A 55,334-nucleotide genomic window follows, 5' to 3' on the forward strand; every position below is an offset into this window, starting at 1 on the left:
CAGCTCGCCGTCGGTGGTGAGGAAGAACAGACCGAGAACCATGTCCTGGGTCGGCATCGTCACCGGACGGCCGTCGGCGGGCTTGAGGATGTTGTTCGAGGACAGCATCAGGATGCGGGCCTCGGCCTGCGCCTCCGCGGAGAGCGGCAGGTGCACGGCCATCTGGTCACCGTCGAAGTCCGCGTTGAACGCGGTGCAGACGAGCGGGTGGATCTGGATGGCCTTGCCCTCGACCAGCTGCGGCTCGAACGCCTGGATGCCGAGGCGGTGCAGGGTGGGAGCACGGTTCAGCAGCACCGGGTGCTCGGCGATGACCTCTTCGAGGACGTCGTACACGACCGTGCGGCCGCGCTCCACCATGCGCTTGGCGCTCTTGATGTTCTGCGCGTGGTTCAGGTCCACCAGGCGCTTCATCACGAACGGCTTGAAGAGCTCCAGCGCCATCGCCTTCGGCAGACCGCACTGGTGCAGCTTGAGCTGCGGACCGACGACGATCACGGAACGCGCGGAGTAGTCCACGCGCTTGCCGAGGAGGTTCTGACGGAAACGGCCCTGCTTGCCCTTGAGCATGTCGCTCAGGGACTTCAGCGGGCGGTTGCCGGGACCGGTGACCGGACGGCCACGACGACCGTTGTCGAAGAGGGCGTCCACGGCCTCCTGGAGCATGCGCTTCTCGTTGTTCACGATGATCTCGGGCGCGCCGAGGTCGAGAAGCCGCTTCAGACGGTTGTTGCGGTTGATCACACGGCGGTACAGGTCGTTCAGGTCGGAGGTCGCGAAGCGGCCACCGTCCAGCTGCACCATCGGGCGGAGGTCCGGCGGGATGACCGGGACGCAGTCGAGGACCATGCCCTTGGGGCTGTTGGAGGTCTGCAGGAACGCAGACACGACCTTCAGCCGCTTCAGCGCACGGGTCTTCTTCTGGCCCTTGCCGGTGCGGATGATCTCGCGGAGGCGCTCGGCCTCCTCCTCCAGGTCGAAGGACTCCAGGCGCTTCTGCAGCGCCGCGGCACCCATCGAACCGTCGAAGTACGTGCCGAAGCGGTCACGCAGCTCGCGGTAGAGCAGCTCGTCACCTTCGAGGTCCTGGACCTTGAGGTTCTTGAAGCGGGTCCACACCTCGTCGAGACGGTCGATCTCGCGCTGCGCACGGTCACGCAGCTGCTTCATCTCGCGCTCGGCGCCTTCGCGCACCTTGCGGCGCACGTCGGCCTTGGCGCCCTCGGCCTCGAGCTCGGCCAGGTCGGTCTCGAGCTTCTTGGCGCGGGCCTCCAGGTCGGAGTCGCGGCGGTTCTCGACCTGCTGACGCTCGACGGAGACGTGCGCCTCCAGCGAGGGCAGGTCACGCGTACGACGCTCGTCGTCGACGTACGTGATCATGTACGCGGCGAAGTAGATGACCTTCTCGAGGTCCTTCGGAGCGAGGTCGAGCAGGTAGCCGAGGCGCGACGGGACGCCCTTGAAGTACCAGATGTGGGTGACGGGAGCGGCCAGCTCGATGTGGCCCATCCGCTCACGACGCACCTTGGCGCGAGTGACCTCGACGCCGCAGCGCTCGCAGATGATGCCCTTGAAGCGGACGCGCTTGTACTTACCGCAGTAGCACTCCCAGTCCCGGGTCGGACCGAAGATCTTCTCGCAGAAGAGTCCGTCCTTCTCGGGCTTGAGGGTGCGGTAGTTGATGGTCTCCGGCTTCTTGACCTCACCGTGGGACCACTGACGAATGTCGTCAGCGGTAGCAAGGCCGATCCGCAGCTCGTCGAAGAAGTTGACGTCGAGCACTTGTCGTCAATCCCTCTTTCGGGGTCGATTCTTCACTGGTCTGACTGGGGTCCGGGGTTGGTTAGCCGGGGCTCGTGTTCAGCGAGCCCCGGCCAGACCCGTCAGACCTCTTCGACGCTGCTCGGCTCGCGCCGGGACAGGTCGATACCGAGCTCCTCCGCGGCGCGGAAGACGTCCTCGTCCGTGTCGCGCATCTCGATGGACATGCCGTCCGAGGACAGCACCTCCACGTTGAGGCAGAGCGACTGCATTTCCTTGATGAGCACCTTGAAGGACTCGGGAATGCCGGGCTCAGGGATGTTCTCGCCCTTGACGATGGCCTCGTAGACCTTCACGCGACCGGTCACGTCGTCGGACTTGATGGTCAGGAGCTCCTGGAGGGCGTACGCGGCGCCGTAAGCCTCCAGCGCCCACACCTCCATCTCACCGAAGCGCTGGCCACCGAACTGGGCCTTACCACCCAGCGGCTGCTGGGTGATCATCGAGTACGGACCGGTCGACCGGGCGTGCAGCTTGTCGTCGACCAGGTGGTGGAGCTTGAGGATGTACATGTAGCCGACCGAGATCGGCTCCGGGAACGGCTCGCCGGAGCGGCCGTCGAACAGCGGTGCCTTACCGGTGGGGAGCACCATGCGCTCGCCGTCGCGGTTCGGGATCGTGTGCTGCAGCAGACCCGCGAGCTCGTCCTCACGCGCACCGTCGAAGACGGGGGTGGCGACGTTCGTGCCCGGGTCGACCTTGTCGGCCTCGATGGCCTGGAGGCGCTGCGCCCAGTCGTCCGCGAGGCCGGAGACGTCCCAGCCGCGGCTGGCGAGCCAGCCGAGGTGGATCTCCAGGACCTGTCCCGGGTTCATTCGGGACGGGACACCCAGCGGGTTGAGGATGATGTCGACGGGCGTGCCGTCCTCGAGGAACGGCATGTCCTCGATCGGGAGGATCTTGGAGATGACGCCCTTGTTGCCGTGGCGGCCGGCGAGCTTGTCACCGTCCGTGATCTTGCGCTTCTGCGCCACGTAGACACGAACCAGCTGGTTCACGCCCGGCGGCAGCTCGTCGCCCTCTTCACGGTCGAAGACGCGGACGCCGATGACCTTGCCGATCTCGCCGTGCGGCACCTTCAGCGAGGTGTCGCGCACCTCGCGCGCCTTCTCACCGAAGATCGCGCGGAGCAGGCGCTCCTCCGGGGTCAGCTCGGTCTCACCCTTGGGCGTGACCTTGCCGACCAGGATGTCACCGGCGACGACCTCGGCACCGATGCGGATGATGCCGCGCTCGTCGAGGTCGGCGAGGACCTCCTCGGAGACGTTCGGGATGTCCCGGGTGATCTCCTCGGGGCCGAGCTTGGTGTCACGGGCGTCGACCTCGTGCTCCTCGATGTGGATCGAGGAGAGGACGTCGTCCTGCACGAGGCGCTGCGACAGGATGATCGCGTCCTCGTAGTTGTGACCCTCCCACGGCATGAAGGCGACGAGCAGGTTCTTGCCCAGCGCCATCTCGCCTTCCTGGGTGGCCGGACCGTCGGCGAGAACCTGGTTCTCGACGACCCGGTCGCCCTCGTCGACGACGACCTTCTGGTTGACCGAGGTCCCCTGGTTCGAGCGGGAGAACTTGGCCACCCGGTAGGTGTTGTACGTGCCGTCGTCGTTGGCGATGGTCACGTAGTCCGCGGAGACCTCCTGGACGACACCGGCCTTCTCGGCCTTGATGACGTCGCCGGCGTCGACGGCGCAGCGGTACTCCATGCCCGTACCGACGAGGGGGGCCTCGGCGGTGATGAGCGGCACGGCCTGGCGCATCATGTTCGCGCCCATGAGGGCACGGTTGGCGTCGTCGTGCTCCAGGAAGGGGATCATCGCGGTCGCGACGGACACCATCTGGCGCGGCGAGACGTCCATGTAGTCGACGTCGTCACCGGGGACGTAGTCGACCTCTCCGCCACGGCGGCGGACCAGGACGCGGGCCTCGTTGAACCGCATGTCGTCGTTGAGCACGGCGTTGGCCTGCGCGATGACGAAGCGGTCCTCCTCGTCGGCGGTCAGGTAGTCGACCTCGTCGGTGACGACACCGTCGGTGACCCGGCGGTAGGGCGTCTCGACGAAACCGAACGCGTTGACCCGGCCGTAGGAGGCGAGCGAGCCGATCAGGCCGATGTTCGGGCCTTCGGGGGTCTCGATCGGGCACATGCGGCCGTAGTGCGAGGGGTGCACGTCACGGACCTCGAAGCCGGCCCGCTCACGGGAGAGACCACCCGGGCCAAGAGCCGACAGGCGGCGCTTGTGGGTGAGACCCGACAGCGGGTTGTTCTGGTCCATGAACTGCGACAGCTGGCTGGTGCCGAAGAACTCCTTGATGGAGGCGACGACCGGCCGGATGTTGATCAGGGTCTGCGGCGTGATCGCCTCGACGTCCTGGGTCGTCATGCGCTCGCGGACGACTCGCTCCATACGCGCCAGACCCGTACGGACCTGGTTCTGGATGAGCTCGCCCACGTTGCGCAGACGGCGGTTGCCGAAGTGGTCGATGTCGTCGGTCTCGACGACGATCGAGGCGTTGTTGTCGCCCATGACCGTCTCGGTCTCGCCGGCGTGCAGCTTCACCAGGTACTTGATCGTCGAGATGATGTCCTCGACGGTCAGGATGCCGGCGTCCAGCGGGGCGTCGCCGCCCAGCTTCTTGTTGACCTTGTAGCGGCCGACCTTCGCGAGGTCGTAGCGCTTGGGGTTGAAGTAGAGGTTCTCGAGCAGCGTCTGCGCGGCCTCACGGGTGGGGGGCTCGCCCGGACGCAGCTTGCGGTAGATGTCGAGCAGCGCGTCGTCCTGGCCCTGGGTGTGGTCCTTCTCCAGGGTGGCGCGCATGGACTCGTACTCGCCGAACTCCTCGAGGATCTGCTCGGTCGTCCAACCGAGAGCCTTGAGCAGGACGGTGACGGACTGCTTGCGCTTGCGGTCGATGCGGACACCGACCATGTCGCGCTTGTCGATCTCCATCTCCAGCCAGGCACCCCGGGAGGGGATGACCTTCGCGGAGAAGATGTCCTTGTCGGACGTCTTGTCGATGGAGGAGTCGAAGTAGACACCCGGCGAACGGACCAGCTGCGACACCACGACACGCTCGGTGCCGTTGATGACGAAGGTGCCCTTGTTCGTCATGAGCGGGAAATCACCCATGAAGACGGTCTGGGACTTGATCTCGCCGGTCTCGTTGTTGGTGAACTCGGCGGTGACGAAGAGCGGGGCGGCGAACGTGAAGTCGCGCTCCTTGCACTCGTCGATGGAGTTCTTCGGCGGCTCGAAGCGGTGGTCGCGGAACGTCAGGGACATCGACCCTGAGAAGTCCTCGATCGGGGAGATCTCCTCGAAGATCTCCTCGAGACCGGACTTGGTGGGGACGTCCTGTCCACTGTCCAGAGCCGCCTCGACACGAGCCTTCCACGCGTCGTTGCCGAGCAGCCAGTCAAAGCTTTCGGTCTGCAGCGCAAGAAGGTTCGGAACCTCGAGGGGCTCCTTGATCTTTGCAAAGGAAATGCGCAGCGGGGCGGTGCTGGCGCCGTTGTTCGTATTCGCGGTCGAGGCAGTGCGCGAGGCGGCCAAGAGGGGGTCCTTCCGAGGGCTCGGACTCACTACGCGCGTACCGGTCCCCAGCGGGGCACAGAGATGGACGTTTCCCGAACCGGTCACATAGGACCAGGTCAGGGTCGGTTCCGTCTGCAGTGCTGATGCGAGGGTATGCCCCTGGTGACGGGCAGGAGGCAGCTAACAGGCAGCGCAAAGGGTCAGTGTAGCCACTAGGCCCACTGATGTCCAGTGCGGGTTTTTGAAGACCCTCGTTGTTCTCAACCCCTGCTGCAAGCCACGCCCTCGATGCACATCGATACTGCCCTCTTCGCCGCCGATCCATGCCTCGGATCCGGATCGTTGTGACGACGCGTCCTGAGAATTGCGCGCTGCGTGCGGTTCGTCAAGGCCCCCCATGCCCGAACCGGGTGCTGCCATCGTCACGTGCACCCGTCCTGCAACCCGCCCCACACCAGGTCCTGCTGCTCGTCACGGGCGGCCGGAGGCACGAACGAAGATCACCATACTCGTCGCGACCGGCGGTGCAAGGCAGCCGCCGCACGGCCCCCTCGAACGCCGAAGAGCGACCACCCAGTTGGGTGATCGCTCTTCGGTGCGTCAGCGTTACAGGGCCAGTTCAGCCGCTGTACCGGGTCCGCAGGAGTCCTCGCGGACTCGTCGGGTCACTTGACCTCGACGGAGGCGCCGGCGCCCTTGAGGGACTCGGCAGCCTTCTCGGCGGCCTCCTTGGCGACCTTCTCGAGGACGGGCTTCGGGGCGCCGTCCACGAGGTCCTTGGCCTCCTTGAGGCCCAGCGAGGTCAGCTCACGCACGACCTTGATGACCTGGATCTTCTTCTCGCCGGCACCCGTGAGGATGACGTCGAACTCGTCCTGCTCGGCCTCGGCCTCGACCGGGGCGCCCGGGCCGGCCGGACCGGCGACGGCGACCGCGGCAGCGGCGGTGACGTCGAACTTCTCCTCGAACGCCTTCACGAACTCGGAGAGCTCGATGAGGGTGAGGGACTCGAACTGCGCGAGCAGCTCTTCCTGGGACAGCTTCGCCATGATGGCGTCCTTCCACTAATTCGGCAGGTGCCGGATGTACTGGTGAGGCGGGCGTACGTTCGGCCCGCTACGACCGTCGCCTCGGGCGGCGGTCAACAAGCGAGCCGAGTTACTCGGCACCGCCCTGCTCGTCGAGCTTGACGCGAAGCGCCTCCGCGGTGCGGACGAACTTCGACGGGAGCGCCTGGAAGAGCTGCGCAGCCTGAGTCTGCTTGCCCTTCATGGCACCCGCCAGCTTGGCGAGCAGAACCTCGCGGGACTCGAGGTCCGCAAGCTTCTTGATCTCGTCGGCGGACAGCGCCTTGCCGTCAAGGACACCGCCCTTGATGACGAGGTTCGGGTTGTCCTTGGCGAAGTCACGAAGACCCTTCGCCGACGTCACCGGGTCACCGGAGATGAAGGCAACCGCTGTCGGACCGTTGAACAGGTCGTCGAGCGTGGAGATCCCGGCCTCGTTGGCCGCGATCTTGGTCAGCGTGTTCTTCACCACGGCGTACTGGGCGTCTTCACCGAGCGAACGACGCAGCGTCTTGAGCTGCGCCACGGTGAGACCCCGGTACTCGGTCAGCACAGCGGCGTTCGAGCTGCGGAACTGGTCCGCGAGCTCGGCTACCGCGGCAGCCTTGTCGGGCCTTGCCATAAGCGTGGCCTCCTTCCGGGTGATGAGGACCGCTCCGAAGGAGACTGGGAAAACGAAACGCCCCGGCGCAGGCGCACGGGGCGTGGCTCTACCAGACGGAATCCGTACGAAGTACGGGACTGTCCGGGAGCTCATCCACAGTCACCTGCGCGGGTCGTCCGCAATCCAGCGGATCCTTCGGTCACCGGGTCCTCTTACGAGAGCACGGCAACGACCAGCGGTCTTTGGCTTCTGTGGAAGATTACGTGAACGGGGCACTGTCAAGCAAATCCGTGCCCCCGGGGAGGTCAGCTCTCCAGGTCGCCCATCATCTCGGCCAGGTCCACGACGTCCTTGGCCGGCGGGGCCTCGACCGTCACGGGCTCGTTGTAGTCGAGGAAGGTGATGGTCATGTCGAGCTTGCCCTTGTCGGCGTCGCCCTGCATGCGGAACTGCTTGGTGTGGTCCTCGCCGTCGACCCACATGTCCATCGTCAGGGTGTCCACGCCCAGCTTCTCGTACTGGTCGAGGCTCTTCTCCCGCTTCTCGCGGGTGGTCTTGCTCTCGTCCCGCAGGGACTTGCGGAACTCGTCGAGGGTGACCGTGCCCTTGTAGTGGGTGGTCTCGACGCCTTCGATCCTCTCGGTGCCGACCTTCTTCACGTCCTTGGAGCCGGTGAGGAAGGTGGACTCCTGCGCCGGGTTCTTGTCGGCCGTCCCCGCACCCGGGGCGCCGCCGCCCAGCGCGTCCTCGCCCAGGGTGGACAGGTCGAACTTCATCCAGCTCTTGCCGTCCATCTCCTTGGCGGCCGCGGCGCCCCCGCCTATGTACATCACCTTGTCGACCAGCCGGATCTCGGCGGTGCCGTCCGCTCCCTGGTCGAGCGCGGTCATCTTCATGCTCATGGCGACATCGGGCTTCATGCGCATCTGGGCCTCGGCCTTGACGCGTCCCTCCTCCGGGGTCCTGCCGGACATCCGGTAGCTGAGGGAGGTGATGTCCTCCGTCTTCTCCGCCGCCTTGGCGACGGCCGCGGCGGGCGTCATGTCCGGCGACTCGCTCCCCGAGTCCCCGGAACAGCCGACAGCACCCCCGCCGAGGACGAGCGCGGCGAGGGCCGCGCCCGTCGCCCCGTGACGTACGGACCCGCGCCGGTGTTCGGACCCGCGCACAGAAAGCTTCATGGTTCCCCCCAAGGAACAGCTGAGCGATTCACAGACAAGGCGCGAGCGTATCCCAGGGGGCGCAAGCAGTCCTCCGAGTTGTCAGGGGTCTCCTGTGACGCCTGTGACCGGCGGGAGGGCGCTGTGAGACGGCCCTCAGCCCGCCGGCTGGGTCTGCATGAGGTCCGTGAAGTCGGCTGTGTCGCTCGCCGCGGGTTCCTCGGCGGAGACCTCGACCCCGTAGTCGCTGTAGTACGCCGTGGAGGACATCGAGCCGGTCGCCAGCTCGCCCTTCTCGGCCTTCTTGACCAGCAGGTTCTCGTCGTTCACCCAGATGTCGATCGTCTCGGTGGTGACGCCGGCCTGCTCCAGCTGGCGCTTCAGGTCGGCCAGCTGCTTCGCGGAGAGGTTCGAGCTCTGGTCCGCGGCGAGGTCCGCGACGTCGACCGTGCCCGAGTAGTGCGTGGTGTCCTCCCCGCGCACCTTCTCCTCGCCGACCTTCTTGACGTCCCCGGAGGCCAGGAGCAGTTTCACCGACTGGTTCGGAGTGGTGTTCTGCATCTGGTCCTTCATGTACGCGCCCGATCCGCCGCCGAGCCGCGCCAGGTCCTCGTACCCGTACTTGATCCAGTGCTTGCCGCCGGACTGCTCGGCGAACTTGTCGCCCATCTTCGCGTAGTAGGCGTCCGGGAGATAGCGGGCCTCCATGGAGGTGGTGCCCAGCTGGCGCATCTGGTCGGCCATCGTGCCGCCGGTGTACGTGATCGTCAGGTTGCCGGTGAGACCGTCCGCCCAGCCGAGGGCGCCGTCCGCCTTCATCGACATCATCGTGCCCATGGTGGTGGTCGACTCGACCTTGGCGGAGTCCGCCTTGTCGGTGCTCTTCTCCACGGAGAGCAGGGCCGCGACCGGGTTCGCCCGGGTCTTCGCCCCGTCGGCCCCCTTGCCGCTGTCCCCCGATCCCCCGTCGGAGTCCGAGCCACCACAGGCCGCGACTCCGGTCAGGGCGGCGACCGCCGCTATCGAGACGGTCACGCGGCGCACGATCGAGCTCATCATTCGTCCCCCTATGCGATTCCTGTGCCTCGCACGCTAGCGCAGGGCACCGACACCCGGACCGGAATCGGGCAGCACGGCGCACACCCGGACACCCGACCCCGGACACAGAGACGGGCCCCGCACCTCGAAAGGTTGCGGGGCCCGTCCAGAATCGCGTCTGCGACGCGGCTGCCGGTGAGCGTCAGGCTCAGACGGCGGCCGGGTCCTCCTCGACGAGGAGGTTGCGGGTGCGGTTCGGGTCGATCGGAACGCCGGGGCCGATCGTGGTGCTGATCGCGGCCTTCTTGATGTAGCGACCCTTGGCGGCCGACGGCTTCAGACGAAGGATCTCGTCGAGCGCGGCGCCGTAGTTCTCCACCAGCTGGGTGTCGTCGAACGACGCCTTGCCGATGATGAAGTGGAGGTTCGAGTGCTTGTCGACGCGGAACTCGATCTTGCCGCCCTTGATCTCGGTCACGGCCTTGGCCACGTCCGGGGTCACGGTGCCGGTCTTCGGATTCGGCATCAGACCACGCGGGCCGAGGACACGGCCCAGGCGGCCGACCTTGCCCATGAGGTCGGGGGTGGCGACGACGGCGTCGAAGTCCAGCCGGCCCTTCGCCACCTCGTCGATGAGCTCGTCGGAGCCGACGATGTCGGCGCCCGCGGCGGTCGCGGCCTCGGCACGGTCACCGGTCGCGAAGACCAGGACCCGGGCGGTCTTACCGGTGCCGTGCGGGAGGTTCACGGTGCCACGGACCATCTGGTCGGCCTTGCGCGGGTCGACACCCAGGCGGAAGGCGACCTCGACGGTGCCGTCGAACTTGGAGGTGGAGGTCTCCTTGGCGAGACGGACGGCCTCGAGCGGGGCGTACAGCTTCTCCCGGTCGATCTTGGCGTCCGCAGCGCGGAGAGACTTGCTGCGCTTGCTCACTACTGCTCCTGTGTGCTCTGAGGAGTCGTGGTCGGGGCCGAGCAGGCCCTCCCACGGTGGTGTCCTGCGAAGGTGGGGATCAGCCCTCGACCGTGATGCCCATGGAACGGGCGGTGCCGGCGATGATCTTCGACGCGGCGTCCAGGTCGTTGGCGTTCAGGTCGGGCAGCTTGGTCGTGGCGATCTCACGGACCTGCGCCTGGGTGATCTTGGCGACCTTGGTCTTGTGCGGCTCGCCGGAGCCCTTCTCGACACCAGCGGCCTTGAGGATCATCTTCGCGGCCGGCGGGGTCTTGGTGATGAAGGTGAAGGAGCGGTCCTCGTAGACCGTGATCTCCACCGGGATGACCCAGCCGCGCTGCGACTCGGTCGCCGCGTTGTACGCCTTGCAGAACTCCATGATGTTGACGCCGTGCTGGCCCAGTGCGGGGCCGACCGGCGGAGCCGGGTTGGCCGCACCGGCCTGGATCTGGAGCTTGATGAGCCCCGTGACCTTCTTCTTCTTGGGAGGCATTGCTCTCTCCGGGTCCTAGTGAGAGTTTCCAGCCGTCCATTCCGGATCGTCCGGATGGAGGCATACCGCACCACGATAACGGGTATCGGTGCGCGGCCAAAAACCGAGCAGGTCAGACCAGCTACGAGAGCCTGTCTGACCTGGTCGGAGGTGTGCGGTCCGAAAGAACGTCAGTTCTTCTGGATCTGGTCGAAGCTCAGCTCGACCGGGGTCTCGCGGCCGAAGATCTCGACGAGGCCCTTGACCTTCTTCGAGTCGGCGTTGATCTCGTTGATGGTCGCCTGCAGCGTCGCGAACGGGCCGTCGGTGACGGTGACCGAGTCGCCCACCTCGAAGTCCAGGACCTGGACCTCGAGCTTGCGGGACGGAGCCGGCTTGCCCTCGGCCTCCGCCGCCTCGCGAGCGGCCTTCTCCTCGGCCTCGGGGGCGAGCATCTTGACGATCTCGTCCAGCGTCAGCGGGTACGGGTCGTAGGCGTTGCCCACGAAGCCGGTGACGCCGGGGGTGTTGCGGACGACACCCCAGGACTCGTTCGTCAGGTCCATGCGCACCAGCACGTAGCCGGGGAGCTTGTTCTGCTTGATGGTCTTGCGCTCGCCGTTCTTGATCTGCGCGACCTCTTCCTGCGGCACCTCGGCCTGGAAGATGAAGTCCTCGACGTTCAGCGAGACGGCGCGCTGCTCGAGGTTGGTCTTCACGCGGTTCTCGTAACCGGCGTACGTGTGGATGACGTACCACTCGCCGGGCAGCGCGCGGAGTTCGTCGCGGAGGGCGGTGACGGGGTCGACCGGCTCGGCCTCCTCCGCCTCCTCTTCCTCGGTCTCGCCGGACACGTTCTCGGCGTCCGCGTCGACGTCGGTCCCGGCGTCGGCCTCGGCCTCGAGGTCCTCGTCGGACTCGTCCTCGACGGTCACCGCGGCCTCTTCGGCGGGCTCGCCCGCGGCGGCATCGGCAGCCTCGACCTCGTCCTCGACGTCCGCGCCCTCGACGATGTCGAGTTCGTCGTCACGGGACTCGACCGACTCGACGGCATCGTTCAGGTTCGGGTCAGACACGGTGGCTGCTTCTTCCTGGATCATGGGGGTGGAACACGCGAAAGCGGGCGCCGGGTACGGCGCCCTTCGCGCTTGGCTCAGCCGAAGACGTACTTGGCGGCCTTGTCGAGTCCGAAGTCGATCAGAGTCACGAGACCGATCATGATGACCACGAACACGATCACCACGGTGGTGTACGTCGTCAGCTGATTGCGGGTCGGCCAGACGACCTTGCGGAGTTCCGCGACGATCTGGCGGTAGAAGAGGGCGAGGCGCTTCAGCGGGCCCTTCTTGGCACGCTTACCGCCCTTGCGGCCCTTCTTGGACTCCGGCGCCTCATCCTGGGCATCAGGCATGTCGATGGAGCCCACGGCGTCCGTCACTCGTCCTCACCTGATTCCGGGTCGTGGCCGTGCCGCGCCGGGTGTGAGCCGCGCGGCGGTGCAGTGCAGTACGTACCTGTGCACACATCCTGGTGAAAGGAGTGTGTAGCAGGGCCGGAGGGACTTGAACCCCCAACCGCTGGTTTTGGAGACCAGTGCTCTACCAATTGAGCTACGACCCTCTGCTTCCCTCACAACGTACCGCATCCACCCGGGTGCTCGGTGTGCACCGGAAGGGCGCGGCCGGTGAAGGCCGACGAGGTGAGAGTGTACGTGGTCGGCGGCCGGTCGTCGAACAGTAAGTGTCCGTACGGCCTTTGGCCGTGTCTCCGCCGCCGACCCGGCCGGGACCGCCCAGTCCGTGAAACCAGTGTGCCGGGGACGTTTCGGGTCTGGAACGATGGGCCCCATGAGCGCTGCAACCCCTCCCACCGAGCGCCGGGTCTCCGCCCGGGTCGGTGCGATCTCCGAGTCCGCCACCCTCGCCGTGGACGCCAAGGCCAAGGCCCTCAAGGCCGCCGGACGTCCGGTGATCGGCTTCGGCGCCGGTGAGCCCGACTTCCCGACCCCGGACTACATCGTCGAGGCCGCGGTCGAGGCATGCCGGAACCCGAAGTACCACCGCTACACGCCGGCCGGCGGTCTTCCCGAGCTGAAGGCGGCGATCGTCGCCAAGACGCTGCGCGACTCCCACTACGAGGTGGACGCCTCCCAGGTCCTGGTGACCAACGGCGGCAAGCAGGCCATCTACGAGGCGTTCGCCGCGATCCTCGACCCGGGCGACGAGGTCATCGTCCCGGCGCCCTACTGGACGACGTACCCGGAGTCGATCCGTCTCGCCGGCGGTGTCCCGGTCGAGGTCGTCGCGGACGAGACCACCGGCTACCGCGTCTCGGTCGAGCAGCTGGAGGCGGCCCGTACGGAGCGGACCAAGGTCGTCCTCTTCGTGTCGCCGTCCAACCCGACGGGCGCCGTCTACAGCGCCGGGGACACGGAGGCGATCGGCCGCTGGGCCGTCGAGCACGGCCTGTGGGTGATGACGGACGAGATCTACGAGCACCTGGTCTACGGGGACGCGACGTTCACCTCGCTGCCGGCGGCCGTGCCGGAGCTGCGCGACAAGTGCATCGTGGTCAACGGCGTCGCGAAGACGTACGCGATGACCGGGTGGCGTGTCGGATGGGTCATCGGCCCGAAGGACGTGGTGAAGGCCGCGACGAACCTTCAGTCGCACGCCACGTCGAACGTGTCGAACGTGGCCCAGGCCGCGGCGATCGCCGCCGTCTCGGGTGATCTGACGGCGGTCGCCGAGATGCGTGAGGCGTTCGACCGGCGCCGCCGGACCATCGTGCGGATGCTCAACGAGATCGACGGCGTGCTCTGCCCGGAGCCCGAGGGCGCCTTCTACGTGTACCCCTCGGTCAGGGCCCTGCTCGGCAAGGAGATCCGCGGCAGGCGCCCGCAGGACTCCGTCGAGCTGGCCGCGCTGATCCTGGAGGAGGCCGAGGTGGCGGTCGTCCCGGGCGAGGCGTTCGGCACGCCGGGCTACCTGCGGCTGTCGTACGCGCTGGGTGACGAGGATCTCGTCGAGGGCGTCTCGCGGCTGCAGAAGCTGCTGGCCGAGGCCAAGGACTGAATTCGTGCACGTCAGTAGGTACTGAGGCTGTTCACGTCAGTGCGTGGGGCGGGCCGCTCTCTTCGGAGAGGCGGCCCGCTTCTTCGTTTCTTCGTGCGAGCAAGACCACGTTCAGTGAAAGCGCTACCGATACGGCCACGGCGTGCGGCAGGATCCTTGAATGGAGCACGTACGTGATGTCTCTGAGCTGCCCAAAGCTCATCTGCACCTGCACTTCACCGGATCGATGCGGCACACCACCCTGCTCGAACTGGCCGACAAGCACGGGATCCATCTGCCCGACGCGCTGACGAGCGGTGAGCCGCCCAAGCTGCGGGCGACGGACGAACGCGGCTGGTTCCGCTTCCAGCGCCTGTACGACGCGGCACGGTCGTGCCTCAGGGATCCCGAGGACATTCAGCGGCTCGTGCGCGAGGCCGCCGAGGAGGACCTCAAGGACGGCTCGGGGTGGCTGGAGATCCAGGTCGACCCGACGTCGTACGCGCCGCGCCTGGGCGGGCTGATCCCCGCCCTGGAGGTCATCCTGGACGCGGTGGACACGACGGCCCGCGAGACCGGGCTCGGTATGCGGGTCCTGGTCGCCGCGAACCGGATGAAGCATCCCCTGGACGCCCGCACGCTGGCGCGTCTCGCCGTGCGGTACGCGGACCGCGGCATCGTCGGCTTCGGTCTCTCCAACGACGAGCGGCGGGGCATGGCCAGGGACTTCGACCGGGCCTTCGCGATCGCCCGGGAGGGCGGGCTGCTGGCCGCGCCGCACGGCGGCGAGCTGGCGGGCCCGGCGTCCGTGCGCGACTGCCTGGACGACCTGCACGCCTCACGGATCGGGCACGGGGTACGGGCCGCCGAGGACCCGCGCCTGATGAAGCGGCTCGCGGACCGTGGCATCACCTGTGAGGTCTGCCCGGCCTCGAACGTCGCCCTGGGGGTCTACGAAAAGCCGGAGGACGTCCCCTTGCGCACACTTTTCGAGGCGGGCGTGCCACTGGCGCTCGGCGCGGACGACCCGCTGCTGTTCGGCTCGCGGCTGGCCGCCCAGTACGACATCGCGCGCCGCCACAACGACTTCACGGACGCGGAACTGGCCGAGCTGGCACGGCAGTCGGTACGGGGCTCGGCGGCCCCGCCCGGCATCAAGGAGAAGCTGCTGTCGGGGGTCGACGACTGGCTGACCGCCCCGGCCGCCTGAAGTGCGCGCAGGGCGGGTACGCCTGGAAGCCGATGTCGGGCTCAGGACCCCGGCCTGCACTCGGTGACCCTCGGCCGCACGCTTCAGAGGCTGACGCCCACGGTCACCGGCTCGTTGACGAGCGTGATCCCGAAGGCGTCGTGGACTCCGGCGACGACCTCGCGGGCGAGCGCGAGGAGGTCCTCCGTGGTGGCCCCGCCGCGGTTGGTGAGGGCCAGCGTGTGCTTGGTGGAGATCCGGGCGGGGCCGGTGCCGTACCCCTTGGTGAAGCCGGATCTGTCGATCAGCCAGGCGGCGGAGGTCTTGGTGTGCCGGTCGCCCGCGGGGTAGGCGGGCGGGGTCACGCCCTGGCCCAGCCGCTCCGCCACGCGCGCGTGGAACACGGCGAACTCCTCGTGCGTGAGGATCGGGTTGGTGAAGAACGAACCGGCGGACCAGGTGTCGTGGTCCTCGGGGTCGAGCACCATGCCTTTCCCCGCACGCAGCTTCAGGACGGTCTCGCGGGCCGCGTCCACCGGCACACGGTCACCGGGTCCGACACCGAGCGCGCGGGCCGTCTCGGCGTACTTGACCGGCGAGGAGAGCCCGGCGGCGTCCTCCAGCTCGAAGCGGACACGCAGCACGACGAAACGCTCGGGATCGCTCTTGAAACGACTGTGACGGTACGAAAAAGCGCACTCGGCGTTCGGAATGGTGACCGTCTCACGGCTCTTCCGGTCGTACGCGATCACTTCGGTGATCGTCGACGACACTTCCTGGCCGTACGCGCCCACGTTCTGGATCGGCGTCGCGCCTGCGGAGCCGGGGATTCCGGCGAGGCACTCGATGCCCGCGAGCCGCGCCTCGACGGTGCGGGCGACCGCGTCGGTCCACACCTCCCCGGCGGCCAGCTCCAGTCTCGTACCGTCGAGCTCGAAGCCGCGGGTGGCGATGCGCAGGGCGGTTCCGGGAAAGCCCTTGTCGCCGATGAGCAGGTTGGATCCGCCGCCGACCAGCAGCAGCGGCGTACCCGAGTCGTCGGCCTCGCGGACGGCGTCGATCACCTCGGCATCGGTCGTCGCGGTGATCAGCCGGGCGGCGGGACCGCCGAGCCGGAAGGTGGTCAGCGGGGCGAGGGGGGCGTCGTGGAGTTCCTGCACGTGCCCAGAGTACGAGAACGGCCCCGCCGGTCGGGGCGGGGCCGTTCACGGCAGCGGAGCGGGCCGTTCTCCTGGTGGCCGCTCACAGGCGCCGGAGCGCCTCCTGCCAGTCCAGCGGGAGTTCGTCCGCCTTCACCGTCCAGGTCACGAACTTCGCGTCCCGCATCTGGGAGTCGAGGCCCCGGGCGGCCGGCGCGTGCGTGCCGGAACGGGCGAACTCCTTCAGCGCCGCGGGCGACTCCCAGGCGGACAGGGTCCAGAAGGTCCGCCGCAGGGGCGCTGCCTTGAGGGTGGCCCCGTACGCTCCGGGCGCCCTGCTCACCTGTCGCCACACGGCCGGTGTCCCGGCCAGGAACCTCAGTGCTCCCCAGAGGGTGCGGGTCTCGAAGCGGGAGGCGAAGACGTGTACGTCGGCGCCCTGCGGCGGGGTGTTCGGCACGGTCCAGGGAAGAGTGGGCACGGCCGGTCTCCTTTCGGTTCACGTTCGAGCTCAGTGAGTTTGTTTTCCGAACCTGGTCAGGCCGACGAGTGGGACATCCGAACTCAGTGCGACGCCGTCTGCAGCACCGGCCCGGGCGTCTCGCCCTCCACGCCCTTCCCCGGTCCGGCCCCTCGCCGGCGACCCGGTACGCAGAGCGCCGCGGCAGCCGCCACGGCCACCGCGGCGGAGCCGACCCACAGAGCGGGCCGAATGCCGTCCACGAAGGTCTGCGCGCTCTCGTAACCGCCCCGCGAGGAGAAGATCGAGGCCATCACCGCGATACCGAGCGCCCCGCCGACCTCGCGCAGCGCGTTGTTGGCGCCGGACGCGATGCCCTGCTCCTGCGGCAGGACGCTGGACATGACGAGGGCGGAGGCGGGAGCGAAGAAGAGGGACATCCCGATCCCGCTGATGACCAGGGCGGGGAGCTGCGCGGCGTACGACGTGTCGGCGGCCACCACGAGGGCGAACCAGCCGAGCCCGACGGCCTGGAGGAACAGGCCCGCCGCGACGACGGGCCGCCCGCCGATCCGGTCCGACAGATAGCCGGCGACGGGCGCGACGAGCATCGGCATACCGGTCCACGGCAGCATGCGCAGGCCCGCCTCGGTGGGCGAGTAGCCGAGCACACCCTGCATGTACTGACTGAGCAGGAAGATCGAGCCGAACATCCCGAGGAACATCAGCAGGCTCGCCGCGTTGATCCCGGCGAAGGCGCGGCTACGGAAGAGCCGCATCGGCAGCATGGGGTTCCTGGCGCGCATGCCGTGGAACACGAACCCGACGAGCAGGGCCGTACCCGCGAAGAGGGCGAGCAGGACGAGACCGTCGCTCCAGCCGACGACCGGCGCGCGGACCAGCCCGTACACGATCCCGAAGAGGCCGCCGCTGGCGAGCAGCGTGCCGCGGATGTCGAGCGGGGCGCCGGTGCCGAACGACTCCGCGAGGCGCAGCCGGGCGAGCGGCAGCAGGGCAAGGCCCAGCGGAACGTTCAGCCAGAAGATCCACTGCCAGGACAGGTGTTCGGTGAGACTGCCCCCGATGAGCGGGCCCGAGGCGACCGCGAGACCGTTGACGGCACCCCATATCCCGTACGCCATCCCGCGCTTGGCGGCCGGCACGGCGGCCGTGAGCAGGGTCAGCGTCAGCGGCATCATGATGGCCGCGCCGACACCCTGGACCGCGCGGGCGGCGATCAGCGAGTCGATGCCGGGCGCCAGGGCCGCCGCCGCGGACGCTCCGGTGAAGACGGTGATGCCGACGAGGAAGAGCCTGCGGCGCCCGAACCGGTCACCGAGGGCCGCGCCGAACATCAACAGGACTGCGAAGGTGAGCGTGTAGGCGCTCACGGTCCATTCCAGGTCGTCGAGCGCGCCCCCGAAGTCCTCGCGGATCGAGGGCAGGGCGGTGGTCACGACCAGGTTGTCGAGGGCCGCCATGAATCCGGCGACACCGGTGATGACGAGGGCCCAGACGGCTCCCCCGCGACGTTCGGCCGACTGTGGCACCTGCTGTGCCGTCTGCTCTGACATCGCTCCCCCAGCGGGTTCGTTCGCTTGTGATTAGTGATCACTGACTAACTTTTGAGGTCAGGGAAGGCGACGGTCTCCACCACCCTCACCTGCTGTTCCCTTCGGCGCTTCGCTCTCAGTGTTCGAGCCGCCCCTCGATGCGGGCGTCGGGGTAGAGCCCCTCCCACACCCGGTGGCGAGGCGGAAAGCCCATGGCGACCAGGCAGTTGATGAGCATCCCGTACGCCATGAAGGTGGTGGTCTCGCCCGCGTCGGCGCCGAGCGGCAGGTGGACGGCGTCCCACAGCCGCATCCAGCCCGCCCGAACCGCCTCGCCGAGCTCGTGGTCACCGGCCTGTTCGGCGGCGGCCACCGCGACATACATCTGCATCTGCATGAGCAGCCGCTCCGGCTCCTCGGCGATGACCCTCGTGTACGCGTCCGCCATGGCGTGCAGGGCCTCTTCGCCCCGCAATCCCTCGGACGCGTCCTCGAACGTGCGCCTGGTGTCGTCCAGGCACCGCTCGGCGGCCGCGAGGAAGATCGCCTTCTTGCCGGGGAAGAGCCGGAAGAGGTACGGCTGCGAGACGCCCACGCGCTTGGCGATCGCCTCGGTGGACGTGCCGTTGTAGCCGCCCCGGGCGAACTCGCTCATCGCCGCGCGAACGACGCTCTCACGCCTTTCCTCGGCACTCATCCTGACCATGCGATGAAGTTAGTACTCAATCACTAACTCCGTCAAGCGGCTGCGTCACGGCGACAGCTCCAGCAGGTAAGGGGCGTCCGCCATGGCGGACGCCCCTTACTGTCGGCTGCCGGTCGGGCCCGCCGACTGCCGGTCAGGCCAGGCGCACGACGGCGCGGGACATGCCCAGCACCTTCTGGCCGGCGCTCATCGCGACGAGGTCGACGCGGACGGTGCGGTCGTCGAGCTTGGCTGCGACCTTGCCACTGACCTCGATCGTGGCGCCCTTGTCGTCGTTCGGGACGATGACGGGCTTGGTGAAGCGGACGCCGTACTCGACGACCGCGCCCGGGTCGCCGGTCCAGTCGGTGACGACCCGGATCGCCTCGGCCATGGTGAACATGCCGTGGGCGATGACGTCCGGGAGACCGACCTCCTTGGCGAACTTCTCGTTCCAGTGGATCGGGTTGAAGTCGCCGGAGGCGCCCGCGTACTGGACGAGCGTGGCGCGGGTCACGCCGAAGGACTGGGCCGGCAGTTCGGTGCCGACCTCGACGTCGTCGTACGAGATCTTCGCGGTCATCTCTTCACGCCCCCTCGGCCGCGCGGGACACGAGCTTGGTCCAGGCGGTCACCACGTGCTCGCCCGCCTCGTCGTGGACCTCGCCGCGGATGTCCAGGATGTCGTTGCCCGCCATCGACTTGATCGCCTCGATGGTGGACGTGACCGTGAGCCGGTCCCCGGCGCGCACCGGGCGCCGGTGGACGAACTTCTGGTCGCCGTGCACGACACGGCTGTAGTCGAGACCCAACTGGGGGTCCCTGATGACCTGCCCCGCGGCCTTGAAGGTGATCGCGAACACGAACGTCGGCGGGGCGATCACATCGGGGTGGCCGAGTGCCTTGGCGGCCTCGGGGTCCGTATAGACGGGATTGGGGTCCCCCACCGCCTCCGCGAACTCGCGGATCTTCTCCCTGCCGACCTCATAGGGGTCGGTGGGCGGGTAGGACCGTCCGACGAAGGACTGGTCGAGCGCCATCAGCTCGGCACCTCCTGGTTCGCACTGGTTCGCGTGGATTCGCACTGGTTCACAACTGGTGTCAACGACGCGAGGCCGTCCCCCATACAGGGGACGGCCTCGTGAACGAGCCTGGTGTTATCGCGTTTCGCGGTGCGCAGTGTGCGAGTTGCAACGCGAGCAGTGCTTCTTCATCTCCAGTCGGTCCGGGTTGTTACGCCGGTTCTTCTTGGTGATGTAGTTCCGCTCCTTGCACTCCACGCAGGCCAGCGTGATCTTCGGGCGGACGTCGGTGGCAGCCACGTGAGTGCTCCTTGCCGGACGGATGGGACATGGATTAACGCATAAAAGAGTAACCGATTGAAGGACCGACCCCGCAATCGGCTACCGTCAGTAGCGGTGACCGGACTTGAACCGGTGACACAGCGATTATGAGCCGCTTGCTCTACCGACTGAGCTACACCGCTGTGATGTGATCAGTTCCCGTCCTGCGACGGGAACCTCTCACACCAGAGCCCCAATACGGAATCGAACCGTAGACCTTCTCCTTACCATGGAGACGCTCTACCGACTGAGCTATTGGGGCGAGCGATGAAGACATTACACGCTCGGCCGCCGATCGCCCAAATCCGTTTCGCGGCACCTGCCCCGGCCCGATCCCCGGCGCTCACGGGCCTTTGCGCCCGTCCCAGGGGCACGCCGGACCACACCGGTACGACTATTCCGCTCCTCCTCGATGCGCGCCGGTCGTCACCCTAGGCTCGACTCACGCTGCGTGATCATGTGCCGTTCCTGCGCAGCCGCCGCCCAGCCCCAGGAGCGCGATGCCCGACAGTCAGCCGCACCACTCCTCGTCGTCCTGGTCGTCCTGGTCGTCCTCGTCCGGTTCCTCCGGCTCGTCGGGCTCATCCGGCTCGTCGGGCTCGTCCGGCCGGAGCAGCGGGGCCGGGCTGCTGCTCTGCGGTGCACGGCTCACCGACGGCCGGACCGTGGACGTACGGGTGACCGGCGGACGTATCGAAGCGGTCGGCACGGCGGGCAGCCTCACCGCGCGCACCGCGCGCGTGGACCTCTCCGGCCACCTGCTGCTGCCGGCCCCGGCGGAGCCGCACGGACACGGCGACACGGCCCTGACCGCCGACGGCGGGGGCCCGGTCTCGTACGAGGCCCGGGAGGTCCAGCGCCGTACGACCGAAGCCGCTCTCCTGCAGCTCGGACACGGGGCGACCGCCCTTCGGTCGCACGTACGCGTCGGCGACGTGCAGGGGCTGGGCTCGATGGCCGCGGTGCTCCAGGCGCGGCGCGCGCTGCGGGGACTGGTGGACCTGACCGTCGTGGCGATGCCCCGGGTGCTGACCGGGCTCGCCGGTGCCGAGGGACTGGCCATGCTGCGGGACGCGGTGAAGATGGGCGCCTCCGTAGTGGGCGGTTGTCCAGATCTGGACCCCGATCCGACCGGTTACGTGGAGGCCGTCCTCGAAGTCGCCTCGGAGCAGGGCTGTCCGGTCGACCTGCACACGGACGGTGACGATCCGGCGCGCCTCGCACGGCTCGCGGCGATGGCGGGCGGACTGCGGCCCGGGGTGACGCTCGGCCCCTGCGGAGGACTGGGCCGCCTGCCCTCCGAGGTGGCCGCCCGGTCGGCCGACCAGCTCGCCGCGGCCGGGGTGGCCGTCGTCTGCCTGCCCCAGGGCGGCTGCTCGGGCGTCGACCGCCGCGGGACGGCTCCGGTACGGCTGCTGCGGGCGGCCGGGGTGCGGGTCGCGGCCGGCAGCGGCGCCCTCAGAGATGTGTCGAACCCCGTGGGGCGCGGAGATCCGCTGGAGGCGGCGTATCTGCTGGCCTCGCGGTACGGGCTGCGGGCCGCCGACGCCTACGACGCGGTGAGTTCGTCGGCGCGGGCGGCCCTCGGGCTGCCCGAGGTGCGGGTGGAGGCCGGATTCCCGGCGGAGTTGCTCGCGGTACGCGGGGACGGGCTCGACGGCGCCCTGTCGCTGGCGTACAGCCGGATCGTGGTGCACCGGGGGCGGGTGGTGGCGCGGACGAGCGCGGTGCGGGAGTACTGCGGCTCGGCGGTGGCCGTGGCGCTGGATCTGCCCCGCCAGGGGCGAACGGGCGGGTCTCCGTGACGCGTTCGCCTACGGTGCCTCGGGGCGGCCGGGCCGCGCCGGGGGCCTGGGCTGCACCGGGGGTGCTAGGGGTGCCGAGGGTTGTGCCCTTCGCGGCAGCAGGGTTTTCGAGCTCCACGCGCGCGTGGAGGGGCTGTTGGCATTCACGCGCGCGTGGCGGGCAGGGCACGGACCGCCGACCGGGCGGTGGTGGCTGCGGGGTCCGGTCCGTCGAACGGGCGGCGGCCGTCGTGGAGTCCGGCCCGTCGACCGGGCGGAGGCCGTCGTAGGGTCCGGTCCGTCAGAAACCGCTGAGCATGCCGCTGGTGAGCGGATTGCCCGCGACGCCGAACTCGCCCACGGGCATCTTCACGGCGCCGGACGGGGCGCCGATGTCGCCGGCCGCACCGAACGTGACGACGAGGGGAAGTTTGGCGCCCTTCGCGTCGTCCGCCAGGGCGGCGAGGTCGACGGAGACGCGGGTCAGGTCGCCGTTCTTCAGGGAGAAGTCGACGGCGACCTTCTTGTCCGGAGCGCCCTTCAGGTCCTTGTCGGTGGGCAGTTCGAAGCCCGCCGGGAGTTCGTCAGCCAGCGGCCGCAGCTTGTCGAGGACACCGGTGAGCAGGTCACGGAACGAGGCCCTGGCGACGATCCGTTCGACGCCGTCGCCGCCCTCCTTCTCGCTGAAGGTGACCTCGCGGGCGACGACCGAGCGCACGGCATCGAGGATCTTCCGCTGGGTCTTGCTGTCGATCTCGTCGGTGTCACCCGCGGCGCCTTCGGTACCCCCGGTGCCTTCGCCCGTGCCGGAGGCGTCTTCCGTGGCGCGCTCGAGCTCGCGGTTGTCGACCTTGACCCACTTGCCGTCGAGTACCGCTCCGAACTCCTTCCCACCCTCGGGAAGTTCGTCCGCGGTCGGCAAGGGGAAGCCCATCGCCTCGGCGACGGCCTTCATGTCGGCGCGGTAGTACATGTAGGTGCCGACCAGGCGGTACTCGGCCAGGACACCGTCGGGCCCCGCGATCGTCACGCCCGTACCGACCAGGTCCTTCTCACCGGAGTCGGCGAGCGGCTTGCGCGACTCGACGGACACCTTGACCTTCACCTCGGAGAAGAGTTCCGCGAGCTCGGCCGGCATCTCCTCCTCGGCCTTCGCCCCGCCGGCCAGCTTCACGAGGGCGGAGGGGTCGGCGTCGAGGCTCAGTTCGAAGCCGAGCGACTTCTTCTCGCCGAGCCCCTCCACGGCCTGGTCGATCTTCTGGCCGGCGGTGAGGTTCTCGACCGTGCCGCAGGCGGCCACGCCGGCGAGCAGGACGGTGGTACAGCCGGCCGCGGTGAGGGTCCTGCGTATGACAGGGCTCTTACGGGCGGCAGGAATCGTGCTTGTGGCGGTGATGACGGTCTCCTTATGACGCCTGACGGCGTCCCCCTCGTACAGCGTGATCATTCGTGAGACTCACGGGTTGTCCACAGGGTTGTGCGGCGAGTGTGTCCCTCTGGGCGTACGGTCGGAAACATGCGCATTGTCATCGCTGGAGGTCATGGTCAGATCGCGTTGCGGCTGGAGCGGTTGCTCGCCGCGCGCGGTGACGAGGTGGCGGGGATCATCCGCCGAGCCGAGCAGGGCGACGATCTGCGGGCGGCCGGCGCCGAGCCGGTGCTGTGCGATCTGGAGTCGGCTTCGGAGGAGGAGGTCTCCGCGCATCTGCGGGGCGCGGATGCCGCGGTCTTCGCGGCGGGCGCCGGCCCGGGCAGCGGAGTGGGCCGCAAGGACACCGTGGACCGGGGCGCCGCCGTGCTCTTCGCGGACGCGGCGGCCCGGGCCGGAGTACGACGCCATGTGGTGGTGTCCTCGATGGGCGCGAACCCCGAGCACCCCGGGGACGACGTCTTCGACGCGTACCAGCGCGCCAAGGGCGAGGCCGACGCGTACGTACGGGCGCACCGGGGCCTGGACTGGACGATCCTGCGCCCCGGGATGCTGACGAACGACGCGGGCACGGGCCTCATCCGCCTGGAGGCCGCCACGGGTCGCGGGCCCGTCCCCCGCGACGACGTCGCCGCGGTACTGGCGGAACTGCTGGACACCCCGGCGACAGCCGGCCTGACCCTGGAACTGATCAGCGGCTCGACACCGGTGTCGGTGGCGGTGAAGTCGGTCGCGGGAAACTGAGGGAGGGCGGGAGCGGGTGCGCAGTGGCGCGGGGTGAGGGTACGGGGGCCGGCCGGGCGAGGTCAGAAGAGCGGAAGCTGGCCGGGGAACTCGGCCACGACGTATCCGTCCAGCGCCGGCTGCTCCGCACCGAGCTCCGCGTGCCTGCGCGACCCCGGGCAGGACACGAGTTCCCCGCTCCCCCGCGCCCCCGGCGGGTCGTGCCGAGCGAACCGGCCGGCGACGACAGCGATCTCGCGACGGCACACGGGGCAGTTTCGGCGACGTGAGGACATGGGTTCAGCGTACGAAGAAAGACGCGGGTGCCGGCAGCGGCATGCTCGTGCCCGGCGCGGCTCCCGCCCCGGATCCGCATGAATCCTGACCCGTGTCCGCCCGAACACGAAGAAACCCCCTCCGACTGCTGTGCGCAGTTCGGAAGGGGTTTCTTCTCTCAGCGTGGCGGCGCCAGGATTCGAACCTGGGAAGGCTGAGCCGGCAGATTTACAGCGGGCTCCATTCGCCACCTGTGACCTGGGGTTTCCCCGGCAAATGCCGTCGTCGGGGGACACCTGGGGGCCAGAACCGCAAGTTCAGGCAACGACATCTGCGGGGGCGCGCCCAACGGCGAGCAGATGGGAGCTGGCGGCTAGCAACTCCGGATACGGCTCTGCCATCCGTGCGGCTGCCATCGCAGAGGCAATCAGATCATCGGTAGGCCCCTCGCCGGGCTGCTGTTCAACGGCCTTGACGAGTGACCATGCGGGACCCTCGATGCCGAAGACCTCCACATCAGTCAGCCCCGCTTCGCGCAGTTCGTCGGCAAGCTCTTCCGCCCGATGGAAGTACGCCAGGGTGAAATGAGGGCCGTCGTGCACTGCTGTGCGGAGGATCTTGGACACCGGCTCGTACATGCGATCAGTGTGCAGGTGCGCATAAGTGACGTGCTCGAAAAGGGAGGCGTAGCGGTTGATCGCTGCTGCGGCCACAAGACCTCCGGGCTTGACTACGCGCTTCGCTTCAGTGAGTGCCTGGCGGCGGTCCGCCGCAGAGGGCAGATGGTAGAGCGGCCCGAGTAGCTGGACTACGTCATAGCTGTTGTCGCTCGCGTCCAGTGCTCGCGCGTCCCCAAGTGATGCCTCACAGATGGCGGACGCCTGCTCGACGTGGCGAGGAACGGGGTCCACCAGGGAGACCCTGTAACCGTCTTTGATCAACCATTCCGCATGCACTCCGGCTCCGCCGCCAACGTCCAGCACGCTCGCGGGCGCAGGCGGAAGGAAGCGACGCAGAAGCTCTTGTGTACGGGCCAGCTCAAGCCGTCCGTCCGCTGAGCGATGCAGGCGTTTGCTCTCGTCCACAGTCTCGCCGTAGAAGCGCAGAACGGAGGGAGCCAATCCAAGATCCGACATAACGGCAGTATGCTGTGTACCGGTGGACCAGTCCAGCTTGGAGACACCAAGCAAGAGAGGCAGTCATGGCCCTACTGAAGTACGAGGAGATCGCGGAGTCGCTACGTGCCCGCATTGCCGCCGGAGAGTTCGCGCCGGGCGAGATCGTCCCATCGGGGCGTGACCTGGCAGAACAGTGGTCGGTCTCCCGCGCGACTGCCATCAAAGCAATGGACGTGCTGCGGAGCGATGGCGTTGTCGTAGCCAAGCAAGGGACCGGCTTCGTGGTGACGGAGACCCCCGTCGCACGGCCTGCGGGCGCACGGCGCGCAGGGTCCGCACGCGTGAGCGGAGGCATGCCTTTCCTGCGCGTGGGTGAGCCGGATTGGGCAGAACCGCCGGCGCGTGTAGCGGCTGCACTGGGTTTGGATTCAGGCGTTTCCACCCTGCGACGCATCCGTATTCACCAGCTCCCGGACGGGAGTCCCCACAGCTACGCAGAAGCATGGTTCCCGCCCGAGATTGCAGAAGCCTCCCCCCGGCTTGCACAGACGGCCCCCATCCCGGAAGGGACCACGCGCTACGTGCGTCGCCAGACCGGCCGCTTCCCTGCGGAGGGGGTGGATGTGACCACGGTCCGCTTGGCCACCGAAGCCGAAGTGCACCACTTGGGACTGTCCGAAGCGACAGCGGTTGCCGTGGTTCTGCACACGGCGTACGACCAGGAGGGGCGCCCTCTCGTGTGCGAGGAGGGGGTCACGCCCTCCCCTCAGTACGAGCGGGTGGATACCTACGCGATGTAGGCCAGAGTGATCTATAAGGGTGCTGGACCGGTCAGCCGGTCCAGCTTTTTTCTTTTCCTTTTCTCCCTCTGAGCTGCACAGATCCCCGAACGACGGCACCGCGCGCCGCACTGACACTTGACTGGACCGGTCCACCGGTCCAGTCTATGAATGTGCCCGGAGGAAAGCCCGCAGGGGTGAGTACGAAGTGAGCGCGCATTGATTGAAAACTGAACAGTGTGCCTGAGGTTGTCCGTCCCACCTCTGCAAGCAAGAGGGCGGCGTGTACGGGTTCTGCCCCCGTGCGCGAGTACAGCGCAACTCGACTTTCCCGCAGCTCATCGGCTGTGGGCCGGTTGCCTCCGCTGCTCGTCTCGTACGAGCAGCGCTGAGGGGAGCCGGAACACCCCTTCTTGCCTCTGGAGTCCTGATGGCTGCTGTTGAGATCGTCTCGTTCGGCTACCTGCACGATGTGCCGCCCGCCGCGCATCTGACCATCGACCTGCGCCACCACTTCCGCGACCCGCACGTCTCGCCGGAGCTGCGCTACATGACCGCCGCCGACGAGCCGGTCCGCACGGCGGTGCTCAACACCCCCGGCATCACCGCCCTGGTCGACGCCGCCGCGATCGCTGTGACCGCGTTCGCCGCCGGTCCCAGCGCCGGCACCGTGACCGTGGCCGACGGATGCGCCGGTGGCCGCCACCGCGCCCCCACCTTCGCCGCCGCTCTGGCCGAACGCCTGCGCACGGACGGCCACCAGGTCACGGTCACGCACCGGGACATGACCCGCCCCGTCGTCCAGCGCTGACACCATCCCCTCGCCCCGGACCCGCCGCACGTGAGGCGGGGGCCGTGACGGTGCCGGATCGAATCCGGCCCGGGGCACTCCGGCCACCACCGGCCGGCCCCACCCGAGGAGCAGACATGGCCCGCATCATCGTCAACGGCGACCACCACGGCGACATCGGCACCGTCATCACCGGCAGCACCGGCCCCCTCGCCCTGAACGGCGACGTCTACGAGGGCGACACCGACCCGCAGGACAGCGACGGTGGCCGCATCGTCTCCGGCAACGGCATGACCGTGATCGAGGGCGACTACCACGGCACCATCTCTCACCGCTTCTGACCGCCCCCGCAGCACCGCCCCGGCATCTCGCCGTGAGGGCGCCGGATCGAATCCGGCCCGGGGCACTCCGGCCGCTGATCTGCGGCCGTGCCGCGCATCGTTCGCGGCTGTTCCCACCACAACGGCGCGCGCCCCCGGAGCAGCAACTCCGGGGGCGCTGTTCGGGCCGTTTCACCTGCTAGGGAGACCACGACCCATGGACCACATCGTCACACTTCAGGACGCTGTTACCGCGTTCGCTCCGTGGATGGAGCCGACGGATGCGGAGCTGGAGGCGATCGAGCAGGAGATGCCCGTCATCCTGGCGGACGTCGACCTGTTGGACGCGCACATCACCACGCTGGACCGCACCCCGACCGAGCTGGACGACCGGCGTATCCGCCGGGCCCGCCGCCGGGCGCTGACCGCGCGGGTCGCGCTGGTCAACCGCGCGGCCGGTACGAGCCTGCCCGGCGGTGCGGCATGACGTACAGCGCACGCCTGACCAACAGCTTCATCGGAGAGTGGGATCTGTACGTCGTCACCGACGGCCCGAGCCGGAATTGGCCTGAGCACCTCTTCGAGCGGACCGCGCCGGTGCCCACCGTGCAGGAGCGGGCGGATGCGCTGGCCCGGCTCGGCTACTCCATCGAGCAGGACGCTACGTGGGAGTGGCAGGAGATTCCCACCGGTGTCATGGACCGCGTGGAACTGCTGGCCTCGGTGGACGTATCGCCGATGGGCGGTGGGGCATGAACCTCAACCGCAAAGGCAGGGCCGCTCTCGTGCTGGCGCTGGTCGCCGTGGTCGGTATGGCGTTCCGGGTGTCGTGGAACGCGCTGCGGGACATCGCGGGTGCGGTGGGTGCGGATGAGACGGCCGCGACGCTGTACCCGTTCGTGGTCGACGGCCTGATGGCGCTCGCCCTGATCGCCACCCTCGTGCTCACCGACGATGCGCGGAAGTTCGCGCTGCGGGTGCTGGGCACCTACACGCTCGCCTCCCTCGTGCTCAATTACGTCCACGGTCTCGTGCCGGAGCTGCACAGCAAGCCGGGCGTACAGGTCGACTGGAGTCGACTGGCGGACTGGGACCCGGCGAACTGGGCGCTTGTGCTGCTCGCCACCTCGCTTCCGGTCGGCTCGATCTACTTCGGTTCCGACCTGGTCGCCAAGGTCCTGCACCACCGTGCCACCCCGATTCCCGCCCCGATCGCGAATGCGGAGGAATCCACCAAGACCGAGAGTTTTCGGTCTACGGCTGACCTCGGAGGATCGACCCCCGCGCCGATCACCGTGCAACCGCTGCGGATGCCCGACCCGGTCACGGTCGAGTTCGTGAAGTCGACCGTGCCGCTCAAGCCGGTCCCGGCTGTGGCTGCGGCTCCGGTCGCCTCGATCGCGCCGCGCCCGGTACCGGCTGAGTCGACCCGTCCGCGTCGGGCGACCGGTCGACTCCCGCAGGCCGCCCGGTCGACCCGACCGAAGCGCACTGCGGCCGAACTGCTCGATGAGGCACGGCGCGTGTCGGCCGGTTGGCCGGACGCGAAGGTGACGGCTGAGGGCATCCGCCGGGAGGTCCACACCTCCCCGGCCAACGCCCGCATGCTGCGCGACACCCTGCTCGCCGAACGCGCCACCCTCACACCGTGAGCGGCGGCGGGTTCGGCAAGTGCTACGACCCCACCGGCGCCCGCCACGGCATCCCGACCTTCCCGTGGCGCTACGCCCCCGACGGCTACGCCACCCGCCGGCAGCTCAGGGCGCGCGGACTGCGCCCCGGCGGGCAGCCGGTCGCGGCGCAGGTGCTCAGGCCCCGCTACCGGCGGGGTCCGCTGGTCGCCTACCTCTACCGCGAGGACCTGGCCAAGCCCGTGCGGCCGATGACGCCGGCCAAGCGTGCCGCGCTCGCCAAGGCGATGTGCGCACGCCGTATCTGCCCGCAGTGCCGCACCGATGCCGGATACGTGATCCCGCTCTCCCTCGGCACCTGCGTGAGCTGCGCCTACCCCGACCAGCCCGAACCGGAAGGGAACCACTGATGGGCAACTCCGAGATGCGCCGCCTGGAACGCGAGATCGAGAAGACGAGCAAGAAGCTGGAAGCGGTCCGCCGGGGTGAGTGGTGGGCGCTGAATGGCCGTGAGCGCCGCGCCATCGCCGGAGCTCTGGTCGGCGGCTCCTACCAGGTCGCCCGGGGCCGGTCCACGGGCCGCGCGGACCGGCGGTTGGAGACGGCCGGCACGGCTGCGGAAATGCGGCTGACCGCAGAACTGACCGCGCTGCACGGCGAGCGTCAGCGCCTGATCACCGAGGCCGCCCGCGCCAAGGCCGCCAAGAAGAAGTCCGGGTGGTGGTGACCATGCCCGGCAAGGACACGCCTCCTGGCGAGTGCCCGCAGTGCTGGCAGCACGCCCACGACCGGCGCGCACACCGCCACCTGCGCCCCCGCGAGGACTGCCCGCAGTGCGTCGAACACCTGCGCAACGGCTGCCCCTACATCGTGCCCAAGCAGAAGACGCGTCGGCGCTGACCACATCCCCTACGCGCACTCTGTCTGCCGCCTGAACTGCGCAGCATCCGCACACCTCGCCCGCCGGGGCGGCCATCCCTGCCATGGACCCGGCCACCCCGGCGCTCTCCCTTACCTCCCGCCCCCGCAGGGGCAGTCAGGAGCACTCCCAGCATGTCCGAGAACGTCGTTCACCTCCACAAGCACACCGACACCCCGCCCACCGACGACACCCCGCCGACCGTGCTCACGGTGGTCCCGGACGCCCCGGCGGCGCCGATCGTGCCGCTGTGGGTGCGCTCCGGGCGGGCCGTGAAGACCGCAGCCACCCACGAGAGGACGAAGACCGCCGCGCGTGCGGTGGCCCGGCACAGCCTCTACACGTTCAACGGCGGGCGGATCGTGGCCCGCCGCACCTGGGACGGCCGGACCGGCGCCCGCTACGAGCGGATGATCCGGGCAGCGGAGGCCGCCGGAAACCTGGAAGTGGCGGAGGAGTGGGAGGAGCGGCTGCAGCGCTTCCGCGCTGCCCGCCACCACCGCCGCATGGACCTGCTCCACTCGCCGGCGGAGGCCGCCAAGGGCGCGGCCGTGGGCACCGGGATGGGGATCGGTGCTCTGGTCGCGCTCGGGGTCGTGATGGCCATCAACAACGGCGACATCGCCGACGTCATCACGCCGCTTGCGGCCACCATCAACTTCATCGCCACGCTGATCCGGATCGTTCAGATCGTGTGGGGCCCGGCGCTCACGATCGGCCCGTTCCTGGCGCTGCTCGCGCTGTGGGCGGTCGGCAGCAAGCAGCAAGCAGCCCCGGCATGGTCGATGCCCGACAACGTCCGATCGGGCGAGGGAGAGCCGATCACTCCGTCCATCGTCGTCAAGGCACTGCGCGACCTCGGCGTACCCGCCCTGCGCAACGCGATCAAGGAGATGGGCGACGCCGGCGCGAGCATGCTCGGGCCGATCCGGATCGCCGGATGCGGGGTGGAAGTCGACGTCACCCTGCCCTCGGGGGTGTCGACGATCGAGGTGCAGAACCGGCGCCGCAAGCTCGCAGAGAACCTGACCCGGCACGAGCACGAGGTGTTCATCAACCTCCCCCAGGCGGCCCGCACGGTGCGGCTGTGGATCGCCGATTCCGGGGCGCTCGATCAGCCGATCGGCCCGTCTCCGCTGATGGTGGACCCGTCGCTGACCGCCGACTACGCCAAGGGCCGCGCCCCGTGGGGACAGGACCTGCGCGGGGATGCCGCGCTGCTGAGCCTGTATCAGCGGATGCTGCTGGTCACGGGTCTGTCCAACCAGGGCAAGACAGCCGCCCTGCGGGCGCTCGCGCTGTGGCTGGCCTTCGACCGCAGCACCGAATTCCGCATCGCCGACCTCAAGGGCGTGGGCGACTGGGCCATGTTCGACGGCCTCGCAACCGTCCTGATCCAGGGGCCGACCGATGAGCACGTGATCGAGGCGACCGAGATGGTCGAAGACGGAGTTCAGGAGATGAACCGCCGCATCCAGGCCCCGGCCGGCACCCTCTTCCCGCCGCTGATCCTGCTGGTCGACGAAGCGCAGGTGGCGTTCATGTGCCCGGCCAAGGACGAGCAGAAGCGACCCTACGGCGGGCAGCGCAACGAGTCCCGCTACTTCATGGCCTGCCGCAAGATCCAGAACCAGGGCCGCGCGGTGAACGTGCTGCTGTGGCAGGGCACCCAGGACCCCACCGACCAGAACCTTCCCAAGCTCGTGCGCGAGGGTGCCCACACCCGCGCCTCCCTCGCCCTGGGCACCGAGTCACAGGCGCGCATGGCGCTGGGGGACAAGGCCGTGGACGGCGGGGCCGCACCGCACCTGCTGCGTCAGGGGCTCGACAAGGGAACCCTCGTCGTCGCCTCCGACGGCATCGACATCCCGGCCGGCCAGGCGTCCATCACGGTGCGCACCCACTACATCAGCACCGACGACGCCAAGGAGATCGCCGCCCGCGCCAAGGCCGTGCGCGACGGCGTCACCACCCTGCACGTCATCGACCGCGACCAGGACCGTGACCCGCTCACGGACATCGCAACCGTCATCGGCACCGCAGAGCGGATGCGCACCAAGGACGTCCTCGCCCGGCTCGGCACGCTCAACACCGGCGCCTACGGCGGCTGGTCGTTCATCGACCTCAAGCGCGTCCTCGACGGCACCGGAGCCGAGCCCTACAAGTCCGACGGCGTCATGGTCATCGGCCGTGACCGGCTCGCCCGCGCGCTCGCCAACCGCGACACCGAGGGTTCCGCTTCCGCCACTGAGTGACAGGGAGCCGACCGGTGGCGGGTCAGGGAGACAGGGAGAACTCCCTGAACCCCTCCCTGACCCGCCTCCCTCCCGCTGACCTGCATAAATGATCGTTCAGGGAGGCAGGGAGGCACCCCAGGCCAGACCCCTGAAACCCCCTCCACAGCGCACCTCCAAGGGGGTGCTGCAACCTCCCTGACCCACTGCCGGAAGGGATTCCGCATGTACCCCGAACACTCCGCTCACCGGCCCGCCGAGCGGGCCGTGACCGTCCACCAGCCCACCCCCATCACCCACCCGCCGACCGCCCCGCTCGCGCGCGTGCAGCCGGGCGCGGTTCCGTCTGTGGCGAGCATCGTCCTGCCTGACGGGCGAGTCGTCACGGGCTACGCGATCAGCTCCGCGCAGCCCGAACCGCTAGCGGCCAAGCCGCCTGTGTCCCGTGCGGCGGTGAACGTCGCCCTCGGGGGTGTCGGGTTCCTCGCCGTGTGCGGCGGACTGCTGCTGCTCACCTCGTTCATCGCCGCGCTGACCGCGTTCATCACCCAGCTCATCACCCTCGCCGCTGTGATCTTCGGCGGCTGGATCGCCGTGCAGATCTTCGGCGCGAGCGGCCACAGCGGCGGCAACACCTTCCACATCCGCAAAGCCGTGATCAAACGCAACCACTTCCACGGCTGACCCGACCGAGAATCGAGAACCGAAGACATGACCGAGACCTTCGAGTCCATCCGCTACACCGCCGACGTGGTGTGCATCCGTGACGGCGCCGTTCTGCTGATCGAGCGGGGATGGCCCCCGCACAAGGGACAGCTCGCCCTCCCCGGCGGACACGTCGACCCCGGCGAGACCTCCCGCACCGCCGCCGCCCGCGAGCTGCTGGAAGAGACCGGCGTCCACGTCGACCCCTGGGACCTGAGCCTGATCGGCATCTTCGACACCCCCGAGCGCGACCCGCGCGGCCGGTACGTCACCGTCGCCTACCTGGTCACCGTCCCCGCCGACACCACCGCCACGGCCGGAGACGACGCCGCCGCCGTGTCCTGGACCCCGCTCGAAAACGCCCGGGACCTCGCCTTCGACCACACCGACATCGTCACCAGCGCCCGGTACCGACTGCACGCCCCCTTCTAGCTACGCCAAGGGCGGCCCCCCATTCCGCCAAGAACCGGGGCCGCCCTTGTCTCCAGTCCTCAACAGACCTGTGGAGGTCTCCCAGCATGACGCAACCCACCGACATCCGGCGAGCGCGCGGCGAACGACCGCGTGTACTGGATGTGTTCTCGTGCGCCGGCGGGGCCGGTACCGGCTACCACCGGGCCGGTTTCGCCGTGGACGGCGTCGACATCGCCGACCGCCCGAACTACCCCTTCCCCTACCACCGGGGTGACGCCCTGGACTATCTCGCCCGCCTGATCGACACGGGGGAGATCCGCCGGTACGCGTTCGTCCACGCCTCCCCTCCGTGCCAGGACAAGTGCACCCTCACGGTCGGCACGAACCGGTCTCAGGGATGGGGCAGCACTCACGTGGATCTGGTCGCGCCGACTCGGGATCTGCTCGATCGGACCGGTCTTCCGTACATCATCGAGCAGCCCAACGGCCGCGCGAAGATCCGTAAAGACCTGACCCTGTGCGGGGAGATGTTCGGCCTCGGAGTCATCCGCCACCGCAACTTCGAGGTGAGCGGCTGGAGCGTCGAGCAGCCGGCGCATGTCGCCCACCGGGGCCGTGTGCGCGGATGGCGGCACGGCACCTACTACGACGGCCCCTATGTTGCCGCGTACGGCGACGGCGGGGGCAAGCCGTCGGTGCCGGAGCTTCAGGCCGCGATGGGCATCACGTGGACCGACGTGCGCGAGGAACTGACCGAGGCCATCCCGCCCGCCTACGGCGAGTGGATCGGCCGCGCCTTCCTCGCCCGCACGGCGCTGGAGGTGGCCGCATGAGCGCGCACCTGCTGAACGCCGCCCTGGCCGCCGCCGAGCGCGGCTGGCCCGTCATCCCCCTGCACCCTCGCAGCAAGGTCCCCGCCCTGCACGGTGAGCGTCGCTGCCCGCGTACCGGCGACTGCGTCGGCGGGCACCGCACGTTCGAGCAGCGCGCCACCACCGACCGTGCCCGCATCGAACGCTGCTGGAGTGCGGGTCCGTTCAACGTCGGCATCGCCACCGGCCCCGCCCGCCTGCTGGTCGTCGACCTGGACACCCTCAAGCCACAGGATGAGAAGGGCACGCCTGACGGCGCGGCGAACTTCCTGGCGCTCTGCGAGCGCGCCGGACACGCCGTCCCCACCACCCGCCGCATCCGGACCCCCAGCGGCGGACAGCACCTGTACTTCACCCCGCCGCCCGGTACCCGGTTCACCAATACGACCGGCACGCTCACGTCCAAGGTCGACACCCGCGCGTGGGGTGGACAGGTCGTCGCCCCTGGCAGCGTCACGCCACAGGGCCCGTACGCGGTCTTGGACGACGCGCCCGTTGCAAACCTGCCCGAATGGCTCCAAAAGGCTCTCACGGCGCCACGCAAGCCCGTCAGGGCCCCGGTCCTGCCGACTCTCACCCGCGACACGAGCCGGTACGCGGCCGTCGTCCTCGAACGCGAGGTGACCGCCGTGGCGACCACCGCCGAGGGCGGGCGACAGGCCCAACTCCTGCGCGCCGTACGGGCCGTAGGCCGGTTCGTCGCCTGGGGAGACCTCGACCGCACCACCGTGGAAACGGCTTTTACCTCGGGGGGCGAGTCGGCGGGACTCCCGCCGGCCGAGTGCCGCGCCACCATCCGCAAAGCCCTCGACTACTCCCTGCGCACCGCCCGGCCCCGGGAGACGGCATGACCACCCCCCGGCCCCGCCCCGCAGGTAAAAGCAGCACACCCACCCCCAACCGCCCCCGCACCGCCGAACCGGCCGCACCTGCCACCGGCCGTAGCGCGCCGAAGAGCGCCGCCCGGCAGGGCGTCGTCACTGCTCTTCCCCGCTCGAACCGCTTCCCGGCAAGAGACGCGCGCCCGGACGCCGACCCAACCCCGGACCGACCCGGTATCCGCATCTACGCCGCACCGGTCTACCGGCACCACTACGACGGCGCCCGCTGGTCCAAACGGTATGGCGACACCCCAACCGCCGCCTACGCCTGCGCCTGCGGGCAGACCCACACCGCCACCGGTCCTGATGCCGTGGCCGCGCTGGTCTCCGACTACAACGCCCACCGATCCGCCTGCGCGGGAACTCCCGCCACACCCCTCGAAGGGAGGGCCGCCGCATGAGCGACAGCATCGACGGCGCGACGCTGCTCAACGAGGTGGAAGCCTTCCACCGCCGGTTCAACGTCTTCCCCACTCAGTCCGCCTACGTCGCCGTGGCGCTGTGGGACGCGCACGCCCACCTGATCGAGTGCTTCGAGACCACCCCCCGCATCGCGTTCCTCTCCCCGGAACCGGGCTCGGGCAAGTCGCGGGCACTGGAGATCGTCGAACTCCTCACCCCACGACCGGTCACCACGGTGTCCGCATCCGCCAACGCCCTGTACCGACTCGTCGACTCCGCCGCAGGTCTGCCCACCGTGCTGTTCGACGAGGTGGACACCATCTTCGGCCCCAAGGCAGGAGCCGACGAGGCGCTGCGCGGCTTCCTGAACGCCGGGTGGCGCCGCACCGCCGGCGCTCTTCGCTGCGTCGGGGAAGGCTCGAACCAGAACGCGCAGATCTTCGGTTCCTACTGCGCCGTGGCCATGGCCGGACTCGGTTCGCTGCCGGACACCGTGCTCACGCGCTCGGTCATCATCCGCATGCGCAAGCGGGCCCCAAACGAGAAGGCAGAGCCCTACCGCCAGCGGGTTCACGAGCCGCAGGGACACGCCCTGCGCGATCGTCTCGCCAAGTGGGCCGACACCGTACGCGACCAGGTCGCCAACGCGTGGCCCGCCATGCCCGACGGGGTCACCGACCGGCCCGCCGACATGTGGGAACCCCTGCTCGCCGTAGCCGACGCCGCCGGCGGTGACTGGCCCGCACGGGCCCGCGCCGCCTGCCTGGATCTGATCAGTGCAGCCCACGACAACGACGAAGCCTCCCTCGGGGTCCGGCTCCTGACCGACCTACGCGACAAGGTGTTCTGCGGAGACGACCGCATGCCCACCGCCGCGATCATCGAATGCCTGCTTCACATGGAAGACGCACCCTGGGGAGACCTCGACGACAAACCGATCAACTCCCGCACCCTCGCCCGGCTGCTGAGCCAGTACGTCACCCCGGGCAACAAGCCGATCAAACCGCGCACCTTCCGCACCCCGTCCGGGACCCCGAAGGGCTACTACGCGGAAGACCTCACGGACGCCTGGACGCGCTACTGCCCCCCACCCCCCGGGGAATCCGCAACAGCCGCAACGTCCGCAACATCCCAGGTCAACGGCAGCGCATCTGTTGCGCAATCCGCCACACCGATCCGCAACACGGCACCTGATTCCGCAACACAGCCCGCTCTCACAGGCTGACCCGCTCCGGCACCCCCCGCCGCCATACCTCCCGGGTGTGGCGGCACCTATCCGCAACACTCCCGCCATCCGCAACAAATCCGTAGCTCTGACCTGCGGTGTTGCGGTGTTGCGGCTGTTGCGGACCCCCCGGAAGAGAAGAAGACGAAGGAGTCACGCCGTGGCCCGCCCCAAGATGCTCAAGCTCCCGGAAGTCCTCGAAGAGATCGAGATGAGCCGCGCCGCGTTCTACCGCATGCGCGCCCGGGGCCTGGCTCCGAAGCTCATCAAGCTCCCGAACGGACAGCTCCGTTGCCGTCGCGTCGACCTCGATGCGTGGTGGTCATCCATCGAAGACGCTGCCGCCTGATCATCCCCCGCACACACGAGACACCAGGGGCCCGCTTCCGGCGGGCCCCTCTGGAGTTCGCATGGCACTGACCTACGACGTTCGCCTCTACTCCATCGAGATCCGCAAGGATCGCCCAAAGCCCTACCGTCTGCGCTGGCTGGTCGGGGAGCGTAAGCACTCCAAGAGCTACACGCTCAAGGTTCAGGCCGAGGGTCGCCGCTCGGAACTCATGTCCGCCGCGCGACGCGGCGACCAGTTCGACGAGGAAACGGGACTGCCCGCATCCGAGTTGCGCGCCAAGCAGGGCTCCATCACGTGGTACGAGCACAGCCGTACGTACATCGACCGCAAATGGGCGCTCGCCCCGGCGAAGTCGCGCAAGAACTACGCCGATGCGCTGGCAACCATCACGCCAGCGCTCGTAAGGACAAAGACAGGAATGCCCGACACCGCACTCATGCGGCGCGCGCTGTACGGATGGGCGTACAACCGGAACCACTGGGACAAGACCCCGCCGGACGATGTGGCCAGCGCCCTTGCCTGGATTTCCAAGCACTCCATGCCGGTCTCTGCGCTGGAAGATCCGGCAACAGTACGCCTGGCCCTGGACGCGCTGTCTCTGCGGCTGGACGGCAAGGAGGCGGCGCCGCGCACCGCGAAGCGCAAGCGTGCCTGCCTGAGCGACGTTCTCGGGCTCGCCGTGGAAGAGCAGTACTTCAGCATGCCGGTCAACCCGATCAGCGCCGTGAAGTGGACCGCTCCGAAGTCCGTGGAAGCGGTGGACCCCGAAAGCGTCGCTAATCCTCGCCAGGTCCGCGCGCTGCTGGCCGGCGTGCGCGAGCAGGGCCTACGCGGGCGGCACCTCGAAGCGTTCTTCGGATGCCTGTACTACGCGGCCATGCGTCCGGCCGAAGCCTCCGGATTGTGCGTGAGCCAGTGCCACCTCCCGGAGTCGGGATGGGGGATGCTCACCTTGCGGCAGGGAGTTGTCCGGGCGGGGCGAGGTTGGACCGACGACGGGAAGGCTCATGAGGCACGCCACCTCAAGGCCCGCGCCAAGAAGGACTCCCGTCCGGTGCCCATCCCGCCTCATTTCGTGCGCATGCTGCGAGAGCACATCGCCGCGCACGGCACGGCGCCCGACGGCCGGCTCTTCCGAACGAACCGGAACGGCTTGCTACAAGAAACCGGCTACGGGGAGGTGTGGGCAAAAGCCCGCGGGGGTGTGCTGAGCGAGGCAGAGACGGCCTCACTGTTGGCCCGACGCCCCTACGACCTCCGGCACGCCGGAGTGTCGTTCTGGCTCAGTTCCGGCGTGGACGCGATGGAGTGCGCCCGCCGCGCTGGCCACAGCATCGCGGTGCTGCACAAGGTGTACGCCAAGGTGCTTGACCAGACACGGGAGCGTGCGAACAGCCGGATCGACGCAGCGCTTCGGGAGTGGAACGAGCCGGAGTGATCAAGCTCTCCCCCGGGGGGCACCTGGGGGACACGCACTGATCGACAGTGGGATATGAGCGGTACAAGGTGAGACACGCCCGCGCCCCGTCCACAACGAATCGAGCAGGGAGAGCCAACGAGAAACCCCCTCTGACCAGGCGAGTAGCCAGGTCAGAGGGGGTTTACCTTCATGTGGCGGCGCCAGGATTCGAACCTGGGAAGGCTGAGCCGGCAGATTTACAGTCTGCTCCCTTTGGCCGCTCGGGCACACCGCCGGGGTTGCTGCCGTTCGAACCGCTTTTCGGCGGCGCTCTGTGGCAACGACGTAAACGATACCCGATGCTCGGGGGTGCTTCGCCACTCGATTGATCGGTGCTCGGAGGGGAGGGGATGGCTAGGCTTATGCGGATGCGGCCCGGGACCGATACGGGTTCGGCGGCCGCCACTATGCACCCCGATACAAGGAGCCACAGGACATGGCCGACTCCAGTTTCGACATCGTCTCGAAGGTCGAGCGGCAGGAGGTCGACAACGCCCTCAACCAGGCCGCCAAGGAGATCTCCCAGCGTTACGACTTCAAGAACGTGGGCGCCTCCATCTCCTGGTCCGGCGAGAAGATCCTCATGGAGGCGAACTCCGAGGAGCGGGTCAAGGCCATCCTCGACGTGTTCGAGACCAAGCTGGTCAAGCGCGGTATCTCGCTGAAGGCGCTGGACGCCGGGGAGCCGCAGCTCTCCGGCAAGGAGTACAAGATCTTCGCCTCGATCGAGGAGGGCATCTCCCAGGACAACGCGAAGAAGGTCGCGAAGATCATTCGCGACGAGGGCCCGAAGGGCGTGAAGGCGCAGGTGCAGGGCGACGAGCTGCGCGTCAGCTCGAAGAGCCGTGACGACCTGCAGGCCGTGCAGGCACTGCTCAAGGGCAAGGACTTCGACTTCGCGCTGCAGTACGTCAACTACAGGTGACCCGCCGGCCGCTCTGCGGACGGCGACCGCGCGTACGGGAAAGGGTGGGCACCCCGGGTGCCCACCCTTCTCGTCTGCCGGCCGCGGCCCGTGCGGGTTCCGCTGTTCGTCTGTCGTTGCCGGGGAGGACGTCGGCGCGACAGTGACCCGTTGCGCTGATCAGTAGGGTGCGGCCCATGACACAGCAGCTGCGACGGACGCTGGGCGTCGGGGACGCCGTGGTCATCGGCCTCGGCTCGATGATCGGTGCGGGCATCTTCGCCGCCCTGGGACCCGCGGCCCGGGCGGCGGGATCCGGGCTGTTCCTCGGTCTGGGCCTCGCCGGCGTCGTCGCCTACTGCAACGCGACCGCTTCGGCACGCCTCGCCGCCCGCTATCCCGCGTCGGGCGGAACGTACGTGTACGGGCGGGAGCGGCTCGGCGAGTTCTGGGGATATCTGGCGGGCTGGGCGTTCGTCGTGGGCAAGACCTCCTCGTGTGCGGCGATGGCGCTGACGGTGGGCGTGTACGTCTGGCCGGGTCAGGCGCACGCGGTGGCCGTCGGGGCCGTGGTGGCACTGACGGCGGTGAACTACGGCGGTGTGCAGAAGTCCGCGTGGCTGACGCGGGCGATCGTGGCGGTGGTGCTCGCGGTGCTCGCCGCCGCGGTGGTCGTGTGTCTGGGCTCCGGGGAATCCGACGCCGGCCGACTCGACGTGGGCTTCTCCGGGGGTGCGGGAGGGGTGCTCCAGGCGGCCGGACTGCTGTTCTTCGCCTTCGCCGGGTACGCGCGGATCGCGACCCTCGGCGAGGAGGTACGGGATCCGGCGCGCACCATTCCGCGCGCGATCCCGCTGGCGCTCGGCATCGCGCTGGTGGTGTACGCGGCTGTGGCGGTGGCCGTCGTCTCCGTGCTGGGAACAGGTGGGCTCGGTCAGGCGACGGCACCCCTCGCCGACGCGGCGCGCGCCGCCGGTGCACCGTGGCTCGTCCCTGTCGTACGGGTGGGCGCCGCGTTTGCGGCGCTCGGCTCCCTTCTCGCGCTGATCCTGGGGGTGTCGCGGACGACGCTGGCGATGGCCCGCGACCGGCATCTGCCGGGTGGGCTGGCCGCCGTGCACCCGCGCTTCCAGGTGCCCCATCGGGCGGAGCTCGCCGTCGGGGCGGTGGTCGCGGTGCTGGCCGCGACGGTGGATGTGCGGGGCGCCATCGGCTTCTCCTCCTTCGGTGTGCTCGTGTACTACGCGATCGCCAATGCCTCGGCCTGGACGCTGAGTTCGGCGGTCGTGTCACGGGTGCTGCCCGCGGTGGGGCTGGCAGGATGTCTGACACTGGCTTTCGCCTTGCCGTGGCTGTCCGTGGCCGTGGGTGTCGGGGTGCTGGGGCTGGGGGTGGCCGCTTACGGGGTACGGCGGCGGGTGGGTCCGCGCTGATCGCTGCCGTTCCGTGCCCGTGCCCGTGCCTGTTCCTGTTCCTGTTCCTGTTCTCAGGGTGTCGGTGGGAGGGAGCGGGGCCGGTGAGGGCCGGTCGCGCGGGTCCCAGCGCCCCTGGAGGCGCGGCACGTGGTCCGGGGCGCCGGTGGTGACCGGGGCGGCGCTCTAGGAAGCTCGCGCCGGCCCCGTGCGTATGCGGAAGTCGGCCCAGGGCTCCAGGTCCGTGCCGTCGTTCAGTTCGTCGTACCAGCCGGTGCCGTCGAGCCAGGCGTGCAGCCAGGCCGTGAGGGTGGGGGCGTCCACGTACCACGCGTGGTCGGCGTCGTCGGCGTTCGGCTCGAACAGCAGGACCGTGGCGTCCGGGGTGCGGCAGTCCACGCACGCGTACATGCCGCAGCCCCAGTGGGATATCGGCAGGATGCCGTCCGGCCAGGGCCAGTCGGGGTCCTTGCGGCCGCTGTCGCGGTGCTCGAGATATTGCGCGACGACGGCGGGCTCGCCGGAGGGCGGGCTGTCGAGCAGGGGCAGCAGACCGTACTCCGGTCCGAACCCGCCGTCCCCTATCCGCAGATAGAGCGCGGCGAGCAACGGCGGGACGGCAAAACCGAGGGCGGACTCGGCCCGGGCGAGCGTGGCCGCGTCCACGGGCTCGGGGAGCGAAGGCCAGCCCCACGGCCGTGAGTTACGCGCCTCCGCGGAGACACGTACCAGCAACTGCTCGAATTCGGTCATGCATTCATGATGCCGGGCGCCACTGACATTCGTTCGGGCCTGTGGACAACTCTCCCTGTGGACAACTCTCAGGTGAGACGGACGTCGATGCCCTCGTCCAGCAGGAACGCGAGGAGTTCCTCGAACGTCCACGGGCGGCGGCCGGTGCGCGGGACGAGGCCGAGACAGGTGCGGGCGACCTGTGCGTCGTGCCAGACCAGGGTGAAGGGACGCCGGGCGCCCCAGCCACCGCGGAGGCAGTCCGCGAGCGCGTCGAGGCCCCAGCCGAAGTAGCCGCCCGGGCCGTTGACCGCCTCACCGAGCGCGCAGAAGAAGCCCTGCACGTCGATGATGCGGCGGCCGTCCAGGTGGTACGTGGCGCCGGAGTCCGCGTCGGGCCGGTCCGCCTCGTGGTGGTCCAGCGCCGTCGTGAGCCAGTGGCGGCGGCCCGCCGCGCCGCACCTGGACCACAGGCCGGGCTCGGCGGGCCGGCCGCCGTCCCACAGGTCCCAGACCTCCTCGGCCGCGGTCGGCGGCCGCTCCGACCAGGGTTCCAGAGTGAGGTCCACCAGGCCGCGGCCGCGGGCCGAGGGGATCCACGCGACGAGTTCGCCCTCGACGGCGGACTGGACGGGGCGGCCCGCCGTGTCCAGGCGTACCAGCTTGGCGTGCCCGAGGTCCTCCTCGCCCGCGTCCAGAGCCGTACGCAGGACCCCGCGTGGGGCGCAGCCGAGCAGCCGCACGGGCGGTTCGACGAGGTCCGGCCGGCTGTCCGGGACGTGCGCCAGGTCCCGGCAGGTCCCCCACGGTTCGGCTTCGGCGCCGAGCAGGCGGTAGCCAGGGGAGAGCGGCGGGCGCTGGGGATGGTCGAACGGGTTGTGCGGGGACTCACGGGCCTCGACCGTGAGGTCGCGCAGCGACAGGTCGCGTGCGCACGGGCGGTCGTCGAGGACGCGTACGTCCTCCAGTGACCACTCCTCGGCCCGCCTGCCCTCCTTGTCGAGGATTTCCAGGGTGAGGCTGCCGAGGGGCGCCGAGCCGTCGGCACGCGCGTGTGCGCGGGCTCTGTCCAGCTTCCCCTCGGGGGCGCAGCCGAGCAGCTCGTACGTCCCGCGGGCAGGGGGCGGCGGATCGCCGAAGAGGTCCTCGGCGTCCGCGCACAGGGCCCAGATCGCGTCGTCCTCGGCGTCGTACGCCGACAGGGCGTACCTGGGGCGCCGCACCCCCGGCGCCGTCCTACCTGACCGACGACGTGAACGGCTGGTCCGTGCTCACGATCTCGCGTCCCAGGGGGAACAGGGAGACCGGGATGAGCTTGAAGTTGGCGATGCCCAGGGGGATGCCGATGATCGTGACGCACTGGATGAGGCCCGTGACGATGTGGGCGAGGGCCAGCCACCATCCGGCGAGGATCAGCCACAGGATGTTGACGATGAAGGACGGCGCGCCCGCGTCACGGCGCTCCACCGTCGTCCGGCCGAACGGCCACAGTGCGTAGCCGCCGATGCGGAACGACGCGACGCCGAACGGGATTCCGATGATCGTGATGCACAGCAGCACGCCCGCGAGCACATAGCCGAGAAACAGCCAGAAGCCGCTCAGGACGAGCCAAATGACGTTGAGGATTGTCTTCACTGGTGTCGACCTGCCATCTGCTCGAGCCGGGCGATGCGCTCCGCCATCGGCGGGTGCGTGGAAAACATCTTGGAGAGTCCCTGGCCCGGGCGGAAGGGGTTGGCGATCATCATGTGGCTCGCGGTCTCGATGCGCGGTTCGGGAGGCAGCGGAAGCTGTTTCGTGCCCGCCTCCAGCTTACGCAGGGCGCTCGCGAGGGCCAGCGGGTCGCCGGTGAGCTGGGCGCCGGACGCGTCCGCCTCGTACTCCCTGGAGCGGCTGATGGCGAGCTGGATGACGGACGCGGCGAGCGGGCCGAGAATCATGATCATCAGCATGCCGAGGAGGCCCGGGCCGTCGTCGTCGTTGGAGCGGCCGATCGGGATCAGCCAGGCGAAGTTGACCAGGAACATGATGACGGAGGCCAGGGCGCCCGCCACGGACGAGATGAGGATGTCGCGGTTGTAGACGTGGCTCAGCTCATGGCCGATGACCCCGCGCAGCTCCCGCTCGTCCAGGATGCGCAGGATGCCTTCGGTGCAGCACACCGCGGCGTTGCGCGGGTTGCGGCCCGTCGCGAAGGCGTTCGGTGCCTCTGTCGGGGAGATGTACAGGCGGGGCATGGGCTGGCGGGCCTGCGTGGAGAGTTCGCGGACCATCCTGTAGAGGGCCGGGGCCTCGAACTCGCTCACCGGGCGCGCGCGCATCGCGCGTAGAGCCAGTTTGTCGCTGTTCCAGTACGCGTACGCGTTCGTGCCGATCGCGATGAGGAGTGCGACGACGAGGCCCGTACGCCCGAAGAAACTGCCGATGACGATGATGAGTGCGGACAGTCCCCCGAGGAGTACGGCGGTCCTGAGCCCGTTGTGCCGGCGGTGCACGGTACGCCCTCCAAATGGTGCGGCAGGGGAACCCTTGCTTGGCGATCTCTGACGTCACTGGTTCCGTGACTCCACGGTCCAGTGGACCCTCCCTCACTGGTCAACGCCAGGCGGCGAGCACTAGTTCCCTTGTGCGCGCGGGGCCGCGCGTCGACCGTCCGGGTGATACGGAACCGCCCCGCACGCGCGTACGGGGCGATGGGCACACGCGCGTGCGGGGCGGTTCGGGCGTGGTGTCAGAAAAGGCCGGTGTCCGAGAAGCGCAGGATGAGCTGCGGCGCTCCGGAGAGCGCGACTCCGAGGACCGCGGTCAGGGCGATCGCCGCGGTGAGGGGGGCGGGGACGCGGTGGGGCTCGGGTTCGCCCTCGGGGGCCCGGAACAGCAGGGCCGTCCACTGGAGGTAGTAGAAGAGCGCGATCACGACGTTGACCGCCATGACCACGGCGAGCCAGCCGAGGCCCGCGTCGACGGCCGCCGAGAAGACGGTGACCTTCGCGAAGAGGCCGATGATGCCCGGCGGCAGACCGGCCAGGCAGAGCAGGAAGAAGCCGAGGACGAGCGCGGCGAGGGGGCGCGAGGCGTACAGGCCGCGGTAGTCGCTGATCCGGTTCAGCGGCTTCGTGCGGGCCACCAGGGCGGCCACCGCGAAGGCTCCGAGGTTCACCGCGGCGTACATGAGGGCGTACGCGACGGTGGAGCCGATGGCCTTCTCGGCGTCCTCGGAGTACGCGGCCGCGGCGATCGGCACGAGGAGGTAGCCGGCCTGGCCCACGGAGGACCAGGCGAGGAGCCTTACCGCGCTGTACGCGCGCGTGGTCCGTTGCCGCAGGGCGCCGACGTTGCCGATCGTCATGGTGAGGGCGGCCAGGGCGGCGAGTGCCGGGCCCCAGACGTCCGCGTACGACGGGAGGGCGATGACGGTGACGAGGATCAGGCCGGAGAAACCGACCGCCTTGCCGACGACGGACAGGTAGGCGGCGACCGGGAGCGGGGCTCCTACGTAGGTGTCGGGTACCCAGAAGTGGAAGGGCACGGCGGCCGTCTTGAAGGCGAAGCCGACGAGGGTCAGGACGACGCCCGCCTGGGCGAGTGTGTGCAGTTGGCCGTCGACGTCCTCGATACGGGTGGCGATCTCCGTGAGGTACAGGGTGCCTGTCGACGCGTAGACGAAGCTGATGCCCATGAGGCTCACGGCGGTCGCGGTGACGGAGGACAGGAAGAACTTCAGGGCCGCTTCGGAGGACTTGCGGTCGCCGTGCCGGATGCCGACGAGGGCGAAGGCGGGCAGGGATGCGACCTCCAGGGCGACGATCAGGGTGGCCAGATCGCGCGAGGCGGGCAGCAGGGCGGCGCCCGCGGCCGAGGAGAGCAGCAGGAACCAGTACTCCCCTTCCGGGAGTTCCTTGTCGGCGTCCTTCAGGGCGGTCATCGACAGGAGGGCCGTGAGGAGGGCGCCGCCGAGGACGAGGAACTGGACGACCAGGGTGAACCGGTCCGCCGTGTAGCTGCACACGTCCGCCTCGCCCGTCAGGCAGAACGTGGAGCGGTCGCCGTCCAGGAGGGGCAGCAGCGCGAGCGAGGCGAGGGCGAGGCCCGCGACGGAGACCCAGCCGAGCAGGGCCTTCCGGTTGTCGCCCACGAAGAGGTCGGTGACGAGCACCACGAGTCCGACGACGGCCGCGATGGTGGGCGGCGCGATCGCGAGCCAGTCGACGGACTGGACCAGGGACTGGGCCTGGGGGCTCATCGGGTGCCTCCTGAGAGGAGCTGCTGCACGGCCGGGTCGGTCAGGCCGAGGAGGGTCTTGGGCCAGAGCCCGGCGACGACGGTGAGGACGACGAGCGGGGTCCAGGCGGCGAACTCGTACGCGCGGACGTCGGCGAGCTTCAGGCTCTCCTCCTGCGGGGCGGCGCCCATGCACACGCGGCGGACCACGACGAGCAGGTACGCGGCCGTGAGCAGGGTGCCGAACGCGGCGATCGCCGTGAACGTCAGGAACGCGGGCCGGCTGAGGCCGTCCGCGGGGTCGAACGCGCCGAACAGCGCGAGCATCTCGCCCCAGAACCCGGCGAGGCCCGGCAGTCCGAGCGAGGCGACGGCGGCGAAGGCGAGCAGACCGCCGAGGCGCGGGGCCCTGCCGTAGAGCGCGGCGCCGGTCGTCTGCGCGAGGGTGTCGAGGTCGGTCGTGCCCGTGCGGTCCTTGAGCGCGCCGACGAGGAAGAAGAGCAGGCCGGTGATGAGTCCGTGGGCGATGTTCGCGAACAGCGCGCCGTTCACGCCGGTGGGGGTCATCGACGCGATGCCGAGGAGCACGAAGCCCATGTGGCCGACCGAGGAGTACGCGATGAGGCGCTTGAGGTCGCCCTTCGCGCCCCGCCTGGCGAGCGCGAGGCAGGCCAGCGAACCGTAGATGACACCGACGACCGCGAACGCGGCGAGGTACGGGGCGAAGGTGCTCATGCCCTCCGGCGTGACGGGCAGCAGGATCCGGACGAACCCGTACGTGCCCATCTTCAGCAGCACGCCGGCCAGCAGGACCGATCCGACGGTCGGGGCGGCGGTGTGCGCGTCCGGCAGCCAGCTGTGCAGCGGCCACATCGGCGTCTTGACCGCGAGCCCGATCCCGATCGCCAGAACGGCGATGACCTGCACCGATGTGGTCAGCGCGGGGTGATTGTCAGTGGCGAGTGCCACCATGTCGAAAGTGCCCGCCTTGATTCCGATCAGGAGCAGGCCCAGCAGCATGACGACGGAACCGAGCAGTGTGTAGAGGATGAACTTCCAGGCCGCCCGGGCCCGTTGCTCGCCGCCCCAGCGGGCGATGAGGAAGTACATCGGGACGAGCACCATCTCGAAGGCGAGGAAGAACAGCAGCAGGTCGAGGACGGCGAAGGTCGCGAGGGTGCCGGACTCGAGGACGAGGACGAGTGCCACGAATGCCTTGGGGGACGGGCCCGACGGCATGGCGAAGTAGGAGTAGAGCGCGCACAGGAAGGTCAGCAGCGCGGTCAGGACGAGGAGGGGGAGGGAGATGCCGTCGATGCCGAGGTGGATCCGCACGTCGAGTGCGGGGATCCAGCTGATGTCCGTCGTGGCCTGCATCTTCGACGGGTGGTCGTGGTCGAAGCCGAGCGTGAGGACGATCGCGGCGATGAGGACGGCGCCGGTGACGGTCACCCCGTGCCGCAGCACGGCCTTTTCGGGCGACTTCCCCTTCAGCCCGGGCGGCGCCGGCAGGAGAGCCGCGGCGGCCCCGATGAGCGGAGCGACGACGATGAATGCGAGAAGGAACTGCATCACGGACTCGTTGATATCGATCACGCCTGCTCACGCTCCCGCGGTGGCGACGAGGAGAACGGCGACCACCAGGACGACGGTGCCGGCGAGCAGCGCGCTCACATAGGTCTGCAGATTGCCGGTCTGGGCACGCCGCACGGCGCCGCCCAGCAGGCGGGGCAGGGCGCCCGCGCCGTGTACGTAGGTGTCGACGACCTCGCGGTCGAGGAACCTGACGAGGCTGGCCGCGCCCTGGACCGGGCGGACGAAGAGCGCCGTGTACACGGCGTCGAGGTGGAAACCGGCGGCCGCGTGGCGGTGCAGCGGGCCGAGCAGGAGACGGCCGGGGTCCGCCGGGTCGGGCGCGGAGGCCACGTTTCCGTACGCGGGTTCGTGGCTCGCGATGGCCTCGGCCTCGACCAGTCCGCCGTCGGCGTCCGGGTGGGCCGCGACCGCGCCCAGCGGGACACGGCCGGTCATGGCGGTGGTGTGCCGCCACGCGCCGTACGTGACGATGCCGCCGACCAGGGCGACGCCCGTTCCCAGGACGGCGGTCGCCAGGGTCGGGGTCAGGGCCCGGCCGTCGAACCAGTCGGGCAGCACGCCGGTGGCGAGTCCGAAAGCGAGTGACGGGAGGGCCAGCACCCACAGCACGGAGTTCATGGCGAGGGGCTGCCTGCCGTGGTCGGGGGCTTCGGTGCCGTGACCGTGGAAGGCGAGCAGCCACAGCCGCATCGCGTACGCGGCGGTGAGCAGGGCCGTCAGCAGACCGGCGAGGAGGACGATCCAGCCGGCGGCGCCGGGGACGCCCTCGGCGTGGCCGGTGGCGGCGTGCTCGGCGGCACCGAGGACGGCCTCCTTGGAGAAGAAGCCGCTGAAGGGCGGGATCGCGGCGAGCGCGAGCAACGCCACGGTCATCGTCCAGTAGGCGTCGGGGACGCGGGCGCGCAGGTCCTTCATCCGGGACATGGCGGCCAGCGAGTTGGTGCCGGCGGCGTGAATGATCACACCCGCCGCGAGGAACAGCAGCGCCTTGAAGGCGCCGTGGGCGAGGAGGTGGAAGACGGCGGCACCGCGGTCGCCGACGGCGAGGGCGCCGGTCAGGTAGCCGAGCTGGCCGATCGTCGAGTAGGCGAGCACCCGCTTGATGTCGTCCTGGGCGAGTGCGGCGAGGGCCGAGCCGGCCATCGTCACGGCGGCCATCACGGCGAGGACGACCAGCGCGGCCGCGGAGGCGGCGAAGACCGGGAGGAGCCGGGCGATGAAGTAGACACCGGCGGCGACCATCGTCGCGGCGTGGATCAGCGCCGAGACGGGGGTGGGGCCCGCCATCGCGTCGGGCAGCCAGGTGTGGAGCGGGAACTGCGCCGACTTGCCCGCCACACCGGCGAGGAGGAGCAGGGCGATCAGGGTCGGGTGGTCGAGTCCACCGCTCGCGACGTCGCCGAGGACCTTCGTGATGCGGAACGACCCGGTGTCGGCGGCGAGCGCGAACAGGCCGATCAGGAAGGGGACGTCACCGAGCTTGGTGACGAGGAATGCCTTGATGGAGGCGGCGCGTGCTTCCGGGGTCTCCCAGTAGTGGCCGACGAGGAAGTACGAGCAGATGCCCATGATCTCCCAGCCGACCAGCAGCACCATCAGGTCGCCGGAGTAGACGACGAGCAGCATCGCGGAGGTGAAGAGGGAGACGAGAGCGGCGTAGGAGGGGTAGCGCGGGTCGTCGCGCAGGTAGCCCGTCGAGTAGATCTGCACGCAGGTCGCGACCAGGCCGACGAGGACGGCGACGGGGGCGGCGAAGCCGTCGATGTGCAGGGCGAGTTCGACGGGGACCGAGCCGGTCGGGGTGAGTTCGGTCGCGGCGTCCACGGCCCGTCCGCCGCCCTGGCGTACGGCGACGGCCACGGCGAGTCCGAGGGCGGCGAGAGTGGGCAGGACGGCGAGGGGGCGTACGAATCCGGGCGCGGTGCGGCCGAGGAGCAGGCCGGCCGCGGCGCCCAGGAACGGGAGGAGGGGGACGAGGACGGCGAGGGTGGTCGTGGTCACGCGGTGGCCTCAGCCTTCTCGGCCGGCGCGTGGCTGGCGGGCTCGGAGTCGTCGTCGTCGGTCTCGGCGCTGTCGGTCTCGGCGGTGTCGCGGAGCCGGTCGATGTCCGCGGTGCCGCGGTTGCGGTGGACGGCGAGGACGATCGCCAGGCCGATGCCGATCTCGGCGGCTGCGATGGCGATGGTGAACAGGGTCAGTGCCTGGCCCGAGTGCAGGGTGTCCTGGGCGGTCTTGCTGAGCCAGACGTCGAAGGCGACGAGGTTGAGGTTGACGGCGTTGAGCATCAGCTCGACGGACATCAGGACCAGGATCGCGTTGCGGCGCGCGAGGACTCCGTACAGGCCGGTGCTGAAGAGGAGGGCGGAGAGTACGGCCGGGTAGGCGAGATGCATCAGCGGGCGCCTTCCTTGTCGCTCCTGTTGGCGTCGCTCCGGGCGGCGTCGCTCCGTGGGCCAGGGGGACGCGGAGAGCTGGGAACGCTTCGGGCGGCCGTCTCCTTCGCCTTCGCCTTTCGGGAGAGGACGATCGCGCCGACCAGGGCGGCGAGCAGCAGGACCGAGAGGGCCTCGAAGGGGAGCACCCAGCTCTGGAAGAGGCTCGCGCCGGTGACGGCGGTGGAGCCGGCGGCGGCGCCGTCCAGGTCGATCCAGGTCGTGCGGAAGGCGTCGACGACGACCCAGACGAGGGCGGCGGCCGCGGCGATCGCCACGGCGAGGGCGGCCCAGCGGTTGCCGGAGTCGGCGTCCGGGGAGCGGCCGATGGGGGCCCGGGTGAGCATCAGACCGAAGAGGAGGAGGACGACGACGGAACCGACGTAGATGAGGACCTGCACCCAGGCGATGAACTCGGCCGTGAGGAGGAGGTACTCGACGGCGAGGCCACCGAGGGCGACCACCAGCCACAGGGCGGCGTGCACCAGCTGCTTCGTGGTGACCGTGACGATCGCGGCGCCGAAGGTGACCAGGCCGACGAGGAGGAAGGCGATCTCGACGCCGGTCGGGGAGAGGAAGCCGTGGGTCTCGGCGGCGGCGGTCGTGGCCTGCGCGCCCGTGACGCCGGCCGCGGCGGGGATCACGATGGGTCTCCCTGCGGGTCGGTGGGCTGGGCCTGGGCCGTGGCGAGTTTCTCGGCGGTCTTGCGGGCGGCGGCGATCTCCTTGGGTTCCTCGGCGCCGGGGTCGAGGGCCGGCGGGGCCGGGACGGTCCACATCCAGTCGCGGAGCTTGTCGCGTTCGTGGGTGAGTTCGTGGATGTCGGTCTCGGCGTACTCGAACTCGGGGGACCAGAAGAGGGCGTCGAACGGACAGACCTCGATGCAGATACCGCAGTACATGCAGAGGGAGAAGTCGATGGCGAAGCGGTCGAGGACGTTGCGGCTGCGTTCGCGGCCACCGGGTGCGGCGGGCGGGACCGTCTCCTTGTGGGAGTCGATGTAGATGCACCAGTCCGGGCACTCGCGGGCGCACAGCATGCAGACCGTGCAGTTCTCCTCGAAGAGGCCGATGACGCCGCGGCTGCGGGGCGGGAGTTCGGGCTGGGCGTCCGGGTACTGCGCGGTGACGGTCTTCTTCGTCATCGTGCGCAGAGTGACGGCCAGGCCCTTGGCCAGACCTGAGCCGGGGATGGGGGCCATCAGGAGATCACCACCTTGACGATGCCGGTGAGGGCGATCTGGGCGAGGGAGAGGGGGACGAGGAGGGTCCAGGCGAGTTTCTGGAGCTGGTCCTCGCGCAGGCGGGGGTAGGTGACGCGCAGCCAGATGACGACGAAGGCGAGGACGGCCGCCTTCAGCAGCGTCCACACCCAGCCGAGGCCGTCGGCGCCCCACGGGCCGTGCCAGCCGCCCAGGAAGAGCACGGTGGTCAGGCCGCACAGGACGACGATTCCGGCGTACTCGGCGAGGAGGAACAGGGCGAAGCGCAAACCGGTGTACTCGGTGTAGGCGCCGAAGATGATCTCCGAGTCGGCCACCGGCATGTCGAAGGGCGGGCGTTGGAGTTCGGCGAGGCCCGCCACGAAGAAGACGATCGCGCCGACGATCTGCCAGGGCAGCCACCACCACTCGAAGGCGTCGACGATGCCGGGGAGGGAGACCGTGCCGGCCGCCATGGCGACCGACGCGGCGGTGAGCAGCATGGGGAGTTCGTACGCGAGGAGCTGGGCGGCGGTCCGCAGGCCGCCGAGGAGGGAGAACTTGTTGGCCGAGGCCCAGCCCGCCATGAGCGAGCCGAGGACGCTGACGCCCATCACGGCGAGGACGAAGAAGATGCCCGCGTCGACGACTTCACCGACCGCGCCCTCGCCCGGGCCGATCGGGATGGCGAGGATGACGACGAGGTACGGGAGGAGGGCGACCGCGGGGGCGAGCTGGAAGACGCGACGGTCCGCGCCCGCCGGGACCACGTCTTCCTTCTGCGCGAACTTCACGCCGTCGGCGACGAGTTGGGCCCAGCCGTGGAAGCCGCCGGCGTACATGGGGCCGAGGCGGCCCTGCATGTGGGCCATCACCTTGTGCTCGGCCTGACCCACGAGCAGGGGGAAAGTCAGGAACACGACGAAGACGACGAGGAGTCGCAGGGCGACGTCGAGAGCGTCGTTCACTGCCGGCCTCCGGGAGGGCTGTGGGGGGTGTCTGCGTCGGCGCTGTCGGCGTCGGGGGGTGTGGCGGGGCGCGGTTGATCGGGGTCGCTGCCGGCCGGGGGGTTCGGTGGCTGCTCGGGAGCGGGGTCCTTCTCGGGTTCCGGCACCTGTGCGGGCTCCGTGGCCTCTTCGGCAGTTCGGGTCGCCTCGGAGGGCGGGGCTTCCTCGGGCTCCGGCCGCGGTGTGCCGGGCCGCCTGTCCGCGGGCGGCTCGGGCTCACCGAAAGCCGGGCGGGCGTTGTGCCAGGGGGCATCCGAACCGGCCGGCGCGGCCGGTGCCGCCGGTGCCGTCGATTCAACCTGTGCCGCCGGTGCCGTTGGCGCGGCCGGTGCCGTCGGTTCGGCCGGTGCCGTCGGTTCGGCCGGTGCCGTCGGTTCGGCTGCCGGAGTGCCCGACTCCGCGTCGGGAGAGGTGGGCTGTACCGACTCCGTGGTGGGCGGGGTCGGCCGATTCGGCTCCGGAGCCGCGGAGTCGGGAGCCGCCGAGTCCGGGACCGTGGAGTCCGGGACCGTGGAGTCCGGGACCGTGGAGTCCGGGACCGCGGAGTCCGGAGCGGCCGCCTCCGCAGTCGGCTCGGTGGCCGACCCGGCGGCGGGCCCCGCGCCTGACCCCGCGGCTGCGGTTGTCGGCCGATCGGAGGCAGCCGCCTCCGCATCCCCGCTCTGCCGCCCGTCGGTCCGCCCGCCGTGCTGTCGTCCGTCCCCCGGCGCGCGCGTCTGTCCGTCGGGTGCGCCGTCGACCGGTCCGCCTGCCGCTCCGCGGGTCGGCTCGCCCATCGGTTCGCCGGTCGCGGGCACCGTCGGCTGCTCGTCTGCCGTCAGCGCCGGTGTGGGTGCCGGTGATGCCGGTGAATCCGGCGTTCGTGCCGGTGTCGGCGTCGGCGTCGACGTCTGGCTGGCTGAGCCGTCGCCCGCCGTGCGGGAACGGCGGGCGGGACGGTCACCGGCCGCGCCGGCCGCCCTGCCCGCGGCAGCCGTTCCCCCGGCGGTACCCGCCGTGCCGGCGGCAGCCGTTCTGCCCGCCGCCCCCGCCCTGCCCGCGGCGCCCGCCGTGCGCGGTGCGCCTCGGGCGGGGCGGGCCGGGGCCGGGGGGAGTTGGCCCTTGAGAGGGCCCCATTCGTTCGGGTCGGGGACTCCGGGCGGAAGCATCTGGCGGCGCTTGGGGCCTCCGTGTTCCGACTCGCCCGGTTCCTTGGCGCCCGGCCATGCCTTCGCCACGCGGGCGGCGAGGACGAAGTCCTTGCGAAGGGGGTGGCCCTCGAAGCCCTCGGGCAGGAGGAGCGGGTCCAGGCCGGGGTGGCCGTCGAAGGAGACGCCGAACATCTCATGGGTCTCGCGTTCGTGCCAGGCGGCGCCCGCGTAGACCGCGACGGCGGAGGGCAGGACGGGCGCGGAGTGCGGGACCGTCGTGCGGACCAGCAGGCGGCGTACCGGGGCCAGCGCCACGACGTGGGCCGAGACGTGGAACCCCGTGCCGGGCTCGTCGACGGCGCTCAGCCAGTCGAAGTAGGTGCAGCCGAGTGCGTCACGCGCGCTCTCCAGCGAGGCGATCCAGGACGCGGGCGGCACGTCGACCGTCAGTACCTCGTACGACTCCTCGGCCGTGGCGTCCGGGCCGAAGAGTTCCTCGACGGGCGCGGGGAGCCAGCCGGTCGTCGTCATCGGGCGTCCTCCGTGGCCGGTTTCGTGGCCGGTTCCGAGGCCGGAGCCGGTTCCGACGCCGGGGCCGGCGGTCGTACGAGCCCGCTCTGCAGCGCGGCGGCGGAGGGGCGGCCGGCGTCGGCGGACCCGTACCGCTCCCCCAGCGACTCACGGGCGATCTTCTCCTGGAGCTTGAGGATGCCCTGGAGCAGCGCCTCCGGGCGGGGCGGGCAGCCCGGGACGTACACGTCGACCGGGATGATCTGGTCGACGCCCTTCGTCACGGAGTACGAGTCCCAGTACGGGCCGCCGCAGTTCGAGCAGGCGCCGAAGGAGATGACGTACTTCGGCTCGGGCATCTGTTCGTACAGGCGCTTCACCGCCGGGGCCATCTTGTCCGTGACCGTGCCCGACACCACCATCAGGTCGGCCTGGCGCGGGCCCGGTGCGAACGGGATGACGCCGAGGCGGATGAAGTCGTGGCGGGCCATGGAGGCCGCGATGAACTCGATCGCACAGCAGGCGAGGCCGAAGTTGAAGACCCAGAGCGAGTAGCGGCGGCCCCAGTTCAGGACCACCTTCATCGGCTCGGGGGCCAGCCGGGCGAGCGCGCCCAGCCGCTTCGGCTCCGGCAGGAACACCGGCTCGGGGCTGCCAGGAGCCACGGAGGTCTCCGGGGGCCCGGAGGTCTCGGGGGTCTCGTCCGGGTGCGGACGCGTCACGTCCATGTGAGGACGCCCTTCTTGTATGCGTACAGCAGACCGACGGCCAGGAAGCCGAGGAAGATGAACATCTCCACGAGCGTGGCCGCGCCGTAGCCCGGCGCGGCGAAGACGGTCGCCCAGGGGAAGAGGAAGATCGAGTCGACGGCGAAGATCACGTAGAGGAACGCGTAGACGTAGTAGCGGACCTGGGTGTGGGCCCAGCCCTCGCCGACGGGGTCGACTCCGCACTCGTACGTCATGAGCTTCTCGGGTGTGGGGACCACGGGCCGCAGCAGGCGGCCCGCTCCGAAGGCGACGGCGACGAAGAGCACGCCCACCACGGCGAGCAGTCCGACGACCGAGTAGGACTGGAAGTAGTCCGCCGCGAGAGAGGTCCCGGCGGTCCCGGTACCGGCCGCGGTTCCCGTGCTCCCGGTCGCCGCGACCATGGTCGGTTCCGGCACGTCCGCCCCTCGCTCCCTGACCTCGTTCGGCCTCGTATGGTCGTCTGCGACCTCGTACGACGGGCCCGTACGAGCCCGCAGGACTACGCGTGCGCCGTCGTGCGCGCCGTGCGATGCGCCGCGCCCGACGATCTGTACGCACCGGAGTCTAGGGCCTGCTAAAGAGACCGTAAGCAGCCCGTCACGGGTGGGCATGCCGGGGGTGGGGTTTTCCCCCGGATACGGAGGCGGTCCGCCTCATGGCGCCGCGGGCCGCGGCCCGGCAAGGTGGCGCCTATGACCGAACGCATCATGGCCGCCGACACCCTGGACCGCGGCTCCGACCGGCCGCCGCCCGCGCGCTTCGCCTACGACCGGCACACCTGGAAGGAGATCACGCATCTCCTGTCCAATCTGCCGTCGTCCCTCATCGGGTTCACGTACGTCGTCAGCGTGCTGTTCCTGGGGGCCGGGCTGACGGTGACGGTGATCGGGCTGCCGGCGCTGGCGTTCGGGCTGCTGGGCGCGCGCCAGCTGGGGAAGTTCGAGCGGCTCAGGGCCAGGGGCCTGCTCGGGGTACGGGTGGACGAGCCGAGCCCGCTGCCGTTCCGCGGGCGGGGCGGGTTGTTCGGGTGGCTGTGGATGACGCTGAAGGAT

Annotated in this window: 59 protein-coding genes and 4 tRNA genes (2 of these 63 running past the window's edge); 25 read left to right on the plus strand and 38 right to left on the minus strand. The window is 69.7% G+C overall.

Annotated features, from left to right (window positions below; all coding sequences use genetic code 11):
- The 11 genes from ACFYXC_RS31295 to ACFYXC_RS31345 all read right to left on the minus strand — a co-directional run.
- Positions 1-1,782, minus strand: partial view of a DNA-directed RNA polymerase subunit beta' gene (locus ACFYXC_RS31295; RefSeq protein ID WP_388920628.1) — the start only. 2,118 nt of this gene lie to the left of the window's left edge; 1,782 of the gene's 3,900 nt are visible here — the first part of the coding sequence; it begins with the start codon at positions 1,780-1,782; its stop codon lies off the left edge, out of view.
- 101 nt (positions 1,783-1,883) lie between these two features.
- Positions 1,884-5,372, minus strand: a complete 3,489-nt coding sequence (gene rpoB, locus ACFYXC_RS31300; protein ID WP_389555377.1) for a DNA-directed RNA polymerase subunit beta — start codon at positions 5,370-5,372, stop codon at positions 1,884-1,886.
- A gap of 647 nt (positions 5,373-6,019) precedes the next feature.
- Positions 6,020-6,403, minus strand: coding sequence for a 50S ribosomal protein L7/L12 (rplL, locus tag ACFYXC_RS31305; protein ID WP_388920634.1), 384 nt, complete (start codon positions 6,401-6,403; stop codon positions 6,020-6,022).
- Between the two features lie 109 nt (positions 6,404-6,512).
- On the minus strand, positions 6,513-7,043 hold the full coding sequence (rplJ, locus tag ACFYXC_RS31310) for a 50S ribosomal protein L10 (RefSeq protein WP_307539659.1): 531 nt from the start codon (positions 7,041-7,043) through the stop codon (positions 6,513-6,515).
- Between the two features lie 287 nt (positions 7,044-7,330).
- Positions 7,331-8,206, minus strand: coding sequence for a DUF1396 domain-containing protein (locus tag ACFYXC_RS31315; RefSeq protein WP_389555379.1), 876 nt, complete (start codon positions 8,204-8,206; stop codon positions 7,331-7,333).
- Positions 8,207-8,341: 135 nt separating this feature from the next.
- Complete coding sequence (locus tag ACFYXC_RS31320) at positions 8,342-9,244, minus strand: hypothetical protein (protein ID WP_389555381.1); 903 nt, start codon at positions 9,242-9,244, stop codon at positions 8,342-8,344.
- 187 nt (positions 9,245-9,431) lie between these two features.
- Positions 9,432-10,157 carry a 50S ribosomal protein L1 gene (rplA, locus tag ACFYXC_RS31325; protein ID WP_388920641.1) on the minus strand — a complete coding sequence of 242 codons (726 nt, stop codon included), beginning with the start codon at positions 10,155-10,157 and terminating at the stop codon, positions 9,432-9,434.
- A 79-nt stretch (positions 10,158-10,236) separates the two neighbouring features.
- A complete protein-coding gene (gene rplK / locus ACFYXC_RS31330; RefSeq protein WP_010986329.1) occupies positions 10,237-10,671 on the minus strand; it encodes a 50S ribosomal protein L11 in 435 nt (144 codons plus the stop codon).
- 170 nt (positions 10,672-10,841) lie between these two features.
- Positions 10,842-11,726, minus strand: coding sequence for a transcription termination/antitermination protein NusG (gene nusG, locus ACFYXC_RS31335; RefSeq protein WP_389555383.1), 885 nt, complete (start codon positions 11,724-11,726; stop codon positions 10,842-10,844).
- A gap of 77 nt (positions 11,727-11,803) precedes the next feature.
- A complete protein-coding gene (gene secE / locus ACFYXC_RS31340) occupies positions 11,804-12,088 on the minus strand; it encodes a preprotein translocase subunit SecE (RefSeq protein WP_363103834.1) in 285 nt (94 codons plus the stop codon).
- A 109-nt stretch (positions 12,089-12,197) separates the two neighbouring features.
- Positions 12,198-12,270, minus strand: a tRNA-Trp gene (locus ACFYXC_RS31345).
- Between the two features lie 227 nt (positions 12,271-12,497).
- Between ACFYXC_RS31345 and ACFYXC_RS31350 the strand changes: the two genes are divergently transcribed.
- Together ACFYXC_RS31350 and ACFYXC_RS31355 are read left to right on the plus strand one after the other, a co-directional pair.
- Positions 12,498-13,724: a pyridoxal phosphate-dependent aminotransferase gene (locus ACFYXC_RS31350; RefSeq protein ID WP_389555386.1), complete on the plus strand. Its 1,227-nt coding sequence runs from the start codon at positions 12,498-12,500 to the stop codon at positions 13,722-13,724.
- A gap of 160 nt (positions 13,725-13,884) precedes the next feature.
- Positions 13,885-14,913: an adenosine deaminase gene (locus ACFYXC_RS31355; protein WP_388920702.1), complete on the plus strand. Its 1,029-nt coding sequence runs from the start codon at positions 13,885-13,887 to the stop codon at positions 14,911-14,913.
- Between the two features lie 83 nt (positions 14,914-14,996).
- On the opposite strand, the gene ACFYXC_RS31360 is transcribed toward ACFYXC_RS31355, so the two are convergent.
- The 9 genes from ACFYXC_RS31360 to ACFYXC_RS31400 form a co-directional block, all read right to left on the minus strand.
- Positions 14,997-16,052 (minus strand): UDP-N-acetylmuramate dehydrogenase, encoded by a 1,056-nt coding sequence (locus ACFYXC_RS31360; protein WP_389555388.1) that lies wholly within the window; start codon positions 16,050-16,052, stop codon positions 14,997-14,999.
- Positions 16,053-16,134: 82 nt separating this feature from the next.
- Positions 16,135-16,512 (minus strand): DUF3291 domain-containing protein, encoded by a 378-nt coding sequence (locus tag ACFYXC_RS31365; protein ID WP_388920708.1) that lies wholly within the window; start codon positions 16,510-16,512, stop codon positions 16,135-16,137.
- 83 nt (positions 16,513-16,595) lie between these two features.
- Entirely contained in the window at positions 16,596-18,065 is a 1,470-nt protein-coding gene (locus ACFYXC_RS31370) for a DHA2 family efflux MFS transporter permease subunit (RefSeq protein ID WP_389555389.1), read from the minus strand.
- Between the two features lie 115 nt (positions 18,066-18,180).
- Positions 18,181-18,750 (minus strand): TetR/AcrR family transcriptional regulator, encoded by a 570-nt coding sequence (locus ACFYXC_RS31375; RefSeq protein WP_389555391.1) that lies wholly within the window; start codon positions 18,748-18,750, stop codon positions 18,181-18,183.
- A gap of 133 nt (positions 18,751-18,883) precedes the next feature.
- Complete coding sequence (locus ACFYXC_RS31380) at positions 18,884-19,312, minus strand: MaoC family dehydratase (RefSeq protein WP_388920717.1); 429 nt, start codon at positions 19,310-19,312, stop codon at positions 18,884-18,886.
- 4 nt (positions 19,313-19,316) lie between these two features.
- The gene (locus tag ACFYXC_RS31385; protein WP_388920720.1) at positions 19,317-19,769 is read right to left on the minus strand and encodes a MaoC family dehydratase N-terminal domain-containing protein; all 453 of its coding nucleotides are present in this window, start codon (positions 19,767-19,769) and stop codon (positions 19,317-19,319) included.
- Positions 19,770-19,886: 117 nt separating this feature from the next.
- Complete coding sequence (gene rpmG, locus ACFYXC_RS31390; RefSeq protein WP_389555394.1) at positions 19,887-20,051, minus strand: 50S ribosomal protein L33; 165 nt, start codon at positions 20,049-20,051, stop codon at positions 19,887-19,889.
- Positions 20,052-20,142: 91 nt separating this feature from the next.
- Positions 20,143-20,215 (minus strand) — tRNA-Met (locus ACFYXC_RS31395).
- Between the two features lie 46 nt (positions 20,216-20,261).
- Positions 20,262-20,334 (minus strand) — tRNA-Thr (locus ACFYXC_RS31400).
- Positions 20,335-20,572: 238 nt separating this feature from the next.
- Between ACFYXC_RS31400 and ACFYXC_RS31405 the strand changes: the two genes are divergently transcribed.
- Entirely contained in the window at positions 20,573-21,877 is a 1,305-nt protein-coding gene (locus ACFYXC_RS31405) for an amidohydrolase family protein (protein WP_389555396.1), read from the plus strand.
- A gap of 280 nt (positions 21,878-22,157) precedes the next feature.
- On the opposite strand, the gene ACFYXC_RS31410 is transcribed toward ACFYXC_RS31405, so the two are convergent.
- Positions 22,158-23,303 (minus strand): hypothetical protein, encoded by a 1,146-nt coding sequence (locus ACFYXC_RS31410; protein WP_389555398.1) that lies wholly within the window; start codon positions 23,301-23,303, stop codon positions 22,158-22,160.
- Positions 23,304-23,372: 69 nt separating this feature from the next.
- Here ACFYXC_RS31410 and ACFYXC_RS31415 point away from each other — a divergent pair, with 69 nt between their 5' ends.
- Positions 23,373-24,029, plus strand: a complete 657-nt coding sequence (locus tag ACFYXC_RS31415) for an NAD(P)H-binding protein (protein WP_388920728.1) — start codon at positions 23,373-23,375, stop codon at positions 24,027-24,029.
- A gap of 62 nt (positions 24,030-24,091) precedes the next feature.
- On the opposite strand, the gene ACFYXC_RS31420 is transcribed toward ACFYXC_RS31415, so the two are convergent.
- Positions 24,092-24,304, minus strand: coding sequence for a hypothetical protein (locus ACFYXC_RS31420; RefSeq protein WP_388920731.1), 213 nt, complete (start codon positions 24,302-24,304; stop codon positions 24,092-24,094).
- A 297-nt stretch (positions 24,305-24,601) separates the two neighbouring features.
- On the minus strand, positions 24,602-25,420 hold the full coding sequence (locus ACFYXC_RS31425; RefSeq protein ID WP_389555400.1) for a class I SAM-dependent methyltransferase: 819 nt from the start codon (positions 25,418-25,420) through the stop codon (positions 24,602-24,604).
- A gap of 65 nt (positions 25,421-25,485) precedes the next feature.
- Between ACFYXC_RS31425 and ACFYXC_RS31430 the strand changes: the two genes are divergently transcribed.
- From ACFYXC_RS31430 to ACFYXC_RS31515, 18 genes are all read left to right on the plus strand, one after another.
- Positions 25,486-26,202, plus strand: a complete 717-nt coding sequence (locus ACFYXC_RS31430; protein WP_389555401.1) for a GntR family transcriptional regulator — start codon at positions 25,486-25,488, stop codon at positions 26,200-26,202.
- Between the two features lie 409 nt (positions 26,203-26,611).
- A complete protein-coding gene (locus ACFYXC_RS31435; RefSeq protein ID WP_389555403.1) occupies positions 26,612-26,992 on the plus strand; it encodes an ATPase in 381 nt (126 codons plus the stop codon).
- A 116-nt stretch (positions 26,993-27,108) separates the two neighbouring features.
- Complete coding sequence (locus ACFYXC_RS31440; protein ID WP_389555404.1) at positions 27,109-27,312, plus strand: hypothetical protein; 204 nt, start codon at positions 27,109-27,111, stop codon at positions 27,310-27,312.
- 196 nt (positions 27,313-27,508) lie between these two features.
- The gene (locus ACFYXC_RS31445) at positions 27,509-27,778 is read left to right on the plus strand and encodes a DUF6284 family protein (protein WP_389555405.1); all 270 of its coding nucleotides are present in this window, start codon (positions 27,509-27,511) and stop codon (positions 27,776-27,778) included.
- Positions 27,775-28,047: a DUF6303 family protein gene (locus ACFYXC_RS31450; RefSeq protein ID WP_389555407.1), complete on the plus strand. Its 273-nt coding sequence runs from the start codon at positions 27,775-27,777 to the stop codon at positions 28,045-28,047. The genes ACFYXC_RS31445 and ACFYXC_RS31450 overlap by 4 nt, the downstream gene beginning before the upstream one ends.
- Positions 28,044-28,943, plus strand: coding sequence for a DUF2637 domain-containing protein (locus ACFYXC_RS31455; protein WP_389555409.1), 900 nt, complete (start codon positions 28,044-28,046; stop codon positions 28,941-28,943). The genes ACFYXC_RS31450 and ACFYXC_RS31455 overlap by 4 nt, the downstream gene beginning before the upstream one ends.
- A complete protein-coding gene (locus tag ACFYXC_RS31460) occupies positions 28,940-29,332 on the plus strand; it encodes an RRQRL motif-containing zinc-binding protein (protein ID WP_389555410.1) in 393 nt (130 codons plus the stop codon). The genes ACFYXC_RS31455 and ACFYXC_RS31460 overlap by 4 nt, the downstream gene beginning before the upstream one ends.
- Positions 29,332-29,649: a hypothetical protein gene (locus ACFYXC_RS31465; RefSeq protein WP_389555412.1), complete on the plus strand. Its 318-nt coding sequence runs from the start codon at positions 29,332-29,334 to the stop codon at positions 29,647-29,649. Before ACFYXC_RS31460 ends, ACFYXC_RS31465 begins: the two co-directional genes overlap by 1 nt.
- Positions 29,650-29,651: 2 nt before the next feature.
- The gene (locus tag ACFYXC_RS31470) at positions 29,652-29,822 is read left to right on the plus strand and encodes a pRL2-8 (protein ID WP_389555455.1); all 171 of its coding nucleotides are present in this window, start codon (positions 29,652-29,654) and stop codon (positions 29,820-29,822) included.
- Positions 29,823-29,975: 153 nt separating this feature from the next.
- Entirely contained in the window at positions 29,976-32,096 is a 2,121-nt protein-coding gene (locus ACFYXC_RS31475) for an ATP-binding protein (RefSeq protein ID WP_389555414.1), read from the plus strand.
- A gap of 204 nt (positions 32,097-32,300) precedes the next feature.
- On the plus strand, positions 32,301-32,759 hold the full coding sequence (locus ACFYXC_RS31480) for a hypothetical protein (RefSeq protein ID WP_389555415.1): 459 nt from the start codon (positions 32,301-32,303) through the stop codon (positions 32,757-32,759).
- Between the two features lie 27 nt (positions 32,760-32,786).
- Entirely contained in the window at positions 32,787-33,212 is a 426-nt protein-coding gene (locus ACFYXC_RS31485; protein WP_389555416.1) for an NUDIX domain-containing protein, read from the plus strand.
- A gap of 86 nt (positions 33,213-33,298) precedes the next feature.
- Positions 33,299-34,027, plus strand: coding sequence for a DNA methylase (locus ACFYXC_RS31490; RefSeq protein ID WP_389555417.1), 729 nt, complete (start codon positions 33,299-33,301; stop codon positions 34,025-34,027).
- Positions 34,024-34,917, plus strand: a complete 894-nt coding sequence (locus ACFYXC_RS31495) for a bifunctional DNA primase/polymerase (RefSeq protein WP_389555418.1) — start codon at positions 34,024-34,026, stop codon at positions 34,915-34,917. Before ACFYXC_RS31490 ends, ACFYXC_RS31495 begins: the two co-directional genes overlap by 4 nt.
- A complete protein-coding gene (locus tag ACFYXC_RS31500) occupies positions 34,914-35,348 on the plus strand; it encodes a hypothetical protein (protein ID WP_389555420.1) in 435 nt (144 codons plus the stop codon). Before ACFYXC_RS31495 ends, ACFYXC_RS31500 begins: the two co-directional genes overlap by 4 nt.
- Positions 35,345-36,574, plus strand: coding sequence for a DUF3631 domain-containing protein (locus tag ACFYXC_RS31505; RefSeq protein ID WP_389555422.1), 1,230 nt, complete (start codon positions 35,345-35,347; stop codon positions 36,572-36,574). The genes ACFYXC_RS31500 and ACFYXC_RS31505 overlap by 4 nt, the downstream gene beginning before the upstream one ends.
- Before the next feature lie 160 nt (positions 36,575-36,734).
- Positions 36,735-36,923, plus strand: coding sequence for a helix-turn-helix transcriptional regulator (locus tag ACFYXC_RS31510; protein ID WP_389555424.1), 189 nt, complete (start codon positions 36,735-36,737; stop codon positions 36,921-36,923).
- Positions 36,924-36,984: 61 nt separating this feature from the next.
- Complete coding sequence (locus tag ACFYXC_RS31515; protein ID WP_389555426.1) at positions 36,985-38,364, plus strand: tyrosine-type recombinase/integrase; 1,380 nt, start codon at positions 36,985-36,987, stop codon at positions 38,362-38,364.
- Between the two features lie 174 nt (positions 38,365-38,538).
- Here the strand turns inward: ACFYXC_RS31515 and ACFYXC_RS31520 are convergent.
- Positions 38,539-38,620 (minus strand) — tRNA-Tyr (locus tag ACFYXC_RS31520).
- A 201-nt stretch (positions 38,621-38,821) separates the two neighbouring features.
- Here ACFYXC_RS31520 and ACFYXC_RS31525 point away from each other — a divergent pair.
- Together ACFYXC_RS31525 and ACFYXC_RS31530 are read left to right on the plus strand one after the other, a co-directional pair.
- The gene (locus ACFYXC_RS31525; protein ID WP_307539634.1) at positions 38,822-39,310 is read left to right on the plus strand and encodes a YajQ family cyclic di-GMP-binding protein; all 489 of its coding nucleotides are present in this window, start codon (positions 38,822-38,824) and stop codon (positions 39,308-39,310) included.
- 176 nt (positions 39,311-39,486) lie between these two features.
- Entirely contained in the window at positions 39,487-40,722 is a 1,236-nt protein-coding gene (locus ACFYXC_RS31530) for an APC family permease (protein WP_389555428.1), read from the plus strand.
- A gap of 165 nt (positions 40,723-40,887) precedes the next feature.
- Here ACFYXC_RS31530 and ACFYXC_RS31535 read toward each other — a convergent pair whose 3' ends face one another.
- From ACFYXC_RS31535 to ACFYXC_RS31600, 14 genes are all read right to left on the minus strand, one after another.
- A complete protein-coding gene (locus ACFYXC_RS31535) occupies positions 40,888-41,454 on the minus strand; it encodes an SMI1/KNR4 family protein (RefSeq protein WP_389555430.1) in 567 nt (188 codons plus the stop codon).
- A 68-nt stretch (positions 41,455-41,522) separates the two neighbouring features.
- Positions 41,523-42,656: a barstar family protein gene (locus ACFYXC_RS31540; RefSeq protein ID WP_389555432.1), complete on the minus strand. Its 1,134-nt coding sequence runs from the start codon at positions 42,654-42,656 to the stop codon at positions 41,523-41,525.
- 13 nt (positions 42,657-42,669) lie between these two features.
- The gene (locus ACFYXC_RS31545) at positions 42,670-43,068 is read right to left on the minus strand and encodes a YccF domain-containing protein (RefSeq protein WP_388920743.1); all 399 of its coding nucleotides are present in this window, start codon (positions 43,066-43,068) and stop codon (positions 42,670-42,672) included.
- Positions 43,065-43,928 carry a zinc metalloprotease HtpX gene (gene htpX / locus ACFYXC_RS31550; protein WP_388920746.1) on the minus strand — a complete coding sequence of 288 codons (864 nt, stop codon included), beginning with the start codon at positions 43,926-43,928 and terminating at the stop codon, positions 43,065-43,067. The genes ACFYXC_RS31545 and htpX overlap by 4 nt, the downstream gene beginning before the upstream one ends.
- A 236-nt stretch (positions 43,929-44,164) precedes the next feature.
- Entirely contained in the window at positions 44,165-45,676 is a 1,512-nt protein-coding gene (locus ACFYXC_RS31555) for an NADH-quinone oxidoreductase subunit N (RefSeq protein ID WP_389555435.1), read from the minus strand.
- The gene (locus ACFYXC_RS31560) at positions 45,673-47,250 is read right to left on the minus strand and encodes an NADH-quinone oxidoreductase subunit M (protein ID WP_389555436.1); all 1,578 of its coding nucleotides are present in this window, start codon (positions 47,248-47,250) and stop codon (positions 45,673-45,675) included. Before ACFYXC_RS31560 ends, ACFYXC_RS31555 begins: the two co-directional genes overlap by 4 nt.
- A 6-nt stretch (positions 47,251-47,256) precedes the next feature.
- Complete coding sequence (locus tag ACFYXC_RS31565; protein ID WP_389555438.1) at positions 47,257-49,251, minus strand: NADH-quinone oxidoreductase subunit L; 1,995 nt, start codon at positions 49,249-49,251, stop codon at positions 47,257-47,259.
- The gene (gene nuoK / locus ACFYXC_RS31570) at positions 49,248-49,643 is read right to left on the minus strand and encodes an NADH-quinone oxidoreductase subunit NuoK (RefSeq protein ID WP_389555440.1); all 396 of its coding nucleotides are present in this window, start codon (positions 49,641-49,643) and stop codon (positions 49,248-49,250) included. The genes ACFYXC_RS31565 and nuoK overlap by 4 nt, the downstream gene beginning before the upstream one ends.
- Positions 49,643-50,329 (minus strand): NADH-quinone oxidoreductase subunit J, encoded by a 687-nt coding sequence (locus ACFYXC_RS31575; RefSeq protein WP_389555456.1) that lies wholly within the window; start codon positions 50,327-50,329, stop codon positions 49,643-49,645. The genes nuoK and ACFYXC_RS31575 overlap by 1 nt, the downstream gene beginning before the upstream one ends.
- Positions 50,323-50,883, minus strand: a complete 561-nt coding sequence (locus ACFYXC_RS31580) for a NuoI/complex I 23 kDa subunit family protein (RefSeq protein ID WP_389555442.1) — start codon at positions 50,881-50,883, stop codon at positions 50,323-50,325. The genes ACFYXC_RS31575 and ACFYXC_RS31580 overlap by 7 nt, the downstream gene beginning before the upstream one ends.
- Entirely contained in the window at positions 50,883-51,851 is a 969-nt protein-coding gene (locus ACFYXC_RS31585) for an NADH-quinone oxidoreductase subunit H (protein WP_388920767.1), read from the minus strand. Before ACFYXC_RS31585 ends, ACFYXC_RS31580 begins: the two co-directional genes overlap by 1 nt.
- The gene (locus ACFYXC_RS31590) at positions 51,848-53,551 is read right to left on the minus strand and encodes an NADH-quinone oxidoreductase subunit C (protein ID WP_389555444.1); all 1,704 of its coding nucleotides are present in this window, start codon (positions 53,549-53,551) and stop codon (positions 51,848-51,850) included. The genes ACFYXC_RS31585 and ACFYXC_RS31590 overlap by 4 nt, the downstream gene beginning before the upstream one ends.
- Positions 53,548-54,258: an NADH-quinone oxidoreductase subunit B gene (locus ACFYXC_RS31595; protein WP_389555446.1), complete on the minus strand. Its 711-nt coding sequence runs from the start codon at positions 54,256-54,258 to the stop codon at positions 53,548-53,550. The genes ACFYXC_RS31590 and ACFYXC_RS31595 overlap by 4 nt, the downstream gene beginning before the upstream one ends.
- A complete protein-coding gene (locus ACFYXC_RS31600) occupies positions 54,249-54,698 on the minus strand; it encodes an NADH-quinone oxidoreductase subunit A (protein WP_388920776.1) in 450 nt (149 codons plus the stop codon). Before ACFYXC_RS31600 ends, ACFYXC_RS31595 begins: the two co-directional genes overlap by 10 nt.
- Before the next feature lie 276 nt (positions 54,699-54,974).
- Between ACFYXC_RS31600 and ACFYXC_RS31605 the strand changes: the two genes are divergently transcribed.
- On the plus strand, positions 54,975-55,334 hold the beginning of the coding sequence (locus tag ACFYXC_RS31605; protein ID WP_389555448.1) for a sensor histidine kinase. It continues 849 nt past the right edge of the window; only the first 360 of its 1,209 coding nucleotides appear in the window; the start codon lies at positions 54,975-54,977; its stop codon lies off the right edge, out of view.

It is taken from the genome of Streptomyces sp. NPDC002701 (assembly GCF_042889045.1).
GTDB lineage: Bacteria > Actinomycetota > Actinomycetes > Streptomycetales > Streptomycetaceae > Streptomyces.

Excerpts from the sequence above, each read along its gene's own strand:
- rplL (WP_388920634.1), bottom strand. The coding sequence starts at position 6,403 with ATGGCGAAGCTGTCCCAGGAAGAGCTGCTCGCGCAGTTCGAGTCCCTC.
- rplJ (WP_307539659.1), bottom strand. The coding sequence starts at position 7,043 with ATGGCAAGGCCCGACAAGGCTGCCGCGGTAGCCGAGCTCGCGGACCAG.
- ACFYXC_RS31315 (WP_389555379.1), bottom strand. The coding sequence starts at position 8,206 with ATGAAGCTTTCTGTGCGCGGGTCCGAACACCGGCGCGGGTCCGTACGT.
- ACFYXC_RS31320 (WP_389555381.1), bottom strand. The coding sequence starts at position 9,244 with ATGATGAGCTCGATCGTGCGCCGCGTGACCGTCTCGATAGCGGCGGTC.
- rplK (WP_010986329.1), bottom strand. The coding sequence starts at position 10,671 with ATGCCTCCCAAGAAGAAGAAGGTCACGGGGCTCATCAAGCTCCAGATC.
- ACFYXC_RS31350 (WP_389555386.1), top strand. The coding sequence starts at position 12,498 with ATGAGCGCTGCAACCCCTCCCACCGAGCGCCGGGTCTCCGCCCGGGTC.
- ACFYXC_RS31355 (WP_388920702.1), top strand. The coding sequence starts at position 13,885 with ATGGAGCACGTACGTGATGTCTCTGAGCTGCCCAAAGCTCATCTGCAC.
- ACFYXC_RS31370 (WP_389555389.1), bottom strand. The coding sequence starts at position 18,065 with ATGTCAGAGCAGACGGCACAGCAGGTGCCACAGTCGGCCGAACGTCGC.
- ACFYXC_RS31375 (WP_389555391.1), bottom strand. The coding sequence starts at position 18,750 with ATGGTCAGGATGAGTGCCGAGGAAAGGCGTGAGAGCGTCGTTCGCGCG.
- ACFYXC_RS31380 (WP_388920717.1), bottom strand. The coding sequence starts at position 19,312 with ATGACCGCGAAGATCTCGTACGACGACGTCGAGGTCGGCACCGAACTG.
- ACFYXC_RS31385 (WP_388920720.1), bottom strand. The coding sequence starts at position 19,769 with ATGGCGCTCGACCAGTCCTTCGTCGGACGGTCCTACCCGCCCACCGAC.
- ACFYXC_RS31405 (WP_389555396.1), top strand. The coding sequence starts at position 20,573 with ATGCCCGACAGTCAGCCGCACCACTCCTCGTCGTCCTGGTCGTCCTGG.
- ACFYXC_RS31410 (WP_389555398.1), bottom strand. The coding sequence starts at position 23,303 with ATGATCACGCTGTACGAGGGGGACGCCGTCAGGCGTCATAAGGAGACC.
- ACFYXC_RS31415 (WP_388920728.1), top strand. The coding sequence starts at position 23,373 with ATGCGCATTGTCATCGCTGGAGGTCATGGTCAGATCGCGTTGCGGCTG.
- ACFYXC_RS31420 (WP_388920731.1), bottom strand. The coding sequence starts at position 24,304 with ATGTCCTCACGTCGCCGAAACTGCCCCGTGTGCCGTCGCGAGATCGCT.
- ACFYXC_RS31425 (WP_389555400.1), bottom strand. The coding sequence starts at position 25,420 with ATGTCGGATCTTGGATTGGCTCCCTCCGTTCTGCGCTTCTACGGCGAG.
- ACFYXC_RS31430 (WP_389555401.1), top strand. The coding sequence starts at position 25,486 with ATGGCCCTACTGAAGTACGAGGAGATCGCGGAGTCGCTACGTGCCCGC.
- ACFYXC_RS31435 (WP_389555403.1), top strand. The coding sequence starts at position 26,612 with ATGGCTGCTGTTGAGATCGTCTCGTTCGGCTACCTGCACGATGTGCCG.
- ACFYXC_RS31440 (WP_389555404.1), top strand. The coding sequence starts at position 27,109 with ATGGCCCGCATCATCGTCAACGGCGACCACCACGGCGACATCGGCACC.
- ACFYXC_RS31445 (WP_389555405.1), top strand. The coding sequence starts at position 27,509 with ATGGACCACATCGTCACACTTCAGGACGCTGTTACCGCGTTCGCTCCG.
- ACFYXC_RS31450 (WP_389555407.1), top strand. The coding sequence starts at position 27,775 with ATGACGTACAGCGCACGCCTGACCAACAGCTTCATCGGAGAGTGGGAT.
- ACFYXC_RS31455 (WP_389555409.1), top strand. The coding sequence starts at position 28,044 with ATGAACCTCAACCGCAAAGGCAGGGCCGCTCTCGTGCTGGCGCTGGTC.
- ACFYXC_RS31465 (WP_389555412.1), top strand. The coding sequence starts at position 29,332 with ATGGGCAACTCCGAGATGCGCCGCCTGGAACGCGAGATCGAGAAGACG.
- ACFYXC_RS31470 (WP_389555455.1), top strand. The coding sequence starts at position 29,652 with ATGCCCGGCAAGGACACGCCTCCTGGCGAGTGCCCGCAGTGCTGGCAG.
- ACFYXC_RS31475 (WP_389555414.1), top strand. The coding sequence starts at position 29,976 with ATGTCCGAGAACGTCGTTCACCTCCACAAGCACACCGACACCCCGCCC.
- ACFYXC_RS31480 (WP_389555415.1), top strand. The coding sequence starts at position 32,301 with ATGTACCCCGAACACTCCGCTCACCGGCCCGCCGAGCGGGCCGTGACC.
- ACFYXC_RS31485 (WP_389555416.1), top strand. The coding sequence starts at position 32,787 with ATGACCGAGACCTTCGAGTCCATCCGCTACACCGCCGACGTGGTGTGC.
- ACFYXC_RS31490 (WP_389555417.1), top strand. The coding sequence starts at position 33,299 with ATGACGCAACCCACCGACATCCGGCGAGCGCGCGGCGAACGACCGCGT.
- ACFYXC_RS31495 (WP_389555418.1), top strand. The coding sequence starts at position 34,024 with ATGAGCGCGCACCTGCTGAACGCCGCCCTGGCCGCCGCCGAGCGCGGC.
- ACFYXC_RS31500 (WP_389555420.1), top strand. The coding sequence starts at position 34,914 with ATGACCACCCCCCGGCCCCGCCCCGCAGGTAAAAGCAGCACACCCACC.
- ACFYXC_RS31505 (WP_389555422.1), top strand. The coding sequence starts at position 35,345 with ATGAGCGACAGCATCGACGGCGCGACGCTGCTCAACGAGGTGGAAGCC.
- ACFYXC_RS31515 (WP_389555426.1), top strand. The coding sequence starts at position 36,985 with ATGGCACTGACCTACGACGTTCGCCTCTACTCCATCGAGATCCGCAAG.
- ACFYXC_RS31525 (WP_307539634.1), top strand. The coding sequence starts at position 38,822 with ATGGCCGACTCCAGTTTCGACATCGTCTCGAAGGTCGAGCGGCAGGAG.
- ACFYXC_RS31530 (WP_389555428.1), top strand. The coding sequence starts at position 39,487 with ATGACACAGCAGCTGCGACGGACGCTGGGCGTCGGGGACGCCGTGGTC.
- ACFYXC_RS31535 (WP_389555430.1), bottom strand. The coding sequence starts at position 41,454 with ATGACCGAATTCGAGCAGTTGCTGGTACGTGTCTCCGCGGAGGCGCGT.
- ACFYXC_RS31555 (WP_389555435.1), bottom strand. The coding sequence starts at position 45,676 with ATGAGCCCCCAGGCCCAGTCCCTGGTCCAGTCCGTCGACTGGCTCGCG.
- nuoK (WP_389555440.1), bottom strand. The coding sequence starts at position 49,643 with ATGCATCTCGCCTACCCGGCCGTACTCTCCGCCCTCCTCTTCAGCACC.
- ACFYXC_RS31580 (WP_389555442.1), bottom strand. The coding sequence starts at position 50,883 with ATGGCCCCCATCCCCGGCTCAGGTCTGGCCAAGGGCCTGGCCGTCACT.
- ACFYXC_RS31590 (WP_389555444.1), bottom strand. The coding sequence starts at position 53,551 with ATGACGACGACCGGCTGGCTCCCCGCGCCCGTCGAGGAACTCTTCGGC.
- ACFYXC_RS31595 (WP_389555446.1), bottom strand. The coding sequence starts at position 54,258 with ATGGACGTGACGCGTCCGCACCCGGACGAGACCCCCGAGACCTCCGGG.